Source organism: Escherichia sp. UTM R2 (assembly GCF_048593455.1).
Lineage (GTDB): Bacteria > Pseudomonadota > Gammaproteobacteria > Enterobacterales > Enterobacteriaceae > Escherichia > Escherichia coli.
The window spans coordinates 1,094,202-1,150,966 of record NZ_JBFWDY010000002.1 but is presented as its reverse complement, the minus strand read 5'-3'; the positions used below and the strand labels follow the sequence as shown (position 1 = coordinate 1,150,966).

General features: G+C 48.4%; 55 protein-coding genes, 2 tRNA genes, 3 rRNA genes, 1 other RNA gene, 5 pseudogenes and 1 other annotated feature (2 of these 67 cut by a window edge). Of the genes and pseudogenes, 33 read left to right on the top strand and 33 right to left on the bottom strand.

Annotated elements, in window-relative coordinates; genetic code table 11:
- A protein-coding gene (gene ung, locus AB4H76_RS06435; RefSeq protein ID WP_001262716.1) for a uracil-DNA glycosylase crosses the window boundary here: on the top strand, positions 1-450 show its 3' portion. The gene continues 240 nt to the left of window position 1, outside the view; the window shows 450 of its 690 coding nt (coding positions 241-690); its start codon lies beyond the left edge, outside the window; the stop codon is at positions 448-450.
- 47 nt (positions 451-497) lie between these two features.
- Here ung and AB4H76_RS06430 read toward each other — a convergent pair whose 3' ends face one another.
- The gene (locus AB4H76_RS06430) at positions 498-1,535 is read right to left on the bottom strand and encodes a tRNA/rRNA methyltransferase (RefSeq protein WP_000997403.1); all 1,038 of its coding nucleotides are present in this window, start codon (positions 1,533-1,535) and stop codon (positions 498-500) included.
- Between the two features lie 206 nt (positions 1,536-1,741).
- Here AB4H76_RS06430 and trxC point away from each other — a divergent pair, with 206 nt between their 5' ends.
- From trxC to AB4H76_RS06405, 5 genes are all read left to right on the top strand, one after another.
- Positions 1,742-2,161, top strand: a complete 420-nt coding sequence (trxC, locus tag AB4H76_RS06425) for a thioredoxin TrxC (protein ID WP_001098726.1) — start codon at positions 1,742-1,744, stop codon at positions 2,159-2,161.
- A gap of 68 nt (positions 2,162-2,229) precedes the next feature.
- Positions 2,230-2,928, top strand: a complete 699-nt coding sequence (gene tapT, locus AB4H76_RS06420; protein ID WP_001300438.1) for a tRNA-uridine aminocarboxypropyltransferase — start codon at positions 2,230-2,232, stop codon at positions 2,926-2,928.
- 31 nt (positions 2,929-2,959) lie between these two features.
- On the top strand, positions 2,960-5,620 hold the full coding sequence (gene patZ, locus AB4H76_RS06415) for a peptidyl-lysine N-acetyltransferase PatZ (protein WP_000083005.1): 2,661 nt from the start codon (positions 2,960-2,962) through the stop codon (positions 5,618-5,620).
- Between the two features lie 113 nt (positions 5,621-5,733).
- Positions 5,734-7,089: a CDP-diacylglycerol--serine O-phosphatidyltransferase gene (gene pssA / locus AB4H76_RS06410; protein WP_000949265.1), complete on the top strand. Its 1,356-nt coding sequence runs from the start codon at positions 5,734-5,736 to the stop codon at positions 7,087-7,089.
- 45 nt (positions 7,090-7,134) lie between these two features.
- Positions 7,135-7,458, top strand: coding sequence for a YfiM family lipoprotein (locus AB4H76_RS06405; RefSeq protein ID WP_001295360.1), 324 nt, complete (start codon positions 7,135-7,137; stop codon positions 7,456-7,458).
- On the opposite strand, the gene kgtP is transcribed toward AB4H76_RS06405, so the two are convergent.
- The 8 genes from kgtP to rluD form a co-directional block, all read right to left on the bottom strand.
- Positions 7,455-8,753 (bottom strand): alpha-ketoglutarate permease, encoded by a 1,299-nt coding sequence (kgtP, locus tag AB4H76_RS06400; protein WP_000841103.1) that lies wholly within the window; start codon positions 8,751-8,753, stop codon positions 7,455-7,457. The two genes, AB4H76_RS06405 and kgtP, sit on opposite strands and share 4 nt — an antisense overlap.
- A 326-nt stretch (positions 8,754-9,079) precedes the next feature.
- Positions 9,080-9,195, bottom strand: a 5S ribosomal RNA gene (gene rrf / locus AB4H76_RS06395).
- 94 nt (positions 9,196-9,289) lie between these two features.
- Positions 9,290-12,193 (bottom strand): 23S ribosomal RNA (locus tag AB4H76_RS06390).
- A gap of 184 nt (positions 12,194-12,377) precedes the next feature.
- Positions 12,378-12,453 (bottom strand) — tRNA-Glu (locus tag AB4H76_RS06385).
- Positions 12,454-12,624: 171 nt separating this feature from the next.
- Positions 12,625-14,166: ribosomal RNA gene (locus tag AB4H76_RS06380) — 16S ribosomal RNA — on the bottom strand.
- The 16S, 23S and 5S rRNA genes sit together here with 1 tRNA gene alongside, the layout of an rRNA operon.
- A gap of 442 nt (positions 14,167-14,608) precedes the next feature.
- On the bottom strand, positions 14,609-17,182 hold the full coding sequence (gene clpB / locus AB4H76_RS06375; protein ID WP_001235102.1) for an ATP-dependent chaperone ClpB: 2,574 nt from the start codon (positions 17,180-17,182) through the stop codon (positions 14,609-14,611).
- A 129-nt stretch (positions 17,183-17,311) separates the two neighbouring features.
- On the bottom strand, positions 17,312-18,043 hold the full coding sequence (gene yfiH / locus AB4H76_RS06370) for a purine nucleoside phosphorylase YfiH (RefSeq protein WP_000040169.1): 732 nt from the start codon (positions 18,041-18,043) through the stop codon (positions 17,312-17,314).
- Complete coding sequence (gene rluD, locus AB4H76_RS06365; RefSeq protein WP_000079100.1) at positions 18,040-19,020, bottom strand: 23S rRNA pseudouridine(1911/1915/1917) synthase RluD; 981 nt, start codon at positions 19,018-19,020, stop codon at positions 18,040-18,042. The genes yfiH and rluD overlap by 4 nt, the downstream gene beginning before the upstream one ends.
- A 134-nt stretch (positions 19,021-19,154) precedes the next feature.
- Between rluD and bamD the strand changes: the two genes are divergently transcribed.
- The 4 genes from bamD to pheA all read left to right on the top strand — a co-directional run bounded on the left by bamD (position 19,155) and on the right by pheA (position 21,914).
- Positions 19,155-19,892, top strand: a complete 738-nt coding sequence (bamD, locus tag AB4H76_RS06360) for an outer membrane protein assembly factor BamD (RefSeq protein WP_000197686.1) — start codon at positions 19,155-19,157, stop codon at positions 19,890-19,892.
- 270 nt (positions 19,893-20,162) lie between these two features.
- Positions 20,163-20,504: a ribosome-associated translation inhibitor RaiA gene (gene raiA / locus AB4H76_RS06355; protein WP_000178456.1), complete on the top strand. Its 342-nt coding sequence runs from the start codon at positions 20,163-20,165 to the stop codon at positions 20,502-20,504.
- Between the two features lie 102 nt (positions 20,505-20,606).
- Positions 20,607-20,732 (top strand) — a sequence feature (Phe leader region).
- Entirely contained in the window at positions 20,608-20,655 is a 48-nt protein-coding gene (gene pheL, locus AB4H76_RS06350) for a phe operon leader peptide (protein WP_010723158.1), read from the top strand. It overlaps the preceding feature by 48 nt.
- Before the next feature lie 21 nt (positions 20,733-20,753).
- A complete protein-coding gene (pheA, locus tag AB4H76_RS06345) occupies positions 20,754-21,914 on the top strand; it encodes a bifunctional chorismate mutase/prephenate dehydratase (protein WP_000200120.1) in 1,161 nt (386 codons plus the stop codon).
- 42 nt (positions 21,915-21,956) lie between these two features.
- Here the strand turns inward: pheA and tyrA are convergent, their stop codons facing one another.
- Complete coding sequence (tyrA, locus tag AB4H76_RS06340) at positions 21,957-23,078, bottom strand: bifunctional chorismate mutase/prephenate dehydrogenase (RefSeq protein WP_000225221.1); 1,122 nt, start codon at positions 23,076-23,078, stop codon at positions 21,957-21,959.
- A 10-nt stretch (positions 23,079-23,088) separates the two neighbouring features.
- Positions 23,089-24,159, bottom strand: a complete 1,071-nt coding sequence (gene aroF / locus AB4H76_RS06335) for a 3-deoxy-7-phosphoheptulonate synthase AroF (protein ID WP_001168037.1) — start codon at positions 24,157-24,159, stop codon at positions 23,089-23,091.
- A 209-nt stretch (positions 24,160-24,368) separates the two neighbouring features.
- On the opposite strand from aroF, the gene AB4H76_RS06330 reads away from it, so the two are divergent.
- The 4 genes from AB4H76_RS06330 to AB4H76_RS06315 all read left to right on the top strand — a co-directional run bounded on the left by AB4H76_RS06330 (position 24,369) and on the right by AB4H76_RS06315 (position 27,116).
- On the top strand, positions 24,369-24,734 hold the full coding sequence (locus AB4H76_RS06330; RefSeq protein WP_000976004.1) for a DUF2799 domain-containing protein: 366 nt from the start codon (positions 24,369-24,371) through the stop codon (positions 24,732-24,734).
- A 149-nt stretch (positions 24,735-24,883) separates the two neighbouring features.
- Complete coding sequence (locus tag AB4H76_RS06325) at positions 24,884-25,402, top strand: YfiR family protein (RefSeq protein WP_001212391.1); 519 nt, start codon at positions 24,884-24,886, stop codon at positions 25,400-25,402.
- Positions 25,392-26,618 carry a diguanylate cyclase DgcN gene (dgcN, locus tag AB4H76_RS06320; RefSeq protein ID WP_000969032.1) on the top strand — a complete coding sequence of 409 codons (1,227 nt, stop codon included), beginning with the start codon at positions 25,392-25,394 and terminating at the stop codon, positions 26,616-26,618. The genes AB4H76_RS06325 and dgcN overlap by 11 nt, the downstream gene beginning before the upstream one ends.
- A 15-nt stretch (positions 26,619-26,633) precedes the next feature.
- Positions 26,634-27,116, top strand: a complete 483-nt coding sequence (locus tag AB4H76_RS06315; RefSeq protein WP_000589847.1) for an OmpA family protein — start codon at positions 26,634-26,636, stop codon at positions 27,114-27,116.
- Positions 27,117-27,191: 75 nt separating this feature from the next.
- Here AB4H76_RS06315 and rplS read toward each other — a convergent pair whose 3' ends face one another.
- From rplS to ffh, 5 genes are all read right to left on the bottom strand, one after another.
- Positions 27,192-27,539: a 50S ribosomal protein L19 gene (rplS, locus tag AB4H76_RS06310; protein WP_000065253.1), complete on the bottom strand. Its 348-nt coding sequence runs from the start codon at positions 27,537-27,539 to the stop codon at positions 27,192-27,194.
- A gap of 41 nt (positions 27,540-27,580) precedes the next feature.
- The gene (gene trmD, locus AB4H76_RS06305) at positions 27,581-28,348 is read right to left on the bottom strand and encodes a tRNA (guanosine(37)-N1)-methyltransferase TrmD (protein ID WP_000264777.1); all 768 of its coding nucleotides are present in this window, start codon (positions 28,346-28,348) and stop codon (positions 27,581-27,583) included.
- A gap of 30 nt (positions 28,349-28,378) precedes the next feature.
- Positions 28,379-28,927, bottom strand: a complete 549-nt coding sequence (gene rimM, locus AB4H76_RS06300) for a ribosome maturation factor RimM (RefSeq protein WP_000043335.1) — start codon at positions 28,925-28,927, stop codon at positions 28,379-28,381.
- Positions 28,928-28,945: 18 nt separating this feature from the next.
- Entirely contained in the window at positions 28,946-29,194 is a 249-nt protein-coding gene (gene rpsP, locus AB4H76_RS06295) for a 30S ribosomal protein S16 (protein ID WP_000256450.1), read from the bottom strand.
- Positions 29,195-29,330: 136 nt separating this feature from the next.
- Complete coding sequence (ffh, locus tag AB4H76_RS06290) at positions 29,331-30,692, bottom strand: signal recognition particle protein (RefSeq protein WP_000460035.1); 1,362 nt, start codon at positions 30,690-30,692, stop codon at positions 29,331-29,333.
- A 166-nt stretch (positions 30,693-30,858) separates the two neighbouring features.
- Between ffh and AB4H76_RS06285 the strand changes: the two genes are divergently transcribed.
- On the top strand, positions 30,859-31,650 hold the full coding sequence (locus AB4H76_RS06285; protein WP_001338897.1) for a cytochrome C assembly family protein: 792 nt from the start codon (positions 30,859-30,861) through the stop codon (positions 31,648-31,650).
- A 20-nt stretch (positions 31,651-31,670) separates the two neighbouring features.
- On the top strand, positions 31,671-32,957 hold the full coding sequence (locus AB4H76_RS06280) for an HlyC/CorC family transporter (RefSeq protein WP_010723175.1): 1,287 nt from the start codon (positions 31,671-31,673) through the stop codon (positions 32,955-32,957).
- A 54-nt stretch (positions 32,958-33,011) separates the two neighbouring features.
- Here AB4H76_RS06280 and grpE read toward each other — a convergent pair whose 3' ends face one another.
- Positions 33,012-33,605 carry a nucleotide exchange factor GrpE gene (grpE, locus tag AB4H76_RS06275; RefSeq protein WP_001296310.1) on the bottom strand — a complete coding sequence of 198 codons (594 nt, stop codon included), beginning with the start codon at positions 33,603-33,605 and terminating at the stop codon, positions 33,012-33,014.
- A 122-nt stretch (positions 33,606-33,727) separates the two neighbouring features.
- Here grpE and nadK point away from each other — a divergent pair, with 122 nt between their 5' ends.
- The 3 genes from nadK to bamE all read left to right on the top strand — a co-directional run bounded on the left by nadK (position 33,728) and on the right by bamE (position 36,843).
- Entirely contained in the window at positions 33,728-34,606 is an 879-nt protein-coding gene (nadK, locus tag AB4H76_RS06270; RefSeq protein ID WP_001059169.1) for an NAD(+) kinase, read from the top strand.
- A gap of 85 nt (positions 34,607-34,691) precedes the next feature.
- Entirely contained in the window at positions 34,692-36,353 is a 1,662-nt protein-coding gene (recN, locus tag AB4H76_RS06265; protein WP_000880910.1) for a DNA repair protein RecN, read from the top strand.
- 148 nt (positions 36,354-36,501) lie between these two features.
- On the top strand, positions 36,502-36,843 hold the full coding sequence (bamE, locus tag AB4H76_RS06260) for an outer membrane protein assembly factor BamE (protein WP_001203437.1): 342 nt from the start codon (positions 36,502-36,504) through the stop codon (positions 36,841-36,843).
- A gap of 61 nt (positions 36,844-36,904) precedes the next feature.
- Here bamE and AB4H76_RS06255 read toward each other — a convergent pair whose 3' ends face one another.
- Together AB4H76_RS06255 and ratA are read right to left on the bottom strand one after the other, a co-directional pair.
- Complete coding sequence (locus AB4H76_RS06255) at positions 36,905-37,195, bottom strand: RnfH family protein (RefSeq protein WP_001117838.1); 291 nt, start codon at positions 37,193-37,195, stop codon at positions 36,905-36,907.
- The gene (gene ratA, locus AB4H76_RS06250) at positions 37,185-37,622 is read right to left on the bottom strand and encodes a type II toxin-antitoxin system toxin RatA (RefSeq protein ID WP_001300750.1); all 438 of its coding nucleotides are present in this window, start codon (positions 37,620-37,622) and stop codon (positions 37,185-37,187) included. The genes AB4H76_RS06255 and ratA overlap by 11 nt, the downstream gene beginning before the upstream one ends.
- 170 nt (positions 37,623-37,792) lie before the next feature.
- On the opposite strand from ratA, the gene smpB reads away from it, so the two are divergent.
- The 3 genes from smpB to AB4H76_RS06235 all read left to right on the top strand — a co-directional run bounded on the left by smpB (position 37,793) and on the right by AB4H76_RS06235 (position 39,458).
- Positions 37,793-38,275 (top strand): SsrA-binding protein SmpB, encoded by a 483-nt coding sequence (gene smpB, locus AB4H76_RS06245; RefSeq protein WP_000162574.1) that lies wholly within the window; start codon positions 37,793-37,795, stop codon positions 38,273-38,275.
- 214 nt (positions 38,276-38,489) lie between these two features.
- Positions 38,490-38,852: a transfer-messenger RNA gene (gene ssrA / locus AB4H76_RS06240) on the top strand.
- 123 nt (positions 38,853-38,975) lie between these two features.
- On the top strand, positions 38,976-39,458 hold the full coding sequence (locus tag AB4H76_RS06235) for a hypothetical protein (protein ID WP_121689818.1): 483 nt from the start codon (positions 38,976-38,978) through the stop codon (positions 39,456-39,458).
- Between the two features lie 26 nt (positions 39,459-39,484).
- On the opposite strand, the gene AB4H76_RS06230 is transcribed toward AB4H76_RS06235, so the two are convergent.
- Both AB4H76_RS06230 and AB4H76_RS06225 read right to left on the bottom strand, forming a co-directional pair.
- Positions 39,485-39,703: an ogr/Delta-like zinc finger family protein gene (locus AB4H76_RS06230; RefSeq protein WP_000980501.1), complete on the bottom strand. Its 219-nt coding sequence runs from the start codon at positions 39,701-39,703 to the stop codon at positions 39,485-39,487.
- A gap of 68 nt (positions 39,704-39,771) precedes the next feature.
- Positions 39,772-40,527: pseudogene (locus tag AB4H76_RS06225) on the bottom strand (contractile injection system protein, VgrG/Pvc8 family); the annotation flags it as partial.
- On the opposite strand from AB4H76_RS06225, the gene AB4H76_RS06220 reads away from it, so the two are divergent.
- Positions 40,408-40,779 carry a gp53-like domain-containing protein gene (locus AB4H76_RS06220; protein ID WP_407290608.1) on the top strand — a complete coding sequence of 124 codons (372 nt, stop codon included), beginning with the start codon at positions 40,408-40,410 and terminating at the stop codon, positions 40,777-40,779. The pseudogene AB4H76_RS06225 and the gene AB4H76_RS06220 overlap by 120 nt on opposite strands.
- Positions 40,780-41,220: a tail fiber assembly protein gene (locus AB4H76_RS06215; protein WP_407290607.1), complete on the top strand. Its 441-nt coding sequence runs from the start codon at positions 40,780-40,782 to the stop codon at positions 41,218-41,220.
- Here the strand turns inward: AB4H76_RS06215 and AB4H76_RS06210 are convergent.
- The 11 genes and pseudogenes from AB4H76_RS06210 to AB4H76_RS06160 all read right to left on the bottom strand — a co-directional run.
- Positions 41,172-41,504 (bottom strand): annotated as a pseudogene (locus AB4H76_RS06210) (baseplate assembly protein); the annotation flags it as partial. The gene AB4H76_RS06215 and the pseudogene AB4H76_RS06210 sit on opposite strands and share 49 nt — an antisense overlap.
- On the bottom strand, positions 41,491-41,850 hold the full coding sequence (locus AB4H76_RS06205) for a GPW/gp25 family protein (protein WP_000177590.1): 360 nt from the start codon (positions 41,848-41,850) through the stop codon (positions 41,491-41,493). The gene AB4H76_RS06205 and the pseudogene AB4H76_RS06210, both read right to left, overlap by 14 nt.
- On the bottom strand, positions 41,847-42,425 hold the full coding sequence (locus AB4H76_RS06200; RefSeq protein ID WP_000993775.1) for a phage baseplate assembly protein V: 579 nt from the start codon (positions 42,423-42,425) through the stop codon (positions 41,847-41,849). Before AB4H76_RS06200 ends, AB4H76_RS06205 begins: the two co-directional genes overlap by 4 nt.
- A 68-nt stretch (positions 42,426-42,493) precedes the next feature.
- On the bottom strand, positions 42,494-42,940 hold the full coding sequence (locus tag AB4H76_RS06195; protein WP_000829141.1) for a phage virion morphogenesis protein: 447 nt from the start codon (positions 42,938-42,940) through the stop codon (positions 42,494-42,496).
- Positions 42,933-43,364, bottom strand: coding sequence for a phage tail protein (locus tag AB4H76_RS06190; RefSeq protein WP_001039935.1), 432 nt, complete (start codon positions 43,362-43,364; stop codon positions 42,933-42,935). Before AB4H76_RS06190 ends, AB4H76_RS06195 begins: the two co-directional genes overlap by 8 nt.
- Positions 43,327-43,575 carry an Rz1-like lysis system protein LysC gene (lysC, locus tag AB4H76_RS06185; RefSeq protein ID WP_224620943.1) on the bottom strand — a complete coding sequence of 83 codons (249 nt, stop codon included), beginning with the start codon at positions 43,573-43,575 and terminating at the stop codon, positions 43,327-43,329. Before lysC ends, AB4H76_RS06190 begins: the two co-directional genes overlap by 38 nt.
- Positions 43,460-43,888, bottom strand: coding sequence for an Rz-like lysis system protein LysB (gene lysB / locus AB4H76_RS06180; protein WP_001080935.1), 429 nt, complete (start codon positions 43,886-43,888; stop codon positions 43,460-43,462). The genes lysC and lysB overlap by 116 nt, the downstream gene beginning before the upstream one ends.
- Positions 43,885-44,262 (bottom strand): DNZ54_00345 family protein, encoded by a 378-nt coding sequence (locus AB4H76_RS06175; RefSeq protein WP_000727853.1) that lies wholly within the window; start codon positions 44,260-44,262, stop codon positions 43,885-43,887. The genes lysB and AB4H76_RS06175 overlap by 4 nt, the downstream gene beginning before the upstream one ends.
- 1 nt (position 44,263) lies before the next feature.
- Positions 44,264-44,425 (bottom strand): annotated as a pseudogene (locus tag AB4H76_RS06170) (glycoside hydrolase family protein); the annotation flags it as partial.
- Positions 44,416-44,622, bottom strand: a pseudogene (locus tag AB4H76_RS06165) (phage regulatory CII family protein); the annotation flags it as partial. The pseudogenes AB4H76_RS06170 and AB4H76_RS06165, both read right to left, overlap by 10 nt.
- 32 nt (positions 44,623-44,654) lie before the next feature.
- On the bottom strand, positions 44,655-44,897 hold the full coding sequence (locus tag AB4H76_RS06160) for a Rha family transcriptional regulator (RefSeq protein WP_000102105.1): 243 nt from the start codon (positions 44,895-44,897) through the stop codon (positions 44,655-44,657).
- A 121-nt stretch (positions 44,898-45,018) separates the two neighbouring features.
- On the opposite strand from AB4H76_RS06160, the gene AB4H76_RS06155 reads away from it, so the two are divergent.
- The 8 genes from AB4H76_RS06155 to AB4H76_RS06120 all read left to right on the top strand — a co-directional run bounded on the left by AB4H76_RS06155 (position 45,019) and on the right by AB4H76_RS06120 (position 55,173).
- Positions 45,019-45,651, top strand: a complete 633-nt coding sequence (locus AB4H76_RS06155) for a phage repressor protein CI (RefSeq protein WP_088551304.1) — start codon at positions 45,019-45,021, stop codon at positions 45,649-45,651.
- Positions 45,652-45,653: 2 nt separating this feature from the next.
- Positions 45,654-46,670, top strand: coding sequence for a site-specific integrase (locus AB4H76_RS06150; RefSeq protein WP_059320301.1), 1,017 nt, complete (start codon positions 45,654-45,656; stop codon positions 46,668-46,670).
- A 4-nt stretch (positions 46,671-46,674) separates the two neighbouring features.
- Positions 46,675-47,733, top strand: coding sequence for a hypothetical protein (locus AB4H76_RS06145; protein WP_059320302.1), 1,059 nt, complete (start codon positions 46,675-46,677; stop codon positions 47,731-47,733).
- A 324-nt stretch (positions 47,734-48,057) separates the two neighbouring features.
- The gene (locus AB4H76_RS06140; RefSeq protein ID WP_001062342.1) at positions 48,058-49,287 is read left to right on the top strand and encodes an integrase domain-containing protein; all 1,230 of its coding nucleotides are present in this window, start codon (positions 48,058-48,060) and stop codon (positions 49,285-49,287) included.
- A gap of 282 nt (positions 49,288-49,569) precedes the next feature.
- Positions 49,570-51,126, top strand: coding sequence for a recombinase family protein (locus AB4H76_RS06135; RefSeq protein ID WP_341514714.1), 1,557 nt, complete (start codon positions 49,570-49,572; stop codon positions 51,124-51,126).
- Entirely contained in the window at positions 51,116-52,012 is an 897-nt protein-coding gene (locus tag AB4H76_RS06130) for a ParB/RepB/Spo0J family partition protein (protein ID WP_000936465.1), read from the top strand. The genes AB4H76_RS06135 and AB4H76_RS06130 overlap by 11 nt, the downstream gene beginning before the upstream one ends.
- The gene (locus AB4H76_RS06125; protein ID WP_000614783.1) at positions 52,009-52,905 is read left to right on the top strand and encodes a ParB/RepB/Spo0J family partition protein; all 897 of its coding nucleotides are present in this window, start codon (positions 52,009-52,011) and stop codon (positions 52,903-52,905) included. The genes AB4H76_RS06130 and AB4H76_RS06125 overlap by 4 nt, the downstream gene beginning before the upstream one ends.
- A gap of 1,105 nt (positions 52,906-54,010) precedes the next feature.
- Positions 54,011-55,173, top strand: a protein-coding gene (locus AB4H76_RS06120) for an IS3-like element IS3 family transposase (RefSeq protein WP_085947771.1) whose coding sequence is annotated in 2 segments (ribosomal slippage) — positions 54,011-54,272 and positions 54,272-55,173 — 1,164 coding nt in all. Because the reading frame shifts where the segments join, the coding sequence is not laid out codon by codon here.
- 514 nt (positions 55,174-55,687) lie between these two features.
- Here the strand turns inward: AB4H76_RS06120 and AB4H76_RS06115 are convergent.
- Positions 55,688-55,763: transfer RNA gene (locus AB4H76_RS06115), tRNA-Ile, on the bottom strand.
- 559 nt (positions 55,764-56,322) lie between these two features.
- Here AB4H76_RS06115 and AB4H76_RS06110 point away from each other — a divergent pair.
- A pseudogene (locus AB4H76_RS06110) lies at positions 56,323-56,765 on the top strand (alpha-amylase family glycosyl hydrolase) (it continues 1,806 nt past the right edge of the window).

Below are 56,765 nucleotides of genomic sequence, written 5' to 3'. Positions count from 1 at the left end.
CCCGGCATTGCCATTCCTCCGTCATTATTGAATATGTATAAAGAGCTGGAAAATACTATTCCGGGCTTCACCCGCCCTAATCATGGCTATCTCGAAAGCTGGGCGCGTCAGGGCGTTCTGCTGCTCAATACTGTGTTGACGGTTCGCGCAGGTCAGGCGCATTCCCACGCCAGCCTCGGTTGGGAGACGTTTACTGATAAAGTCATCAGCCTGATTAACCAGCACCGCGAAGGCGTGGTGTTTTTGTTGTGGGGATCACATGCGCAAAAGAAAGGGGCGATTATAGATAAGCAACGCCATCATGTACTGAAAGCACCGCATCCGTCGCCGCTTTCGGCGCATCGTGGATTCTTTGGCTGCAACCATTTTGTGCTGGCAAATCAGTGGCTGGAACAACGTGGCGAGACGCCGATTGACTGGATGCCAGTATTACCGGCAGAGAGTGAGTAAATTTGCGGGGAAATGCCGGATGGCAGAGTTGCCACCCGGCTGATTTATCAGGCTTTATTCTGACGCCACCATTCACCAAGCAAAACGCCGGTTGCGACAGAGATATTCAGCCCGGCAACGTTGCCCGTACCGTCAATCTTCACGCGCAGATCGTTCGGATCGCGTGCGGCATCCGGTAACCCTTCATATTCCTGACCCAGCACCAGTACCATTTTCGCTGGCAGACTAGTTTTGAACAGCGGTTTACCCTGCTCGCTGGAAGTGGTCACTACGGTGTAACCTGCCTGACGGAAATCATCCAGCACGTTAACAATGTTGTCGCCAGTAATCGGCTGAACGTGCTCTGCGCCGCCTTCTGCGGTACGGATAGCCGCCCCCGACTCCAGCAGTGCCGCATCCTGCACCACGACACCTTTCACGCCGAAGTGCGCGCAGCTGCGCATCATGCCACCCAGGTTATGCGGGTTAGATTCGTTTTCCAGTGCCAGAACGCAATCCTGCGCGCCTGCCTGGCTTACCCACTGCTGCACGGTTGTACCGTTACGCTTTTTGATCAAGAAGCAAACGCCGCCGTGATGTTCCGTGCCTGACGCTTTTGTCAATTCCGCTTCATCCACCACATGGTACGCTTTGCGGTTTGCTGCCATCCAGCGCAAAGCTTCTTTAAAACGCGGCGTTACACTCTGGATAAACCAGGCGCGAACAATCGCTTCCGGACGGCTCTGGAAAAGTGCCTGACATGCATTTTCGCCGTAGACGCGGGTTTCTTCCGCACGCTGACGACGCAACACTTCCGGATCAATAAAACTTTTACCACTGATGCCACCGTGATCGGCCTTTTCCGGCGTCTCATCACCCGGCGCGCGGGAAACCGTGCGCCACGGCGAATCTTCCCACTTGCGGTCACGGGGCTGACTCTGTTTGTCATCGCGGGCGGGGCGACGGCCACCGTCAGCACGAGATTTTCCTGGACGCCCGCCCCCTTTCCCGGTACGCGGGTTGTGGGTACGTTTATCAGAATCATCATCACTGCGGACATACATCACTTTGACCTTGCCGCTTTTACCTTTCATTTCATCGTTCATGCTTTTCTCCACCAGCGCTGCGCGAAGCGCGCAGATTACCCGAAGTCCGCGCGGTTCGCCATGATTTCGTACCAAAGCCTGCGACTATCATACCTATTGAATAAAACAGATTGTTGTCTGGAACAATGTCCCCGATAATATGTAACATATTAGAAACATACCGGCGTCGTTGCCGATAAGTCTCCTTACTCATCCCGAGGTTAGTTATGAATACCGTTTGTACCCATTGTCAGGCCATCAATCGCATTCCCGACGATCGGATCGAAGATGCGGCAAAATGCGGACGCTGCGGTCACGACTTGTTTGACGGAGAGGTGATTAATGCGACCGGTGAAACACTCGACAAATTGCTGAAGGATGATCTACCTGTGGTGATCGACTTCTGGGCACCGTGGTGCGGCCCCTGCCGTAATTTCGCACCAATTTTTGAAGATGTCGCGCAAGAGCGTAGCGGTAAAGTGCGCTTTGTGAAAGTGAATACCGAAGCTGAACGTGAATTGAGCAGTCGCTTTGGAATTCGTAGTATACCGACGATCATGATTTTCAAAAACGGTCAGGTTGTCGACATGCTTAATGGCGCAGTACCGAAAGCGCCGTTCGATAGCTGGCTGAACGAATCTCTTTAATCTTACCGGGGCGCATCTTGTGCCCCGTTTTCTCCTCTGCGACAATGGCGTTTTTTCGACGCTCTCTTATGACCGAAAACGCTGTTCTCCAGTTACGCGCCGAGCGTATTGCGCGCGCAACACGTCCTTTTCTTGCCCGCGGTAATCGCGTTCGTCGCTGCCAACGCTGTCTTTTGCCAGAGAAATTATGTCTCTGTTCGACAATTACCCCAGCACAAGCAAAAAGTCGCTTCTGTTTGCTGATGTTCGACACCGAGCCAATGAAGCCCAGTAATACCGGGCGTCTCATTGCTGATATTTTGCCTGATACCGTTGCGTTTCAATGGTCGCGTACCGAACCCTCGCAGGATTTGCTGGAGTTGGTGCAAAACCCGGACTATCAGCCAATGGTGGTCTTTCCCGCTTCGTATGCTGATGAGCAACGGGAAGTGATCTTCACACCACCTGCCGGTAAGCCACCGCTGTTTATCATGCTCGATGGTACCTGGCCGGAAGCTCGCAAGATGTTTCGTAAAAGTCCGTATCTGGATAATCTTCCCGTCATTTCCGTCGATCTTTCCCGGCTTTCTGCCTATCGCCTGCGTGAAGCCCAGGCTGAAGGCCAATATTGTACTGCCGAGGTAGCCATCGCACTGTTAGATATGGCCGGCGATACCGGGGCGGCGGCAGGGTTAGGCGAGCATTTTACCCGCTTTAAAACACGCTATCTGGCAGGAAAAACGCAACATCTGGGTAGCATCACAGCAGAACAGTTAGAAAGCGTTTAAAATCATTCGGTCACTTCTGCGGGAGACCGGTATGAGTCAGCGAGGACTGGAAGCACTACTGCGACCAAAATCGATAGCGGTAATTGGCGCGTCGATGAAACCCAATCGCGCAGGTTACCTGATGATGCGTAACCTGCTGGCGGGAGGCTTTAACGGACCGGTACTCCCGGTGACGCCAGCCTGGAAAGCGGTGTTGGGTGTGTTGGCCTGGCCGGATATTGCCAGCTTGCCCTTTACACCCGACCTTGCGGTTTTATGTACCAATGCCAGCCGTAATCTTGCTCTTCTGGAAGAGCTCGGCGAGAAAGGCTGTAAAACCTGCATTATTCTTTCCGCCCCGGCATCGCAACACGAAGATCTCCGCGCCTGCGCCCTGCGCCATAACATGCGCCTGCTTGGACCAAACAGTCTGGGTTTACTGGCTCCCTGGCAAGGTCTGAATGCCAGCTTTTCGCCTGTGCCGATTAAACGCGGCAAGCTGGCGTTTATTTCGCAATCGGCTGCCGTCTCCAACACCATCCTCGACTGGGCGCAACAGCGTAAGATGGGCTTTTCCTACTTTATTGCGCTCGGCGACAGCCTGGATATCGACGTTGATGAATTGCTTGACTATCTGGCACGCGACAGTAAAACCAGCGCCATCCTGCTCTATCTCGAACAGTTAAGCGACGCGCGACGCTTTGTTTCGGCGGCCCGTAGTGCCTCGCGTAATAAACCGATTCTGGTGATTAAAAGCGGACGTAGCCCGGCGGCACAGCGACTGCTCAACACGACGGCAGGAATGGACCCGGCATGGGATGCGGCTATTCAGCGTGCCGGTTTGTTGCGGGTACAGGACACCCACGAGCTGTTTTCGGCGGTGGAAACCCTTAGCCATATGCGCCCGCTACGTGGCGACCGGCTGATGATTATCAGCAACGGTGCTGCGCCTGCCGCGCTGGCGCTGGATGCCTTATGGTCACGCAATGGCAAGCTGGCAACGCTAAGCGAAGAAACCTGCCAGAAACTGCGCGATGCACTGCCAGAACATGTGGCAATATCTAACCCGCTCGATCTACGCGATGACGCCAGCAGTGAGCACTATATTAAAACGCTGGATATTCTGCTCCACAGCCAGGATTTTGACGCGCTGATGGTTATTCATTCGCCCAGCGCCGCTGCTCCCGCAACAGAAAGCGCGCAAGTATTAATTGAAGCGGTAAAGCATCATCCCCGCAGCAAATATGTCTCTTTGCTGACGAACTGGTGCGGCGAGCACTCCTCGCAAGAGGCACGACGTTTATTCAGCGAAGCCGGGCTGCCGACCTACCGTACCCCGGAAGGAACCATCACTGCTTTTATGCATATGGTGGAGTACCGGCGTAATCAGAAGCAACTACGCGAAACGCCGGCGTTGCCCAGCAATCTGACTTCCAATACCGCAGAAGCGCATCTTCTGTTGCAACAGGCGATTGCCGAAGGGGCTACGTCGCTCGATACCCATGAAGTTCAGCCCATCCTGCAAGCGTATGGCATGAACACGCTCCCTACCTGGATTGCCAGCGATAGCACCGAAGCGGTGCATATTGCCGAACAGATTGGTTATCCGGTGGCGCTGAAATTGCGTTCGCCGGATATTCCACATAAATCGGAAGTTCAGGGCGTCATGCTTTACCTGCGTACAGCCAATGAAGTCCAGCAAGCGGCGAACGCTATTTTCGATCGCGTAAAAATGGCCTGGCCACAGGCGCGGGTCCACGGCCTGTTGGTGCAAAGTATGGCTAACCGTGCTGGCGCTCAGGAGTTGCGGGTTGTGGTTGAGCACGATCCGGTTTTCGGGCCGTTGATCATGCTGGGTGAAGGCGGTGTGGAGTGGCGTCCTGAAGATCAAGCCGTCGTCGCACTGCCGCCGCTGAACATGAACCTGGCCCGCTATCTGGTTATTCAGGGGATCAAAAGTAAAAAGATTCGTGCGCGCAGTGCGCTACGCCCATTGGATGTTGCAGGCTTGAGCCAGCTTCTGGTGCAGGTTTCCAACTTGATTGTCGATTGCCCGGAAATTCAGCGTCTGGATATTCATCCTTTGCTGGCTTCTGGCAGTGAATTTACCGCGCTGGATGTCACGCTGGATATCTCGCCGTTTGAAGGCGATAACGAGAGTCGGCTGGCAGTGCGCCCTTATCCGCATCAGCTGGAAGAATGGGTAGAATTGAAAAACGGTGAACGCTGCTTGTTCCGCCCGATTTTGCCAGAAGATGAGCCACAACTTCAGCAATTCATTTCGCGAGTCACCAAAGAAGATCTTTATTACCGCTACTTTAGCGAGATCAACGAATTTACCCATGAAGATTTAGCCAACATGACACAGATCGACTACGATCGGGAAATGGCGTTTGTAGCGGTACGACGTATTGATCAAACGGAAGAGATCCTCGGCGTCACGCGTGCGATTTCCGATCCTGATAACATCGATGCCGAATTTGCTGTACTGGTTCGCTCGGATCTCAAAGGGTTAGGCTTAGGTCGACGCTTAATGGAAAAGTTGATTACCTATACGCGAGATCACGGACTACAACGTCTGAATGGTATTACGATGCCAAACAATCGTGGCATGGTGGCGCTAGCCCGCAAGCTCGGGTTTAACGTTGATATCCAGCTCGAAGAGGGGATCGTTGGGCTTACGCTAAATCTTGCCCAACGCGAGGAATCATGAGTAAGGTACTGGAAATGTTGACCACTTAATCGGGACTGGTGTTATTATTGCCCGCTTATGTCGTCTGCATTGCACAGAGGACCCTTCAATGAACAGAGAAGAAATGCACTGTGATGTTGTCAAAATTTAAGCGTAATAAACATCAACAACACCTTGCCCAACTACCCAAGATTTCTCAATCAGTTGATGATGTCGATTTCTTTTACGCTCCCGCCGACTTCCGGGAGACGCTGCTGGAAAAAATAGCCAGCGCGAAGCAGCGCATTTGCATTGTCGCCCTGTATCTCGAACAGGATGACGGTGGCAAAGGCATTCTGAACGCGTTGTATGAAGCTAAAAGGCAGCGTCCGGAACTGGATGTGCGGGTGCTGGTCGACTGGCATCGTGCACAACGTGGACGCATTGGCGCTGCGGCATCTAACACTAACGCTGACTGGTACTGCCGCATGGCGCAGGAAAATCCGGGCGTAGATGTTCCGGTTTATGGCGTTCCAATCAATACCCGTGAAGCCCTTGGTGTTCTGCACTTTAAAGGCTTTATCATCGACGATAGCGTACTTTATAGCGGTGCCAGCCTGAACGATGTTTACCTGCATCAGCACGATAAATATCGCTACGACCGTTATCATCTTATCCGTAACCGTAAGATGTCAGACATTATGTTTGAATGGGTTACACAGAATATTATGAATGGCCGCGGCGTTAATCGTCTGGATGATGTTAATCGGCCAAAAAGCCCGGAAATCAAGAACGATATTCGTCTGTTCCGCCAGGAGCTGCGTGATGCCGCTTATCATTTCCAGGGCGATGCCGACAACGATCAGCTTTCCGTAACGCCGCTAGTGGGGCTGGGGAAATCGAGTCTGTTGAACAAGACCATTTTCCATCTTATGCCTTGTGCCGAGCAGAAACTAACCATCTGTACGCCATACTTCAACCTGCCAGCAATCCTTGTGCGCAATATTATCCAGTTGCTGCGCGAAGGGAAAAAGGTCGAAATTATTGTTGGTGATAAAACCGCGAACGACTTCTACATTCCGGAAGATGAACCTTTCAAGATAATTGGCGCATTGCCTTATCTCTATGAGATCAATCTGCGTCGTTTCCTGAGCCGTTTGCAGTATTACGTCAATACTGACCAGTTAGTGGTTCGGTTATGGAAAGATGACGACAACACCTATCACCTGAAAGGGATGTGGGTTGATGATAAGTGGATGTTGATCACCGGTAATAACCTGAACCCGCGCGCCTGGCGTCTGGATCTGGAAAACGCCATTTTGATCCACGATCCACAACTGGAGCTTGCGCCGCAGCGAGAGAAAGAACTGGAGCTGATCCGCGAGCATACCACCATCGTTAAGCACTATCGCGATCTGCAAAGTATTGCCGATTATCCGGTGAAGGTTCGTAAACTCATCCGCCGTTTGCGCCGTATCCGCATCGACCGATTAATTAGCCGAATCCTGTAATCACAACCCCGTCCTGTACGGGGTTTGTTTTTTGGAGGCCACGTTTTGCGTATTCTTTTTGTCTGTTCGCTATTGTTACTTTCTGGATGCAGCCATATGGCTAACGATAGCTGGAGCGGGCAGGATAAAGCTCAACACTTTATCGCCTCGGCGATGCTTTCCGCCGCCGGAAATGAATATTCACAGCATCAGGGGATGAGCCGGGATCACAGTGCCATGTTTGGATTGATGTTCTCTGTCAGTTTGGGGGCGTCAAAAGAGCTTTGGGATAGCCGCCCCGAAGGGAGCGGCTGGAGCTGGAAGGATTTGGCCTGGGATGTCGCCGGTGCAAGCACCGGCTATACCGTCTGGCAACTGACCCGTCACTAAAGACGCATCCCCTTCCCTTTGCGATGTAGCATCAAAGAAACCAGAAACGCCACCACGGCCATCAAGGTCACATACCAGAAGAAGGCTGTTTCCATTCCTATTGATTTCAGCGACAACGCTACGTACTCCGCCGAACCACCAAATATAGCATTAGCGACCGCATATGACAGACCAACGCCTAATGCGCGAACCTGTGCCGGGAACATCTCAGCCTTCAGTATTCCACTGATTGATGTATAAAAACTCACTATCAGCAGGGCACACATCACCAGACCAAAAGCGGCATAAGGCGAGGAAACGTTTTGCAATGCTGAGAGAATAGGAACGGTAAAAATGGCTGCCAGCGAACCGAAACATAACATTGAGGTACGGCGACCAATCTTATCCGACAGCGCGCCAATGAGTGGTTGAATAAGCATGAATACAAACAATGCGGCAGTCATAATGCCACTCGCCACGTTGGCATGCATTCCCGCAGTATTTACCAGATACTTCTGCATATAAGTAGTGAAGGTATAGAAACAAAGGGAGCCCGCAGCGGTAAAACCGAGAACCATGATGAATGCACGGCGATTGCGCCATAATCCTTTCAGAGATCCAGCTTCTTTTAAAGCGCGCGTTTCTTGTTGCGAAGTTTCATCTAACTGACGACGTAACCACAACGCCACAACAGCTAACACAGCTCCTAACGCGAAAGGAATACGCCATCCCCACTCTCTGAGTGCAGCGTCTTCCATGGTGTGTTGTAAAACCACGACAACCAGTAGGGCTAGCAGTTGTCCGCCGATCAACGTCACATACTGAAATGATGCGTAAAAACCTTTGCGCCCTTCAACGGCAACTTCACTCATATAGGTGGCGCTGGTGCCATATTCTCCGCCAACGGATAATCCCTGAAATAAACGAGCGAGAAGCAATAATGCCGGAGCCCACGTACCTATAGTTTCATAACCTGGGAGGCAGGCGATAACCAGCGATCCGAAACACATCATACACACCGATAACAGCATCGATTTTTTGCGACCATGTTTATCGGCTATGCGGCCAAATAGCCAACCGCCTATTGGGCGCATCAGGAATCCCGCAGCAAAAACACCTGCTGTTTGTAGTAGTTGAGTCGTCGTGTTCCCGGAAGGGAAGAAAATGTGGGCGAAGTAGAGTGAACAGAACGAGTAGACATAGAAATCGAACCACTCGACCAGATTACCTGAAGAGGCCCCCACAATCGCCCAAATGCGGCGACGAGTATCACTACTTGTCAGTTTGCTGTCTGCCGTTACAGTACTTTCAGCCATGCCATTATGTCTCCTGCCGTAATCCGATGCTTTTGTCGGTCGCTTTTGTTTATTTTTTTTGGTAAAGGAAATGTTATACATTTGTTGCATATCATTATGCAACCTTAACCATGAATTTAGTTAGCAGGAAAATGGTTATTGAGGAGCTTAAGGATAAATTTCTGGTAAGGAGGACACGTATGGAAGTGGGCAAGTTGGGGAAGCCGTATCCGTTGCTGAATCTGGCATATGTGGGAGTATAAGACGCGCAGCGTCGCATCAGGCATTTTTTTCTGCGCCAATGCAAAAAGGCCATCCGTCAGGATGGCCTTTTTGCATAATTTGATGCCTGGCAGTTCCCTACTCTCGCATGGGGAGACCCCACACTACCATCGGCGCTACGGCGTTTCACTTCTGAGTTCGGCATGGGGTCAGGTGGGACCACCGCGCTACGGCCGCCAGGCAAATTCTGTTTTATCAGACCGCTTCTGCGTTCTGATTTAATCTGTATCAGGCTGAAAATCTTCTCTCATCCGCCAAAACAGCTTCGGCGTTGTAAGGTTAAGCCTCACGGTTCATTAGTACCGGTTAGCTCAACGCATCGCTGCGCTTACACACCCGGCCTATCAACGTCGTCGTCTTCAACGTTCCTTCAGGACTCTCAAGGAGTCAGGGAGAACTCATCTCGGGGCAAGTTTCGTGCTTAGATGCTTTCAGCACTTATCTCTTCCGCATTTAGCTACCGGGCAGTGCCATTGGCATGACAACCCGAACACCAGTGATGCGTCCACTCCGGTCCTCTCGTACTAGGAGCAGCCCCCCTCAGTTCTCCAGCGCCCACGGCAGATAGGGACCGAACTGTCTCACGACGTTCTAAACCCAGCTCGCGTACCACTTTAAATGGCGAACAGCCATACCCTTGGGACCTACTTCAGCCCCAGGATGTGATGAGCCGACATCGAGGTGCCAAACACCGCCGTCGATATGAACTCTTGGGCGGTATCAGCCTGTTATCCCCGGAGTACCTTTTATCCGTTGAGCGATGGCCCTTCCATTCAGAACCACCGGATCACTATGACCTGCTTTCGCACCTGCTCGCGCCGTCACGCTCGCAGTCAAGCTGGCTTATGCCATTGCACTAACCTCCTGATGTCCGACCAGGATTAGCCAACCTTCGTGCTCCTCCGTTACTCTTTAGGAGGAGACCGCCCCAGTCAAACTACCCACCAGACACTGTCCGCAACCCGGATTACGGGTCAACGTTAGAACATCAAACATTAAAGGGTGGTATTTCAAGGTCGGCTCCATGCAGACTGGCGTCCACACTTCAAAGCCTCCCACCTATCCTACACATCAAGGCTCAATGTTCAGTGTCAAGCTATAGTAAAGGTTCACGGGGTCTTTCCGTCTTGCCGCGGGTACACTGCATCTTCACAGCGAGTTCAATTTCACTGAGTCTCGGGTGGAGACAGCCTGGCCATCATTACGCCATTCGTGCAGGTCGGAACTTACCCGACAAGGAATTTCGCTACCTTAGGACCGTTATAGTTACGGCCGCCGTTTACCGGGGCTTCGATCAAGAGCTTCGCTTGCGCTGACCCCATCAATTAACCTTCCGGCACCGGGCAGGCGTCACACCGTATACGTCCACTTTCGTGTTTGCACAGTGCTGTGTTTTTAATAAACAGTTGCAGCCAGCTGGTATCTTCGACTGATTTCAGCTCCACGAGCAAGTCGCTTCACCTACATATCAGCGTGCCTTCTCCCGAAGTTACGGCACCATTTTGCCTAGTTCCTTCACCCGAGTTCTCTCAAGCGCCTTGGTATTCTCTACCTGACCACCTGTGTCGGTTTGGGGTACGATTTGATGTTACCTGATGCTTAGAGGCTTTTCCTGGAAGCAGGGCATTTGTTGCTTCAGCACCGTAGTGCCTCGTCATCACGCCTCAGCCTCGATTTTCCGGATTTGCCTGGAAAACCAGCCTACACGCTTAAACCGGGACAACCGTCGCCCGGCCAACATAGCCTTCTCCGTCCCCCCTTCGCAGTAACACCAAGTACAGGAATATTAACCTGTTTCCCATCGACTACGCCTTTCGGCCTCGCCTTAGGGGTCGACTCACCCTGCCCCGATTAACGTTGGACAGGAACCCTTGGTCTTCCGGCGAGCGGGCTTTTCACCCGCTTTATCGTTACTTATGTCAGCATTCGCACTTCTGATACCTCCAGCATGCCTCACAGCACACCTTCGCAGGCTTACAGAACGCTCCCCTACCCAACAACGCATCAGCGTCGCTGCCGCAGCTTCGGTGCATGGTTTAGCCCCGTTACATCTTCCGCGCAGGCCGACTCGACCAGTGAGCTATTACGCTTTCTTTAAATGATGGCTGCTTCTAAGCCAACATCCTGGCTGTCTGGGCCTTCCCACATCGTTTCCCACTTAACCATGACTTTGGGACCTTAGCTGGCGGTCTGGGTTGTTTCCCTCTTCACGACGGACGTTAGCACCCGCCGTGTGTCTCCCGTGATAACATTCTCCGGTATTCGCAGTTTGCATCGGGTTGGTAAGTCGGGATGACCCCCTTGCCGAAACAGTGCTCTACCCCCGGAGATGAATTCACGAGGCGCTACCTAAATAGCTTTCGGGGAGAACCAGCTATCTCCCGGTTTGATTGGCCTTTCACCCCCAGCCACAAGTCATCCGCTAATTTTTCAACATTAGTCGGTTCGGTCCTCCAGTTAGTGTTACCCAACCTTCAACCTGCCCATGGCTAGATCACCGGGTTTCGGGTCTATACCCTGCAACTTAACGCCCAGTTAAGACTCGGTTTCCCTTCGGCTCCCCTATTCGGTTAACCTTGCTACAGAATATAAGTCGCTGACCCATTATACAAAAGGTACGCAGTCACACGCCGAAGCGTGCTCCCACTGCTTGTACGTACACGGTTTCAGGTTCTTTTTCACTCCCCTCGCCGGGGTTCTTTTCGCCTTTCCCTCACGGTACTGGTTCACTATCGGTCAGTCAGGAGTATTTAGCCTTGGAGGATGGTCCCCCCATATTCAGACAGGATACCACGTGTCCCGCCCTACTCATCGAGCTCACAGCATGTGCATTTTTGTGTACGGGGCTGTCACCCTGTATCGCGCGCCTTTCCAGACGCTTCCACTAACACACACACTGATTCAGGCTCTGGGCTGCTCCCCGTTCGCTCGCCGCTACTGGGGGAATCTCGGTTGATTTCTTTTCCTCGGGGTACTTAGATGTTTCAGTTCCCCCGGTTCGCCTCATTAACCTATGGATTCAGTTAATGATAGTGTGTCGAAACACACTGGGTTTCCCCATTCGGAAATCGCCGGTTATAACGGTTCATATCACCTTACCGACGCTTATCGCAGATTAGCACGTCCTTCATCGCCTCTGACTGCCAGGGCATCCACCGTGTACGCTTAGTCGCTTAACCTCACAACCCGAAGATGTTTCACTTCAGAGTTGCGAAAATTTGAGAGACTCACGAACAACTTTCGTTGTTCAGTGTTTCAATTTTCAGCTTGATCCAGATTTTTAAAGAGCAAATATATCAAACATCACCCGAAGATGAGTTTTGAGATATTAAGGCAGGTGACTTTCACTCACAAACCAGCAAGTGGCGTCCCCTAGGGGATTCGAACCCCTGTTACCGCCGTGAAAGGGCGGTGTCCTGGGCCTCTAGACGAAGGGGACACGAAAATTGCTTATCACGCGTTGCGTGATATTTTCGTGTAGGGTGAGCTTTCATTAATAGAAAGCGAACGGCCTTATTCTCTTCAGCCTCACTCCCAACGCGTAAACGCCTTGCTATTCACTTTTCATCAGACAATCTGTGTGAGCACTGCAAAGTACGCTTCTTTAAGGTAAGGAGGTGATCCAACCGCAGGTTCCCCTACGGTTACCTTGTTACGACTTCACCCCAGTCATGAATCACAAAGTGGTAAGCGCCCTCCCGAAGGTTAAGCTACCTACTTCTTTTGCAACCCACTCCCATGGTGTGACGGGCGGTGTGTACAAGGCCCGGGAACGTATTCACCGTGGCATTCTGATCCACGATTACTAGCGATTCCGACTTCATGGAGTCGAGTTGCAGACTCCAATCCGGACTACGACGCACTTTATGAGGTCCGCTTGCTCTCGCGAGGTCGCTTCTCTTTGTATGCGCCATTGTAGCACGTGTGTAGCCCTGGTCGTAAGGGCCATGATGACTTGACGTCATCCCCACCTTCCTCCAGTTTATCACTGGCAGTCTCCTTTGAGTTCCCGGCCGGACCGCTGGCAACAAAGGATAAGGGTTGCGCTCGTTGCGGGACTTAACCCAACATTTCACAACACGAGCTGACGACAGCCATGCAGCACCTGTCTCACGGTTCCCGAAGGCACATTCTCATCTCTGAAAACTTCCGTGGATGTCAAGACCAGGTAAGGTTCTTCGCGTTGCATCGAATTAAACCACATGCTCCACCGCTTGTGCGGGCCCCCGTCAATTCATTTGAGTTTTAACCTTGCGGCCGTACTCCCCAGGCGGTCGACTTAACGCGTTAGCTCCGGAAGCCACGCCTCAAGGGCACAACCTCCAAGTCGACATCGTTTACGGCGTGGACTACCAGGGTATCTAATCCTGTTTGCTCCCCACGCTTTCGCACCTGAGCGTCAGTCTTCGTCCAGGGGGCCGCCTTCGCCACCGGTATTCCTCCAGATCTCTACGCATTTCACCGCTACACCTGGAATTCTACCCCCCTCTACGAGACTCAAGCTTGCCAGTATCAGATGCAGTTCCCAGGTTGAGCCCGGGGATTTCACATCTGACTTAACAAACCGCCTGCGTGCGCTTTACGCCCAGTAATTCCGATTAACGCTTGCACCCTCCGTATTACCGCGGCTGCTGGCACGGAGTTAGCCGGTGCTTCTTCTGCGGGTAACGTCAATGAGCAAAGGTATTAACTTTACTCCCTTCCTCCCCGCTGAAAGTACTTTACAACCCGAAGGCCTTCTTCATACACGCGGCATGGCTGCATCAGGCTTGCGCCCATTGTGCAATATTCCCCACTGCTGCCTCCCGTAGGAGTCTGGGCCGTGTCTCAGTTCCAGTGTGGCTGGTCATCCTCTCAGACCAGCTAGGGATCGTCGCCTTGGTGAGCCGTTACCCCACCAACAAGCTAATCCCATCTGGGCACATCCGATGGCAAGAGGCCCGAAGGTCCCCCTCTTTGGTCTTGCGACATTATGCGGTATTAGCTACCGTTTCCAGTAGTTATCCCCCTCCATCAGGCAGTTTCCCAGACATTACTCACCCGTCCGCCACTCGTCAGCGAAGCAGCAAGCTGCTTCCTGTTACCGTTCGACTTGCATGTGTTAGGCCTGCCGCCAGCGTTCAATCTGAGCCATGATCAAACTCTTCAATTTAAAAGTTTGATGCTCAAAGAATTAAACTTTGTAATGAATTACGTGTTCACTCTTGAGACTTGGTATTCATTTTTCGTCTTGCGACGTTAAGAATCCGTATCTTCGAGTGCCCACACAGATTGTCTGATAAATTGTTAAAGAGCAGTGCCGCTTCGCTTTTTCTCAGCGGCGCGGGGTGTGCATAATACGCTTTCCCGCTACAGAGTCAAGCATTTCTTTGCTTTTCTCTGTTGAGATTCTCAGGAGAACCCCGCTGACCCGGCGGCGTGTTTGCCGTTGTTCCGTGTCAGTGGTGGCGCATTATAGGGAGTTATTCCGGCCTGACAAGCGAAAAATATAAAAACTTTATCGTTCGCTCACTTTTCAGGCAAAACATCTTAAATATAGTCTTTTCCGTCTAACTTATAGACAAAAACGAGCCCCGAAGGGCTCGTTTTATCATTTACTGGACGGCGACAATCCGGTCTTCATTAACTTCCAGGCGAATCACTTTACCCGGAACCAATTCACCAGACAGTATTTGCTGTGCCAGCGGGTTTTCGATCTGCTGCTGAATTGCACGTTTCAGAGGACGTGCACCATAGACCGGATCGTAACCGTTCTCGCTCAGCAGTTTCAGCGCCTCGTCAGAAATGTGGATTTCATAACCACGTTCTTCCAGACGTTTGTACAGACGTTTCAACTGAATCTGCGCAATCGAGGCAATGTGCTGTTCACCCAGCGGATGGAAGACCACCACTTCATCGATACGGTTAATGAATTCCGGACGGAAGTTATGGCTTACCACACCGAGCACCAGCTCTTTCATGTGCGCATAATCCAGTTCACCGAAGCGTTCCTGAATCAGATCGGAACCGAGGTTAGAGGTCATAATGACGACCGTATTACGGAAGTCGACCGTTCTCCCTTGCCCGTCAGTCAGACGCCCATCATCCAGTACCTGCAACAGAATGTTGAAGACATCCGGATGCGCTTTTTCCACTTCATCCAGCAGGATGACGGAATACGGACGACGACGCACCGCTTCGGTCAGGTAGCCACCTTCTTCATAACCGACATATCCCGGAGGCGCACCAACCAAACGAGACACCGAGTGTTTCTCCATAAACTCGGACATATCGATACGGACCATCGCCTCGTCGCTATCAAACATAAAGTTCGCCAGCGCCTTACAAAGCTCTGTTTTCCCCACACCAGTTGGGCCGAGGAACAGGAATGAACCAATCGGGCGATTTGGATCCGCCAGCCCCGCACGGCTACGACGAATAGCGTTAGATACCGCATCAACCGCTTCGTTCTGACCAATTACGCGATGGTGCAGTTCTTGCTCCATACGCAGCAGTTTTTCGCGCTCGCTTTCCATCATGCGAGAAACCGGAATCCCCGTCCAACGCGCCAGCACTTCAGCAATTTCGGCGTCGGTCACTTTATTACGCAACAGACGCATAGTTTTGCCTTCGAGCTGCGTTGCGGCTTCCAGTTGCTTTTCCAGTTCCGGGATTTTGCCGTATTGCAGTTCAGACATCCGCGCCAGGTCCCCCACACGGCGAGCCTGTTCAATAGCGATTTTCGCCTGTTCCAGTTCCGCTTTAATGGTCTGCGTACCAGAAAGCGATGCCTTCTCTGCTTTCCACTCTTCTTCTAACTCGGAGTACTGACGTTCTTTGTCGCTCAGTTCTTCGTTGAGCATATCCAGACGTTTTTTACTGGCTTCATCAGACTCTTTCATTAACGCCTGTTGTTCCAGTTTGAGCTGGATGATACGACGATCGAGTCGGTCGAGTTCTTCTGGTTTTGAGTCAATCTGCATACGAATGCTGGATGCTGCTTCATCGATCAGGTCGATGGCTTTATCCGGCAGCTGACGGTCAGCAATGTAGCGATGAGACAACGTCGCCGCTGCAACAATTGCCGGGTCAGTAATTTGCACATGGTGGTGCAATTCGTAACGTTCTTTCAGGCCACGCAGAATCGCAATGGTATCTTCAACAGAAGGCTCGGCAACAAACACTTTCTGGAAACGACGTTCCAGCGCAGCATCTTTTTCAATGTACTGGCGATATTCGTCAAGCGTCGTGGCACCTACGCAGTGCAATTCACCACGCGCCAGCGCCGGTTTCAGCATGTTTCCGGCGTCCATTGCGCCATCGGCTTTACCCGCGCCGACCATGGTATGTAATTCGTCGATAAATAGGATGACGTTGCCTTCCTGTTTGGCAAGATCGTTAAGCACGCCTTTTAAACGTTCTTCAAACTCACCGCGATATTTCGCCCCAGCCACCAGCGCGCCCATATCCAGCGCCAGTACCCGGCGGCCTTTCAACCCTTCCGGCACTTCGCCGTTGATAATACGCTGCGCCAGACCTTCAACGATGGCAGTTTTACCGACGCCGGGTTCACCAATCAGTACCGGGTTATTTTTAGTACGACGTTGCAGCACCTGAATGGTACGGCGAATTTCTTCATCACGACCAATCACCGGATCGAGTTTGCCCTGTTCGGCTCGTTCGGTAAGGTCGATGGTATATTTTTTCAAAGCCTGACGTTGGTCTTCAGCACCTTGATCGTTCACGCTTTCACCTCCACGCATTTGTTCAATCGCTTGAGTAATGTTGGCGGTGGTCGCCCCTGCTGCTTTCAGGATGTCGGCCAGCGTGCCGCGAGACTCAAGTGCCGCCAGAACGAACAGTTCTGACGAGATAAAGTTATCACCACGTTTTTGCGCCAGCTTGTCGCAAAGATTAAGAACGCGCACCAGATCCTGTGATGGCTGGACATCACCACCAGTACCTTCAACCTGCGGTAAACGATTTAATGCCTGATTGATATCTGTGCGCAACTGGCCAGCATTTATGCCAGCGGATGTTAATAAAGGACTAACCGAACCCCCTTCCTGATTCAGCAGGGCGCTCATTAAATGAAGTGGTTCGATAAATTGGTTGTCGTGCCCGAGTGCAAGTGATTGGGCATCGGCAAGAGCAAGCTGGAATTTATTAGTAAGACGATCCAGACGCATAACTCCTCCCATAACGGATCAAAGTTGCTACTGGAGATTAAATGAGGTCATCCCTCAATTATTCAAGGTTATTGACCAGATTAATGTGAAAAGAAAATCACGCGTACCGGATCGTCTTGATTCTTTAGGTTATATCAGCCAAATGAAACTTGCCATACGACCGGTGGTCTTGTCGCGACGATAAGAGAAGAAAGTCTCATTTTCCGTATATGTACAACGGTCGCCGCCGAAAATTTGCTCAACACCCACGTTCGCCAGACGCTGCCGGGCAAGCTGATAAATATCCGCCAGATACTTATCACCATGCTGAATGAAAGCTGCACTTGCTTTAGCGTCTACTGCCATAAACGCCTCGCGAACCTCCCCCCCCACTTCGAACGCGCGTGGACCAATTGCCGGCCCTAACCAGGCGAGAATATTTTCCGGATTATCAGCAAAACAGGAAACCGTCTCTTCCAGCACGCCTGCGCACAGTCCACGCCAGCCAGCATGAGCGGCGGCGACTTCCGTTCCCGCTCGATTGCAAAACAGCACAGGGAGGCAGTCGGCAGTCATCACTGCGCAAACCGTGCCGGGCGTATTGCTATAAGAGGCATCCGCCCGTTTTGAGGCATAAGGTTCGCCAGTGAGCTTAAGCACATCTTTGCCGTGTACCTGCTCAAGCCAGACCGGTTTAGAAGGCAAATTGCCCGCAGCAAAAAGTCGCTTGCGATTCTCCTCAACGTGATCCGGGTTATCGCCACAATGGGCACCGAGGTTGAGTGAGTCATACGGGGGCAAGCTCACGCCGCCGATACGAGTGGAGCTACAGGCCGCAACACCTTTTGGCTGCGGCCACTGCGGGACAATCAGCTTACTCATAACCAGTCCACTTCATCCTTATGTTCTTCGAAATCGGCGCGCATCACCTCAATCAGCTCCACCATATCTTGTGGAATAGGCGCATGCCATTCCATTTCGATGCCGGAGATCGGGTGATAAAGACGCAGCATGGTTGCATGTAGCGCCTGGCGGTCAAACTTACGCAGCGTGGAGATAAATGCTTCCGAAGCACCTTTTGGCGGACGCGGACGGCCACCATAAACCGGATCGCCCACCAGCGGATGAGTGATATGGGCCATATGCACGCGGATCTGGTGCGTACGTCCAGTTTCCAGACGCAACCGCAGACGCGTGTGCACACGGAAGTGTTCCATGATGCGATAGTGAGTCACCGCTGGTTTGCCCATCGGATGCACCGCCATATGGGTACGTTTGGTCGGGTGGCGACTGATTGGCTCGTCCACCGTGCCACCTGCGGTCATATGACCAATCGCCACCGCTTCATACTCACGAGTAATTTCACGCCGTTGCAAAGATTCGACTAAACGCGTCTGAGCCGGAACGGTTTTTGCCACAACCATCAGGCCAGTGGTGTCTTTATCCAGACGATGGACGATGCCCGCACGCGGTACATCGGCAATGGGTGGATAGTAATGAAGCAACGCATTCAGTACCGTGCCATCCGGGTTACCCGCGCCAGGATGTACCACCAGGTCGCGCGGTTTATTAATGATAATAATGTCTTCATCTTCATAGACGATATCCAGCGGGATATCCTGCGGTTCAAAACGCGCTTCTTCTTCAATCTCAGCGTTGATGGCAACCTGCTCGCCACCCAATACTTTTTCTTTCGGCTTATCACAAACTTTGCCGTTAACCAGCACTCGCTGGTCGAGGATCCATTCTTTTATTCGCGAACGTGAATAATCCGGGAACATTTCGGCCAAAGCCTGATCTAAGCGTTGACCGAGTTGGTTTTCGGACACCGTTGCAGTGAGCTGTACTCGTTGTGCCATATATACTGCTTCTTCGTTTATCGTTGGGGTTTTACGGCTTTGCCGTTTAATATAGTGTGCTATTGTAGCTGGTCTTAACCGGGAGCAGGAACAGAGAATCTCCCGTATTACATTTTGAGGAAAGTCAAAACGTCATGACGCGCATGAAATATCTGGTGGCAGCCGCCACACTAAGCCTGTTTTTGGCGGGTTGCTCGGGGTCAAAGGAAGAAGTACCTGATAATCCGCCAAATGAAATTTACGCGACTGCACAACAAAAGCTGCAGGACGGTAACTGGAGACAGGCAATAACGCAACTGGAAGCGTTAGATAATCGCTATCCGTTTGGTCCGTATTCGCAGCAGGTGCAGCTGGATCTCATCTACGCCTACTATAAAAACGCCGATTTGCCGTTAGCACAGGCTGCCATCGATCGTTTTATTCGCCTTAACCCGACCCATCCGAATATCGATTATGTCATGTACATGCGTGGCCTGACCAATATGGCGCTGGATGACAGTGCGCTGCAAGGGTTCTTTGGCGTCGATCGTAGCGATCGCGATCCTCAACATGCACGAGCTGCGTTTAGTGACTTTTCCAAACTGGTGCGCGGCTATCCGAACAGTCAGTACACCACCGATGCCACCAAACGTCTGGTATTCCTGAAAGATCGTCTGGCGAAATATGAATACTCCGTGGCCGAGTACTATACAGAACGTGGCGCATGGGTTGCCGTCGTTAACCGCGTAGAAGGCATGTTGCGCGACTACCCGGATACCCAGGCTACGCGTGATGCGCTGCCGCTGATGGAAAATGCATACCGTCAGATGCAGATGAATGCGCAAGCTGAAAAAGTAGCGAAAATCATCGCCGCAAACAGCAGCAATACATAACAGAAACCTGAAACACAAAACGGCAGCCCTTGAGCTGCCGTTTTTTTATTCTGTCAGTTGTGAAACTGAAGCGATTTAGTCGCTATCGATCTCATCAAATATGGCTCGCTTTGAGATATTCCTCAAGTAAAAAAACATCTCTTCCTGCGATTTCTCACAAAAAAGATTCGTTGACAAAAAGTGACAAAATTATGAGATTTTCATCACACATTTTGACATCAGGAACGGTATGCTGAATTCACCAAGACGGGAAGACAAGAGGTAAAATTTATGACAATGAACATTACCAGCAAACAAATGGAAATTACTCCGGCCATCCGCCAACATGTCGCAGACCGTCTCGCCAAACTGGAAAAATGGCAAACACATCTGATTAATCCACATATCATTCTGTCCAAAGAGCCACAAGGGTTTGTTGCTGACGCCACAATCAATACACCTAACGGCGTTCTGGTTGCCAGTGGTAAACATGAAGATATGTACACCGCAATTAACGAATTGATCAACAAGCTGGAACGGCAGCTCAATAAACTGCAGCACAAAGGCGAAGCACGTCGTGCCGCAACATCGGTGAAAGACGCCAACTTCGTCGAAGAAGTTGAAGAAGAGTAGTCCTTTATATTGAGTGTATCGCCAACGCGCCTTCGGGCGCGTTTTTTGTTGACAGCGTGAAAACAGTACGGGTACTGTACTAAAGTCACTTAAGGAAACAAACATGAAACACATACCGTTTTTCTTCGCATTCTTTTTTACCTTCCCCTGAATGGGAGGCGTTTCGTCGTGTGAAACAGAATGCGAAGACGAACAATAAGGCCTCCCAAATCGGGGGGCCTTTTTTATTGATAACAAAAAGGCAACACTATGACATCGGAAAACCCGTTACTGGCGCTGCGAGAGAAAATCAGCGCGCTGGATGAAAAATTATTAGCGTTACTGGCAGAACGGCGCGAACTGGCCGTCGAGGTGGGAAAAGCCAAACTGCTCTCGCATCGCCCGGTACGTGATATTGATCGTGAACGCGATTTGCTGGAAAGATTAATTACGCTCGGTAAAGCGCACCATCTGGACGCCCATTACATTACTCGCCTGTTCCAGCTCATCATTGAAGATTCCGTATTAACTCAGCAGGCTTTGCTCCAACAACATCTCAATAAAATTAATCCGCACTCAGCACGCATCGCTTTTCTCGGCCCCAAAGGTTCTTATTCCCATCTTGCGGCGCGCCAGTATGCTGCCCGTCACTTTGAGCAATTCATTGAAAGTGGCTGCGCCAAATTTGCCGATATTTTTAATCAGGTGGAAACCGGCCAGGCCGACTATGCCGTCGTACCGATTGAAAATACCAGCTCCGGTGCCATAAACGACGTTTACGATCTGCTGCAACATACCAGCTTGTCGATTGTTGGCGAGATGACGTTAACTATCGACCATTGTTTGTTGGTCTCCGGCACTACTGATTTATCCACCATCAATACGGTCTACAGCCATCCGCAGCCATTCCAGCAATGCAGCAAATTCCTTAATCGTTATCCGCACTGGAAGATTGAATATACCGAAAGTACGTCTGCGGCAATGGAAAAGGTTGCACAGGCAAAATCACCGCATGTTGCTGCGTTGGGAAGCGAAGCTGGCGGCACTTTGTACGGTTTGCAGGTACTGGAGCGTATTGAAGCAAATCAGCGACAAAACTTCACCCGATTTGTGGTGTTGGCGCGTAAAGCCATTAACGTGTCTGATCAGGTTCCGGCGAAAACCACGTTGTTAATGGCGACCGGGCAACAAGCCGGTGCGCTGGTTGAAGCGTTGCTGGTACTGCGCAACCACAATCTGATTATGACCCGTCTGGAATCACGCCCGATTCACGGTAATCCATGGGAAGAGATGTTCTATCTGGATATTCAGGCCAATCTTGAATCAGCGGAAATGCAAAAAGCATTGAAAGAGTTAGGGGAAATCACCCGTTCAATGAAGGTATTGGGCTGTTACCCAAGTGAGAACGTAGTGCCTGTTGATCCAACCTGATGAAAAGGTGCCGGATGATGTGAATCATCCGGCACTGGATTATTACTGGCGATTGTCATTCGCCTGACGCAATAACACGCGGCTTTCACTCTGAAAACGCTGTGCGTAATCGCCGAACCAGTGCTCCACCTTGCGGAAACTGTCAATAAACGCCTGCTTATCGCCCTGCTCCAGCAACTCAATCGCCTCGCCGAAACGCTTATAGTAACGTTTGATTAACGCCAGATTACGCTCTGACGACATAATGATGTCGGCATAAAGCTGCGGATCCTGAGCAAACAGTCGCCCGACCATCGCCAGCTCAAGGCGGTAAATCGGCGAAGAGAGCGCCAGAAGTTGCTCAAGCTGAACATTTTCTTCTGCCAGGTGCAGCCCGTAAGCAAAAGTAGCAAAGTGGCGCAGTGCCTGAATAAACGCCATATTCTGATCGTGCTCGACGGCGCTAATACGATGCAGCCGAGCGCCCCAGACCTGAATTTGCTCCAGAAACCATTGGTATGCTTCCGGTTTACGTCCATCACACCAGACCACAACTTGCTTTGCCAGGCTACCGCTGTCCGGACCGAACATCGGGTGTAGCCCCAGCACCGGACCATCATGCGCCGCCAGCATGGCCTGTAATGGCCCATTTTTCACTGATGCCAGATCGACCAGAATACAATCTTTCGGTAAAGGCGGTAATTTGCCAATAACTTGCTCAGTAACGTGGATTGGCACACTAACAATCACCATTCCGGCATCGGCAACAATATCAGCCGCTCGATCCCAGTCATGTTGCTCCAGAATCCGCACCTGATAACCCGAGAGGGTCAGCATCTTCTCGAACAGGCGTCCCATCTGACCGCCACCGCCGACGATAACCACCGGACGCAGTGACGGACAAAGTGTTTTAAATCCTTTGTCGTTTTCACTGGAGTAAGATTCACGCATCACCCGACGCAAAACATCCTCAATCAGATCTGGCGGTACACCCAGAGCTTCCGCCTCTGCACGACGCGAGGCCAACATAGATGCCTCGCGCTCCGGAACATAAATAGGCAGTCCAAAGCGGCTTTTCACCTCGCCCACTTCAGCAACCAGTTCCAGACGCTTCGCTAATAAATTCAGCAGCGCTTTATCGACTTCATCAATTTGATCGCGTAATGCGGTCAATTCAGCAACCATAATAAACCTCTTAAGCCACGCGAGCCGTCAGCTGCCCGTTCAGATCCTGATGAATTTCACGCAGCAAGGCATCGGTCATTTCCCAGCTAATGCAGGCATCGGTTACGGATACACCGTATTTCATTTCACTGCGCGGTTGCTCGGAAGACTGATTGCCCTCGTGGATATTACTTTCGATCATCAGACCAATAATTGAGCGATTGCCATCTTTGATTTGAGCAACCACGGATTCTGCCACCGCAGGCTGACGGCGATAATCTTTATTGGAATTACCGTGGCTGCAATCTACCATCAGAGACGGGCGCAGTCCCGCCTGTTCCATCTCTTTTTCACATTGCGCAACATCCGCAGGGCTATAGTTCGGCGCTTTACCACCGCGCAGGATCACATGGCCGTCCGGATTCCCCTGAGTTTGTAGCAACGCAACCTGCCCTGCCTGGTTAATGCCAACAAAACGGTGCGGCTGGGCGGCGGCGCGCATAGCGTTAATTGCTGTTGCCAGACTGCCGTCGGTGCCGTTTTTAAAACCAACCGGCATGGAAAGCCCGGAGGCCATTTCACGGTGAGTTTGCGATTCCGTTGTACGAGCACCAATTGCTGACCAGCTAAACAGATCGCCCAGGTATTGCGGGCTATTCGGATCTAACGCTTCCGTCGCCAGTGGCAGTCCCATATTCACCAGCTCAAGCAGCAATTTACGCGCGATCTGCAGCCCGGCTTCTACATCAAAAGAGCCATCCATATGGGGATCGTTAATTAACCCTTTCCAGCCGACAGTGGTACGGGGTTTTTCAAAATAGACGCGCATTACCAGATAGAGGCTATCGCTGACCTCTGCGGCAAGGGCTTTAAATCGACGAGCATATTCCAGAGCAGTTTCCGGATCATGAATGGAACAAGGACCACATACTACCAGCAGACGAGGATCGCGCCCGGCGATAATATCTGAAATGCTTTTACGCGAGTCAGCAATCTGGGCTTCTTGTTGCAGGCTCAATGGAAAAGCGGCCTTCAGTTGTTCCGGAGTCATTAAAACCTGTTCGTCGGTAATATGTACGTTATTCAGCGCGTCTTTTTGCATGATGGCGATCCTGTTTATGCTCGTTTGCGATAGTTGATCCTCAGCGAGGATGACGTAACGATAACACATAAAGTAAAGTTTTCAATCCATATTTCGTACATTTTTATTTACACAGGCAATTTAGTCGCGCTTTCAACCCTTACCTCTGTATAGGTAAATTTACACTCCCTTTGAAAACAATCCGCTATGCTTTGAAAAAGGAGAAAGAAATGATGAAAAAGTTTATCGCCCCCTTGTTGGCTTTACTGGTTAGCGGATGTCAGATTGATCCTTATACTCACGCGCCAACCTTGACCAGCACCGACTGGTATGATGTCGGTATGGAAGATGCGATATCGGGCAGCGCCATAAAAGATGACGATGCATTTAGCGATTCACAGGCGGATCGCGGTCTATACCTTAAAGGATATGCCGAAGGACAAAAGAAAACTTGCCAGACCGATTTTACTTATGCCCGAGGACTTTCCGGTAAAAGCTTTCCTGCCAGCTGCAACAATGTTGAAAATGCCAGCCAACTGCATGAAGTATGGCAAAAAGGGGCTGATGAAAATGCCAGCACAATACGATTAAATTAATTAAAACCCCACAAATAAATTAAACATAAGATTTTACTCATTGTGTTTTATTTCTCACATTGATGACGGTCGCATGAAAAAATGATATTTTAATGAGCATTCTGAAAAAATATCGATGCATTTCGAGCGAAGATGGTGGGGATCCCTGAATGCGTTTTTCTCACCGACTGTTCTTACTTCTGATTCTCCTGCTGACGGGAGCACCAATACTCGCTCAGGAGCCTTCTGACGTTGCGAAAAACGTGCGTATGATGGTTTCCGGTATTGTCAGTTACACCCGCTGGCCTGCGCTATCAGGGCCACCAAAGTTATGTATCTTTTCATCTTCACGTTTTAGTACCGCCCTACAAGAGAATGCCGCGACATCTTTGCCTTATCTGCCTGTCATCATTCACACTCAACAAGAGGCGATGATTTCAGGCTGCAATGGTTTTTATTTTGGCAACGAGTCACCGACATTCCAGATGGAATTAACCGAACAATATCCGTCAAAGGCGTTATTATTAATTGCCGAACAAAATACCGAGTGCATTATTGGTAGCGCCTTTTGTCTGATCATCCACAATAATGACGTCAGATTTGCCGTAAACCTGGATGCCTTATCGCGTAGCGGTGTAAAGGTCAACCCGGATGTCTTAATGCTCGCACGGAAGAAAAATGATGGATAACGATAATTCTCTTAATAAGCGCCCCACGTTTAAAAGAGCATTACGCAACATCAGTATGACCAGCATATTTATCACTATGATGCTGATCTGGTTGCTGCTTTCCGTGACCTCGGTGCTGACCCTGAAACAGTACGCGCAAAAAAACCTGGCACTGACAGCAGCAACAATGACTTACAGTCTGGAAGCAGCTGTCGTTTTTGCCGATGGCCCTGCAGCAACTGAAACACTGGCAGCGCTGGGCCAGCAAGGGCAATTTTCAACTGCAGAAGTACGTGATAAGCAGCAAAATATTCTGGCATCCTGGCATTACACCCGTAAGGATCCAGGCGATACTTTCAGTAATTTCATAAGCCACTGGCTCTTCCCTGCCCCCATCATTCAGCCGATTCGTCACAATGGTGAAACCATTGGCGAAGTACGCTTAACCGCTCGCGACAGTTCAATCAGCCATTTTATCTGGTTTTCGCTCGCCGTACTGACCGGTTGTATTCTGCTGGCATCAGGCATCGCAATTACCCTCACCCGCCATTTGCACAATGGCCTGGTAGAAGCGCTGAAAAATATCACCGATGTCGTACATGATGTGCGTTCCAACCGCAATTTTTCCCGACGAGTTTCGGAAGAACGTATCGCTGAGTTTCACCGCTTCGCTCTCGACTTCAACAGTCTGCTGGATGAAATGGAAGAGTGGCAGCTTCGTTTACAGGCTAAAAATGCGCAGCTTCTACGTACCGCGCTACATGACCCATTAACCGGGCTGGCTAACCGCGCAGCGTTTCGTAGCGGCATCAACACGTTGATGAACAATTCCGATGCCCGAAAAACGTCGGCGTTACTATTTCTTGATGGCGATAATTTCAAATACATCAATGATACCTGGGGTCATGCGACGGGCGATAGAGTCTTGATTGAAATCGCAAAACGGTTAGCTGAATTTGGCGGGCTGCGACATAAAGCATACCGCCTGGGCGGCGATGAATTCGCTATGGTGCTCTATGATGTACAGTCGGAATCTGAAGTGCAGCAGATATGTTCAGCACTGACACAAATCTTTAATCTCCCGTTTGATCTTCATAATGGCCATCAGACCACCATGACATTAAGCATTGGTTACGCGATGACCATTGAGCACGCCTCTGCGGAAAAATTACAAGAGCTTGCCGATCACAATATGTATCAGGCCAAACACCAGCGTGCCGAAAAGCTGGTGAGATAACAAGGATATATCGATATGATAAAGCACCTGGTAGCACCCCTGGTTTTCACCTCACTAATACTGACTGGCTGCCAGTCCCCTCAGGGAAAGTTTACTCCTGAGCAAGTCGCCGCTATGCAATCTTATGGATTTACTGAATCCGCCGGCGACTGGTCGCTGGGCTTATCAGATGCCATTCTGTTCGCAAAAAATGACTACAAATTGCTCCCGGAAAGCCAGCAACAGATCCAAACCATGGCAGCTAAATTGGCCTCGACAGGGCTAACACATGCCCGTATGGATGGACACACCGATAACTATGGTGAAGACAGTTACAACGAAGGCTTATCATTGAAACGGGCGAATGTCGTGGCCGATGCATGGGCTATGGGTGGACAAATTCCACGCAGCAATCTCACCACACAGGGTTTAGGAAAAAAATATCCCATAGCCAGTAACAAGACCGCCCAGGGCCGCGCCGAGAACCGCCGCGTCGCAGTGGTGATTACTACCCCTTAAAACACCAGCAAACAGATAAAAAAGGGCCAGCCAATTGGCCAGCCCTTCTTAACAGGATGTCGCTTAAGCGAAATCTTAGTTAAGACGCTCTTTGATACGAGCAGCCTTACCAGTACGCTCACGCAGGTAGTACAGTTTAGCTTTACGAACAGCACCACGACGTTTGACAGAAATGCTGTCAACTACCGGAGAGTGAGTCTGGAAGACACGCTCAACGCCTTCGCCGTTGGAAATTTTACGAACAGTGAATGCAGAGTGCAGACCGCGGTTACGAATAGCGATAACCACGCCCTCGAATGCCTGCAGACGTTTTTTGGAACCTTCAACAACCCATACTTTCACTTCCACGGTATCACCCGGACGGAAGGAAGGTACGTCCTGCTTCATCTGCTCTTGTTCAAGTTGCTTAATAATGTTGCTCATAATTTAATCTCTTATCCTGGGTAAACTGATATCTCGGGGGCTTACGCCATCCCATCATGTTTATGTTGCTGTTGTGCGTGTTCCGTTTTGAACTCCGCCAGCAACCTTGCTTGCTCTTCAGTCAGAGCCAGGTTTTCCAGAAGTTCAGGTCTTCTAAGCCAGGTACGGCCCAGCGACTGTTTCAAACGCCAGCGACGTATCTCGGCATGGTTGCCCGACAGTAACACTGGCGGAACTTCCATCCCTTCTAACACCTCAGGCCGCGTATAGTGCGGGCAATCCAGCAATCCTTCAGCAAAGGAATCTTCCGTTGCCGAGGCTTCATGTCCCAGTACTCCCGGAATAAACCGGGAAACGGAGTCAATCAGCGTCATTGCTGGTAACTCACCACCACTGAGAACGTAATCGCCGATTGACCATTCTTCGTCAATTTCGGTTTGGATCACGCGCTCATCTATACCTTCGTAGCGACCGCACACCAGAATCAATTTTTGATTCGTTGCCAGTTCGCTGACGCCCGCTTGATCAAGCTTGCGTCCCTGTGGTGACAGATAAATCACCTTTGCGCCTTCACCCGCCGCGGCTTTTGCTGCATGAATGGCGTCCCGCAAGGGTTGCACCATCATTAACATCCCCGGTCCGCCGCCGTAAGGACGATCGTCCACGGTACGGTGCCGGTCATGCGTGAAGTCGCGAGGACTCCAGCTCTGGATGCTCAGCAGGCCATTTTTAACTGCCCGGCCAGTTACCCCGTAATCGGTAATTGCGCGGAACATTTCAGGAAACAGGCTAATTATGCCAATCCACATAGCGCCGTCTTTTACCGTTTATCCGGTGGTTTAAAAACCAGGATCCCAATCTACTTCGATTGAACGAGTAGTGAGATCGACTTTCTTGATAACCTGCCCATCGAGGAACGGTACGAGACGTTCCTTGATACCAAACGCATCTTTCAGGTTTGCCTTAATGACGAGAACGTCATTAGATCCGGTTTCCATCATATCGACGACTTTACCGAGATCGTAGCCTTCAGTGGTTACTACCTGGCAGCCCATCAGGTCTTTCCAGTAGTAGTCCCCCTCTTCAAGCTGAGGCAGCTGCGATGAATCCACGACAATTTCACAATTCGTCAGCAGGTTCGCCGCATCACGATCGTCAACGCCTTTCAGCTTGATGATCATGTCCTGATTGTGGTGCTTCCAGCTTTCCAGCTGGACTTGCTGCCACTGACCCGCCTTCTGGATAAACCAGGGCTGATAGTCAAAAATGCTTTCGGCGTCTTCGGTGGAAGAAAACACTCTGAGCCACCCACGAATACCGTAAGACGAACCCATTTTTCCCAAAACGATGGGATCAACAGGTGCTTGCGCGGTGAGTTGTTTGCTCATCATGACCACCGTGACAGATTAAGCTGCTTTGTTTACTTCTTTGATCAGCGCAGCAACGCGATCAGAAATAGTTGCGCCCTGGCCAACCCAGTGAGCGATGCGATCCAGATCCAGGCGAGTGCCTTCTTCTTTTTCGCTAGCGATTGGGTTGAAGAAACCAACGCGCTCGATGAAGCGACCGTTGCGTGCATTACGGCTGTCAGCGACAACAACCTGGTAGAACGGACGCTTTTTAGCGCCGTGACGTGCTAAACGAATAGTTACCATAACATCCTCTTGTGTGAATAAAACAACCGGACCCCATCGAGGAACGGAGTCCGGTGTCATATTAAAAGCCCGAAAATTTTACTGATTTCTGGAGAAAATGCAATCAGCAGTTAATAACTCTGTCGCATAAGGTCATTTAGCGACCAGGAAATCCCGGCGGCATCATCCCCTTCATGCTTCTCATCATCTTCGCCATTCCGCCCTTCTTCATTTTCTTCATCATGCGCTGCATGTCGTCGAACTGCTTCAGAAGGCGGTTAACGTCCTGCACCTGCATACCGCAACCGGCAGCGATACGACGCTTACGCGAACCTTTGATGATTTCTGGCTTAGCGCGCTCTTTCATCGTCATCGAGTTGATGATGGCTTCCATACGCACCAGCACTTTATCGTCCATCTGCGACTTAACATTATCCGGGATCTGCCCCATGCCCGGCAGCTTGCCCATCAGGCTAGCCATGCCGCCCATATTTTTCATCTGGCGCAGTTGCTCAAGAAAATCGTTGAGATCGAAGCCGTCGCCTTTTTTCAGCTTGCTGGCTAATTTCTCTGCCTGCGCGCGGTCAACTTTGCTTTCGATATCTTCGATCAGCGACAGTACGTCGCCCATGCCGAGAATACGCGACGCGATGCGGTCCGGATGGAACGGCTCCAGCGCCTCAGTTTTCTCGCCAACACCGAGAAACTTGATCGGTTTGCCAGTGATGTGACGAATAGAGAGCGCCGCACCGCCGCGGGCATCGCCGTCCACTTTGGTCAACACTACGCCGGTAAGCGGTAACGCTTCATTGAATGCTTTTGCCGTATTGGCCGCATCCTGACCGGTCATGGCGTCAACCACAAACAGGGTTTCAACCGGGTTAATCGACGCATGGACTTGTTTGATCTCGTCCATCATCGCTTCGTCAACGTGCAGACGACCAGCGGTATCCACCAGCAGCACGTCGTAGAATTTCAGTTTGGCTTCTTTCAGCGCCGCGTTAACGATATCTACCGGCTTCTGACCAACATCAGAAGGGAAGAAATCAACGCCCACCTGCTCTGCCAGCGTCTCAAGCTGTTTGATTGCCGCCGGGCGATAAACGTCGGCAGAAACCACCAGCACTTTCTTCTTGTGCTTCTCGCGCAGGAACTTACCGAGTTTACCAACGCTGGTTGTTTTACCGGCACCTTGCAGGCCCGCCATCAGCACGACCGCAGGCGGTTGCGCCGCCAGGTTCAGGGTCTGGTTCTCTTCGCCCATCGCCGCAACCAGTTCGTTACGGACGATTTTGACGAACTCCTGCCCCGGCGTCAGGCTCTTATTAACTTCATGACCAACCGCTTTCTCTTTTACGCGATTGATAAACTCACGCACTACCGGCAGAGCGACGTCCGCCTCCAGCAGCGCCATGCGCACTTCGCGCAGCGTATCTTTTACGTTGTCTTCAGTGAGGCGTCCACGGCCACTGATATTGCGCAGCGTGCGCGACAAACGATCGGTTAAATTATCAAACATTGTCTCTCGCCTGAGGTGGAAACGGTTGGCCGCAATCGCGACACATCATCAGTATTTTGCCGCAGTATAACATGAAGGCGTCTTTGTTGTTATGCAACGGTTGGAGCAGCGTTCACCTGACGCTATACTGCTTCTCTTTCTTATTGCTCAAACTGTCGACATCACTATGCCCGTTTTTGCTCTGCTCGCGCTTGTCGCCTACTCCGTCAGTCTTGCGCTGATTGTTCCCGGTCTGCTGCAAAAAAACGGCGGCTGGCGGCGCATGGCTATTATTTCTGCGGTCATTGCGCTGGTCTGCCACGCAATCGCTCTGGAAGCCCGCATCCTGCCCGACGGTGATAGCGGACAAAACCTCAGCCTGCTGAACGTTGGTTCATTGGTCAGTTTGATGATCTGTACGGTAATGACCATTGTGGCTTCTCGCAATCGTGGCTGGTTGCTGCTACCCATTGTCTATGCCTTTGCGCTTATCAACCTGGCGCTGGCGACCTTCATGCCCAATGAATACATCACCCATCTGGAAGCAACGCCTGGGATGCTGGTGCACATTGGCTTATCGCTCTTTTCCTATGCCACGCTAATTATCGCCGCCCTGTACGCGCTGCAACTGGCGTGGATTGATTACCAACTGAAGAACAAGAAGCTGGCATTTAACCAGGAAATGCCGCCATTGATGAGTATCGAGCGTAAAATGTTCCACATCACGCAGATTGGCGTGGTGCTGCTAACGCTCACGCTTTGCACTGGCCTGTTCTACATGCACAACCTATTTAGCATGGAAAATATCGACAAGGCTGTGCTCTCTATCGTGGCGTGGTTTGTCTATATTGTGCTGCTGTGGGGACATTACCATGAAGGATGGCGTGGACGCCGCGTCGTCTGGTTTAACGTTGCGGGCGCGGTAATTCTGACACTGGCCTACTTCGGCAGCCGAATTGTCCAGCAGTTAATCAGCTAAACCCAGAAAAGGAGTTTCCCCTGGAACACATTTCTACTACTACGTTGATCATTATTCTGATCATCATGGTGGTCATTTCAGCCTATTTTTCCGGGTCCGAAACCGGAATGATGACCCTCAACCGCTATCGTCTGCGACATATGGCGAAACAGGGTAATCGCTCGGCCAAACGCGTCGAAAAATTGCTGCGTAAGCCAGACCGCCTGATAAGCCTGGTGTTAATCGGCAATAACCTGGTCAATATTCTTGCCTCCGCGCTCGGCACTATTGTTGGGATGCGTTTGTACGGCGATGCGGGCGTGGCAATTGCGACTGGTGTGCTGACTTTTGTCGTACTGGTATTTGCTGAGGTATTGCCGAAAACCATTGCCGCGCTGTACCCGGAAAAAGTCGCTTATCCGAGTAGTTTTCTGCTGGCTCCGCTGCAAATTTTGATGATGCCGCTGGTCTGGTTGCTGAATGCTATCACCCGTATGCTGATGCGCATGATGGGTATCAAAACCGATATCGTGGTTAGCGGCTCTTTGAGCAAAGAAGAGTTGCGCACTATCGTGCACGAATCACGCTCACAAATTTCCCGTCGCAATCAGGATATGCTGCTGTCGGTGCTCGATCTGGAAAAAATGACCGTTGATGACATCATGGTGCCGCGCAGTGAAATTATCGGTATTGATATCAACGATGACTGGAAATCGATTCTGCGCCAACTCTCCCACTCACCTCACGGGCGCATCGTGCTCTACCGTGATTCGCTGGACGACGCCATCAGTATGCTGCGAGTACGTGAAGCCTGGCGGTTGATGTCGGAGAAAAAAGAGTTCACCAAAGAAACCATGCTGCGCGCCGCGGACGAGATCTATTTTGTGCCGGAAGGTACGCCGCTCAGCACGCAGTTGGTAAAGTTTCAGCGCAACAAAAAGAAAGTCGGCCTGGTCGTCAACGAGTATGGAGACATTCAGGGGCTGGTGACGGTTGAAGATATTCTGGAAGAGATTGTCGGCGATTTCACTACGTCGATGTCTCCAACACTTGCCGAAGAGGTCACGCCGCAAAACGACGGTTCGGTGATTATCGATGGCACCGCCAACGTGCGGGAAATCAACAAAGCCTTTAACTGGCATCTACCGGAAGATGATGCCCGCACGGTTAATGGCGTCATTCTTGAGGCACTGGAAGAGATCCCTGTCGCAGGCACCCGCGTGCGTATTGGCGAGTACGATATAGATATTCTCGACGTACAGGACAATATGATTAAGCAGGTAAAAGTTTTTCCTGTGAAACCGCTGCGCGAGAGTGTGGCGGAGTAACGAAAACGGCCCTGCATTCGCATGCAGGGCCGTGAATTATTACGAAAACAGAAATTACGCTTTTGCTTTCGCTACAGTTACCATCGCCGCACGAATCGTACGACCATTCAGCGTATAACCCTTCTGCATAATGCCCAGTACGTTACCTGGCGCAACGTCATCAGATTCCACCATTGCGATAGCCTGATGCACATTCGGGTCCAGCGGCACGTTAGTTTCGGCGATCACTTCAACACCAAACTTACGCACAACATCCAGCATCGACTTCAGCGTCAGCTCAATGCCTTCAACCATCGCAGACATATCCGGGTTAGCTTTATCAGCCACTTCCAGCGCACGATCCAGGCTATCAATCACCGGCAGCAATTCGTTGATGAATTTCTCCAGCGCGAATTTGTGGGCTTTTTCAATATCCAGTTCAGTACGTCGACGCAGGTTTTCCATTTCGGCTTTTACACGCAAAATGCCGTCACGTTCACGGGTCTGGGCTTCAGCCAGCTGAGCTTCGAGATTCGCAATTTTTTCATCGCGCGGATCCACCTGCTCAGCAGAAGCTTCTGGCTCAACTGCCTCAATCTCTTCGTGCTGATCCATGATAATTTCTTCCGGGGCTTGCCCCTCAGGCGTTTTCTGTTCTTTACTACTCATGAATTTCTCCGCGTTTTTTTCGCATTCATCTCGCTAACTTCGCTTATTATGGGGATCAGTTTCAGGGTTTCAAGGGAAGCACTCACATTGTCATCAATCTTCGCAACAAGGACCTCGGAAAAATGAATAATCATTTCAAGTGTATTGGCATTGTGGGACACCCACGGCACCCCACTGCACTGACAACACATGAAATGCTCTACCGCTGGCTGTGCACAAAAGGTTACGAGGTCATCGTTGAGCAACAAATCGCTCACGAACTGCAACTGAAGAATGTGAAAACTGGCACGCTCGCGGAGATTGGGCAACTAGCTGATCTCGCGGTAGTCGTTGGTGGCGACGGTAATATGCTGGGCGCGGCACGCACACTCGCCCGTTACGATATTAAAGTTATTGGAATCAACCGTGGCAACCTGGGTTTCCTGACTGACCTTGACCCCGATAACGCCCAGCAACAGTTAGCCGATGTGCTGGAAGGCCACTACATCAGCGAGAAACGTTTTTTGCTGGAAGCGCAAGTCTGTCAGCAAGATTGCCAGAAACGCATCAGCACCGCGATAAATGAAGTGGTGCTTCATCCAGGCAAAGTGGCGCATATGATTGAGTTCGAAGTGTATATCGACGAGATCTTTGCGTTTTCTCAGCGATCTGATGGACTAATTATTTCGACGCCAACAGGCTCCACCGCCTATTCCCTCTCTGCAGGCGGTCCTATTCTGACCCCCTCTCTGGATGCGATTACCCTGGTGCCCATGTTCCCGCATACGTTGTCAGCACGACCACTGGTCATAAACAGCAGCAGCACGATCCGTCTGCGTTTTTCGCATCGCCGTAACGACCTGGAAATCAGTTGCGACAGCCAGATAGCACTGCCGATTCAGGAAGGTGAAGATGTCCTGATTCGTCGCTGTGATTACCATCTGAATCTGATTCATCCGAAAGATTACAGTTATTTCAACACATTAAGCACCAAGCTCGGCTGGTCAAAAAAATTATTCTAATTTTACGCCAGCCTCTTTACTGTATATAAAACCAGTTTATACTGTACACAATAACAGTAATGGTTTTTCATACAGGAAAACGACTATGTTGGCACAACTGACCATCAGCAACTTTGCTATCGTTCGTGAGCTTGAGATTGATTTTCATAGCGGCATGACCGTAATAACTGGCGAGACCGGCGCGGGTAAATCTATTGCAATAGATGCCCTCGGTCTTTGTCTCGGTGGTCGCGCTGAAGCCGACATGGTGCGTACCGGCGCTGCTCGCGCTGACCTGTGCGCCCGTTTTTCTCTGAAAGATACGCCAGCGGCTCTGCGCTGGCTGGAAGAAAACCAGCTTGAAGACGGGCATGAATGTTTGCTTCGTCGCGTGATCAGCAGCGATGGTCGCTCCCGTGGTTTCATCAACGGTACAGCTGTTCCTCTGTCACAACTGCGCGAACTGGGTCAGTTGCTGATTCAGATCCATGGTCAGCACGCTCATCAATTACTCACCAAACCTGAGCACCAAAAATTCCTGCTTGATGGCTATGCCAATGAAACCTCTCTACTGCAGGAAATGACCGCACGTTATCAGTTGTGGCATCAAAGCTGCCGTGACCTCGCGCATCATCAACAGTTAAGTCAGGAACGCGCCGCCCGTGCGGAACTGCTGCAATACCAATTAAAAGAACTTAACGAATTTAATCCGCAGCCCGGAGAGTTTGAACAAATCGACGAAGAGTACAAACGTCTGGCGAACAGCGGTCAATTGCTGACCACCAGCCAGAATGCATTGGCATTAATGGCCGACGGTGAAGACGCAAACCTGCAAAGTCAGCTTTACACGGCTAAACAACTGGTGAGCGAATTGATTGGCATGGACAGCAAACTGTCCGGCGTACTTGATATGCTGGAAGAAGCTACCATCCAGATTGCTGAAGCCAGCGATGAACTGCGCCACTACTGCGATCGTCTGGATCTCGATCCCAACCGACTATTTGAACTTGAACAGCGCATCTCAAAACAGATTTCGCTGGCACGTAAACATCACGTCAGCCCTGAGGCATTGCCACAGTATTACCAGTCGCTACTGGAAGAACAGCAGCAACTGGACGATCAGGCCGACTCACAAGAAACGCTTGCGCTGGCGGTAACGAAACATCATCAGCAGGCACTGGAAATCGCGCGCGCATTACACCAACAACGCCAGCAATATGCAGAAGAACTTGCACAGCTGATCACCGACAGTATGCATGCGCTCTCAATGCCGCATGGGCAGTTTACGATCGATGTTAAATTTGACGAGCATCACCTGGGCGCTGACGGTGCCGATCGTATTGAGTTTCGGGTAACCACCAACCCAGGTCAGCCAATGCAGCCTATTGCCAAAGTCGCATCCGGTGGTGAATTGTCCCGCATCGCACTGGCAATCCAGGTCATCACGGCGCGTAAAATGGAAACCCCGGCACTGATTTTTGATGAAGTGGATGTAGGGATTAGCGGTCCAACAGCGGCAGTTGTCGGCAAACTGCTGCGTCAACTCGGCGAATCAACTCAGGTGATGTGTGTTACCCACCTGCCACAAGTCGCGGGATGTGGTCATCAACACTATTTTGTCAGCAAAGAAACCGATGGTGCGATGACAGAAACGCATATGCAATCCCTGAATAAAAAAGCGCGGTTACAAGAGCTGGCGCGCCTGCTTGGTGGCAGTGAAGTCACACGTAATACACTGGCGAATGCGAAAGAACTGCTTGCAGCGTAAACTTTTTTCCTGCTTCACGGTCAGAGTAAACAGCAAAACGCCGTAAGACCGGAAAGCAAAAGGTTTTAAAGTGATGAAAGGTCTATTATCATCGGCATATTACAGATGAGCCACGTACTGCTCGGGCCCGAAAAGGAATCAAATCACTATGCGCTGTAAAACGCTGACTGCTGCAGCAGCAGTACTATTGATGTTGACCGCAGGCTGTTCCACTCTGGAGCGAGTGGTTTACCGTCCTGACATCAACCAGGGGAACTATCTGACCGCTAACGACGTATCCAAAATACGTGTTGGCATGACGCAACAACAAGTTGCGTACGCATTGGGTACACCGCTGATGTCCGATCCATTTGGTACGAATACCTGGTTCTATGTCTTCCGCCAGCAACCAGGTCATGAAGGTGTAACGCAGCAAACGCTGACGCTGACCTTTAACAGTAGCGGTGTGTTGACCAATATTGATAACAAACCTGCGCTGAGTGGTAACTAATAATAAAGTTGCTCTCAAAGACGTTAAAAAAGGTGCTCAATGAGCACCTTTTTTCTGTCTGTTATTTATTCGCTGATTTTTCTGCTCGTTGCCTGCGAAGCTCTTTCGGATCGGCAATGAGAGGGCGATAAATCTCCACCCGATCGCCATCATGCACACTATCGCTTAGTTTTGCCGGACGGCTGTAAATGCCGACTTTGTTTTTAGTTAAATCGATATCGGTACGCAATTCCAGCAAGCCACTGGCGCGAATAGCTTCTTCAACCGTCGCGCCCTCCTGCAGCGTCACGCGCTGCAGGTACTGCTTCTCAGGTAGCGCATAAGCCACCTCAACGGCAATTTTACCTGGCACTGTAAACCTCTTTCGCACGAACCGTAAAAGCCTGGACCATATTAGCCGCCAGCTCTTTAAACACGCGACCAAAGGCGAGTTCAATCAACTTATTGGTAAACTCAAAGTCGAGATGAAACTCGATACGACACGCCTCCTGGCTCAGCGGCGTAAACTTCCATCCACCAATCAATTTCTTGAACGGCCCATCCACCAGATTCATAAGAATACTTTGGTTACTGGTCAACTGGTTGCGGGTAGTAAACGTTTTGCTGATCCCAGCCTTAGAGACATCTACCGCCGCAGTCATCTGCCCAGGAGTGGACTCCAGAATCCGACTTCCGGTACAACCCGGCAAAAACTGAGGATAAGACTGAACGTCATTCACTAACTGATACATTTGCTCCGCGCTGTAGGGTACCAGTGCGGTCCGGCTAATCTGAGGCATAACAATTTCCATCAACAAAAATCCAACAAATAATATCATTTATCCTGCTGTAAAAAAAACGCTATCCCGGCGCTGGGTAACATCGGGTTCATGCTAAGATAGAGCCTTGTCCCCCGCAGGATTGATATGGGGTGTTTTCGATTTCAGATTACCGATGATTCACGACGCTTATGACGAAGAAAAAAGCACATAAACCTGGTTCAGCGACCATCGCGCTTAACAAGCGCGCCCGTCACGAATACTTTATCGAAGAAGAGTTCGAAGCGGGACTTGCCCTGCAAGGCTGGGAAGTTAAATCCCTGCGCGCAGGAAAAGCCAATATCAGCGACAGCTATGTCCTTCTGCGTGACGGAGAAGCGTTCCTGTTTGGCGCAAACATCACGCCAATGGCAGTGGCCTCCACGCATGTGGTGTGCGATCCTACCCGTACCCGCAAGTTACTTCTCAACCAGCGCGAACTGGACTCATTGTACGGTCGCGTCAATCGAGAAGGCTATACCGTAGTGGCGCTCTCCCTGTACTGGAAAAATGCCTGGTGCAAAGTGAAAATCGGCGTCGCCAAAGGTAAGAAACAGCACGATAAACGTTCAGATATCAAAGAGCGCGAATGGCAGGTGGATAAAGCGCGTATCATGAAAAACGCCCACCGTTAAACCTGCACTCCAATTATTGACCAGTTCCTCACCGCGCCTCCCTCTCCGGCGGCGCGAATGAACATCTTATTGGCTATCACATCCGACACAAATGTTGCCATCCCATTGCTTAATCGAATAAAAATCAGGCTACATGGGTGCTAAATCTTTAACGATAACGCCATTGAGGCTGGTCATGGCGCTCATAAATCTGGTATACTTACCTTTACACATTGGGGCTGATTCTGGATTCGACGGGATTTGCGAAACCCAAGGTGCATGCCGAGGGGCGGTTGGCCTCGTAAAAAGCCGCAAAAAATAGTCGCAAACGACGAAAACTACGCTTTAGCAGCTTAATAACCTGCTTAGAGCCCTCTCTCCCTAGCCTCCGCTCTTAGGACGGGGATCAAGAGAGGTCAAACCCAAAAGAGATCGCGTGGAAGCCCTGCCTGGGGTTGAAGCGTTAAAACTTAATCAGGCTAGTTTGTTAGTGGCGTGTCCGTCCGCAGCTGGCAAGCGAATGTAAAGACTGACTAAGCATGTAGTACCGAGGATGTAGGAATTTCGGACGCGGGTTCAACTCCCGCCAGCTCCACCAAATAAATCAAGGGGTTACGTGAAAGCGTAGCCCCTTTTTCTTTGGTAATGGCGGCAAAATGGCGACAGACTTTTGCGTCCATCTTGCCTGTCGCCATCTTGAAATCATGCAAAGAGGTTTCACATGGAAGAACTTCACTTTGTTTACATCAATGCAAATGGTCGTATCGCTGTTCACTCTATACAGAGCATCAGTTATAGCGAAAATCATATACAGGGCATTTGTAAGAACACCGATCGAATAAAAACCTTCCGAAAAGACCGCATTCTTAAACAGTACGATTCACCAGAACAAGCCATTCAGGAATGCGCGTCAATCCTCCCCGAAAGCTACTCACATCTCACTAAGCAGTCTGGTCCGAAAAAAAATACATTCGATGTGTGTTTCACCGGATTTAAGAAAGCAGATAAAGAAAGATTGGTTGATAAGGCGAATGAACAAGGATTAACGGTAAGAACCTCTATAACCCAAAGCCTTCAGATGCTCTGTTGCGGTTACAATGCAGGCCCATCAAAAGTATCGGCAGCCAGGATGAAAGGCACAATCATCATAGATGAGCCTGGCTTTATACATTTTCTTGAAACGGGTGAGATCCCAGATGAATAAAAACCTGCCGTAGCAGGTTCTCTTTCTCAAAAATTCATATGCCCCTGACCACCTGGCAATGGATGTGGAGGAGCAGTAGCAATCAGTGCGGGTGTCACAATAAACCGGACCACTGTTTCATGAGTAACAAAAGTGCTCCCGCAGTTAATATTTTGGCACTGGCAGTAACGCTCTTTGGTGCTTTCAGTTACTTGAAAACTGCTCCTTGTGTGTGCCGCATGACCACACTTTGGACAATTCATCATATCCAGATCCCTACCTTTGCTATCAGAATCATTGTAATGATACACAAAATATCAATATTGAGAACACTTTATTCCATTTCGAGATCATCAATCTTCACTTCGAGTTCAATACTGGTTGTAAAACCGTTATCCGGGCTGACGGTATGTGTCAGAGTCGTAATGGTCCATTCCGCATCATCTATCGGCTGTTTAAAACCACTGACCTTCACAGGCATTTCCGTGTAGAGATCTGCCCGCCCTTCTGCCAGTTGTAGCGAAAATGACGCAACGCCGCGTTGCAGGCGTTCCCACTGCATTTTCGCCGCTCGTTCGGCGTTGCTCCGGTTGGCATAAGTGCGATTAAGTACCAGCACGTTTTCATCCGTACCCACCAGGTAATCACCCTGCTTCGCTTCTGGCTCTTTCTTCTGCTTCTTAGTTCTGCGCTTACGCTTCACCGTGGTGCTTTCTTTCTTCGCAGGTTCGCGGGTATGCAACCAGCTGGCAATTACGCCCGTGTAGGCTCCGCGATCTGCCAGGGTAAATCGGTGACTGTCGCCGTCCTTGCGTGTGATAGTGATCACTGGCAGAGGTTTACCAGTGGCGCTTTTGCCCTGCCCCTGCCGGATGAATAACAGATTGCCATTTTTCACCGACGCGATGGCACCGTACTGTCGCGCCAGCCGCATCAGAAAACTGCCGTCACTCTCATTAGTCTGGTCTATATGCTCCACGGGCTTATCCGACAGGTCTTTACCCAGTGCCATCTTCAGCTTGTGCCGCGCGGCTATTTCCTTCACCACTTCCCCGACGGTGGTCTTATGCCACGATTTTTCACGGCGGGTAACAGGGAGTTTATTATTCAGGCATCTCAGATATCCAGCTCAGCAAGCAATGGTGTTATTACCTTCCCATCCGCATTTCCAAATGCGTGTATTGCGATTTTTGCGCATGACTTTGCGACAGCGTCTACGGATTTATCGAATGTTCGGTTCTATATGCCAGGAAGAACATCAGCATCATGGACAGGGCAAAATATGAGTACAGGCAGTGAATCATCACCTGCAACATGGTGTTGGCTGGCAATTGGCTGGTAAATGGAGAAAACAATGAAATATTTTACATCTGCTCCGATTGCTCTTTATAACCCCGATATATCCTCTTATATACCCGGTGACGCAGTAGAAATCAGTGATGAAGTATATGACGCACTTATTGCTGGTCAGGAGGCAGGAAAGAATATTACGGCAGACAGTAACGGACTGCCTGTACTGGCAGAACCCGCACAACCAACTCATGATGAATTGGTTGCAGCATCTGAATTAATGAAACAGCATCTGATTGATGCTGCTATGGCTTCCATCAGTCTGATTCAGCTGAAATTGCAGGCCGGACGTAAACTGACGCAGGCAGAAACAACCCGCCTTAACGCTGTGCTGGATTACATTGACGCGGTGACGGCAACAGATACCAGCACCGCGCCGGATGTCACAGCATCATTATCAGCAGGCGTCACCGTCAGGCGTGTCACGTTGTAGTTGGCAGCGAGCTGGTCAAGATCGCCGCCCATCGCGTAAGCCACCATCACCGCCTGCGCGGCTTCGTTAATGCGCTGGCGCAGAAGCAACTCACGGTAAACGTTCTCCTGCAACAATTTAGTGGCGGGTTCAGATTCCAGTTCCAGCGTGCGGATCACTGCTTCCTGCTCATCTTTCGGATGAAGCGCCACAAATTCTGCCTTGCGTTCGGCAAGCAGCGTCTCAAAGTCCGGCACATCCACAATCTGCGGTGCAGGCAACTGCGAAAGGTCAATCACTGCCATTCTCTGCTCCTGTTGATACGGAAAGGGACACAGGCACACCGTTATTCCGCCGCCCGGTCAGCTCCACCACCATTGAACCGTCAAAATTGCTGTTGATGGTGATGGAATCCAGCGTCAACCGTGGCTCCCAGCGACTCAGCGCCACATACACTGCCGACATGACCTGCAGGCGTAATGCCGGATTTTGTGGCTGATCTATCAGTGCCGACAGCAGGGAACCATATTCCCGGCGGGCAATACGGCTACCCTGCGGTGTCAGCAGAATGTCCCGCACCGACTGGCGCAGATGATCAATATCAGTAATGACTTTGCCGCTGGTATTGTTCATCCCGCTATAAAGCGTCATACCGGGCCTCCGGTTGTATCGCCGCCTTTCAGGACGCCAGTATGCTGATGCGCATCAACCACGATCCCGTTAGAACTCATCGCTCCGCCGCCCTGGGTAACGCCACCATTGATCACCACTTCGCTGTTAATGCGCGTGCGGTCAGCCTCCAGTACAAACTCACTGGTTTTCATGGTGATGTTGTCAGCAGCCTCAATGACCATTGATTTGATGCCCCTGACATACCAGCGCCCGGTGGCGGGTTCGTATTCAAACCAGCCACCGTCAGGATGTTCTGTCACGCAGGCGTCCGCCGACGTCGACGGTGGTGCGAACTGATTCGAATAGACAGCGGGCAGCGCAAAGGCGGTTTCCAGATTGCCGCCCAGACTCAGCAGCACCACCTGCTCACCTTCCGATGGTCGCCACCATGTACGGGCATTCCCGGCACGCAGCGTCAGCCAGCTGATCCAGTTGGTTTCAAGCTCGCCCGTTTTCACCCGGCAAAGCCAGTTTTCCCTGTCCACTTCGGTGACTACCCCTGTGCGGATCAGGTTGGTGATAAGGCGCATGATTTCGGTTAATTGTGCGTTCATAGGGAAAGGTTGCCATCAGGGGAAGAAAGGCGGCAGTGCTGCAACTTGTATCAGTGCTGATACAAAGATCACCCCGCCAGCCATTGCAGAATCATGTCGCGGGTCATTGCCTCAACATCATCATTTACACCCAGAAGGCGACGCTCTGCGTAACGCACCTCCGGTCCCTTACGACTGACGCGATCTCGCAGGCCGTAATGGTGAACGCGGGCAATGCGCTGCACCTTGCCTTCAAACTGCACGCTGGCAGAGTCGGTGCTGGCAGCAGTTTTCAGGTATTTTGTGGTGCGCAGCTTTGCAAACATCTGACGTTTGATACGGCCTTTTTTACTGCGTGCTGTTACCCGTCGCGGTTCATAGCTGCTGCCGTCAGGGTTGCGCTGCATCCTGATATTCTGCTGCTGTGTCCGGCGAAGTTCCTGCGCCAGCTGGCGCATCATGCGGCTTCTCGAGGCTGGTTCCAGATTCGCCAGCAAGGCACTCAGCCAGTCGTCCACCTTCTGCAGTTCAGCCACGTTTCACCGTCCACATTTCTTCAGGTGCATCAGGTTCCGCTATAGCTTCAACGCTCGACACACTGCCGTCAGTGCTGACCAGCACACGTTCCGTCAGTTGCAGGTTCAGGCTGATATCACAGACATCGTTGCGCAGAATATCCACCTCAAAGGTGAATAGCTTTTCCCGTAACGCCGGGTTATTGATGGCATCGGGCTGGTTATCCCTCAGCCACAGCAAAACCGGGGCCATCAGCAGATTCTGGTCGCCGCTGAAATCCTCAATCACCGCGTTCAGTGTGTAACGGTACTCCCACGACATGGAGCTGGCCCCCGTGGCAACCAGCGAACCGTTATCCACAAACAGATGCAGTTTGTCCGGGTTATTGCGGACATAAGGCACCGCTTTATTGAGGGCGTGGCGCAGGGATTGTGGTTTGTTCACTGTTTCGCTCCTGACACGCAATAATCATGTCCACTTTGTCTGCACAGACCGCCCAGGCGGCCTCCGTTTCATCCAGCAACGCGTTCAGATCACCGTTAGTGCGCGGCGTTGCCTGATCCAGCCGACACGGCGTCACTCGCGGACAACCACTGACGGTAAGCCATACCTCCGGTGAGTGCCGGACGTTTCCGCAGCCGGATAATGTCAGCAGGCAAAGGAGTATCAGCCCAGCGGCGTAAATCCTCGTTCTCACGTTTCAGTTCCTCGATCCGGTGTTGTCGTTGTCTCAGCAGCGTGCTGGTCTGTTCTGCTTCGGCATAGAGCCGCGCCTGCTCCCGGTTATTGGTTTCAGTCAGAATGGACAGGCTGATAAGCTGGCTGTTGCTCTTTGCCAGTGCCTGGCTTTTGCTCTGCAGCTCGTCTGCCTGCGTGCTGATGGTCTGGCTGGCATCAGCCAGCCGCCACGTCTGCCAGCCCAGCGCCGCCAGTAATAACGTCAGCACAACCAGCAGCAACCGGTTCATGCTGCTACCTGTTGCGCCATCTGATTACGGGTGATCCAGAAGGCAATAACGGTCAGCAGATAAAAGACCAGGGTAATAGCCCACCCCGTCCAGGCGAGACTTACAACAATCAGCAATCGCATCACCCAACTGGTAAATACGTTTTCTTTTCGGGTAATTGTCTTCAGCAAAGATGCCCTTAACTCCTGCCAGAGCGGGCCATTCTTAATTAACGCAGCCAGCGCTACCGGAATTACCGCCCATGTCAGCAAACAGGCTACCCAAACGCCGGACGCTGCCAGTACCGGAAAAATCCCCTGCGGATACACCATTGCTGCGATTAACAGCGCCATCCATAACATCAGAAACAGTCCGCTGATTAATTTCTTTTTCATTTCAGTTTGCTCCCTGTAAACACCAGGCCATCTCCCGCGCACGGCGGTTATCCAGCCCCTGATTAAAAACACCTTTCACATAAACCCAGCGCGGCAACTGTCGGCATGCATCCGCCCAGCGCCGCTGATTGAGCAATTTCACCAGCGTGGAACTACCAGCGTTGAATCTTCAGTCAGATCGGTAAGCAACCAAATTTCTGGTGCGGTTAATAAATGAGGCTGAGCTGGGTTCAGCTTGTTCCGCAGAATCTGCACATTCATGCCTGCACGTTCTGCCAGTTGCACCAGGTTGTGACGCAGTGCAAAAGCCCTACAGGCTTCATCGAAATGCGGATGTTTGGAAATCTTGTAATCAAACATGGTGCCCCCTTAGAAAGTTCCCATAATTGAACTTACTTACCAACAATGACGCGGAAGTTGGAATGACCGAGGGATTCACGGACCTGATCAGTTTTGTACATCAGATAACGAAGGCTTACGCGGCCTTTATTTTTTTCTTTCTTGACCATGTACTTAGCAAGTTGACCATGGTGAATTTTTTGGTAAACAGAGCCACGGGAAATGCCCTCCCACTCTGCGAACTCTGCAGGCGTAGCCATCTCTTTTGGTACACGAATTGAAATATCAGTACTCATAGTGCAGTATCTCTTACTTTGTGTGCGTGTTAGTTCGTTTTAGCCCGTCTCTTTAACTCTCATATCAAGAGACATGAAGACATTACGATCTTGATTCAAGATTGTCAAATGGAGATTACCAATGTTAAACATCAGAATGGGTTCCGATACGGGAGGTAAGGCAGCTATTGAGAGGCTGCTTAAGGCTTATGGATTCACAACTAAGCAGGCATTAAGCGAGCACCTGAATGTCTCAAAAAGTACTATGGCAAACAGAGTGTTACGTGACAGCTTTCCTGCTGACTGGATAATTCAGTGTGCACTAGAAACCGGTGTTTCGTTACTTTGGTTAGCCACAGGACAGGGAAGCATGAAAGAAGGATACGAGTCTGAGAAAAGATCTCATAACGAGAACAAACAAGCAATTAAACCGTTATCCAAACTCATAACTCCATCTATTCCTAAAGGAACCTTGGAAAATGGGCAACTCAGTATTGATGAAGAGATTTTCCTAGACCACAGCATATTACCTGCAGATTATGAAGAATCGATGTTCTTAGAAACCCCTACTGATTGTTATCTCATCGATAAATCAGTTAAACAAGTCAGCAATGGATTCTGGCTTATCAATATTGATGGAATGATTATTATTGCAAAAATCATGCGGATTCCCGGCAATAAAATTGTAGTAAATCAAGATGAAGCGTCTTTCGAGTGCTCTGCTGATGATGTGGAAGTTATTGGGCGTGCAGTCAAAGTAATAAAGAGTATCTAAACATGACTGTCAGAAAACAGCCAAACGGTAAATGGTTGTGCGAGTGCTATCCCAATGGACGCAATGGCAAGCGCGTGCGTAAGCAATTTGCTACGAAAGGCGAAGCCATTGCTTTTGAAAGCTTCACAATGGAAGAAGTGAACAAAAAACCATGGCTGGGGGAAAAGGAAGATCGGCGACACCTATCAGAATTAATTGAGCAGTGGTATTCCCTGTATGGTCAAACACTCGCAGACCCCAAGCGCCTCATGGCGAAACTTAGAATTATCTGTAATGGTCTAGGCGATCCCATCGCCTCAGAACTGACAGCTGGTGACTTTACGAAATACCGTGAAGCACGGTTAAAAGGTGAAGTACGAAATGAAGATGGCACGCTTATGTCGCCCGTTAAGCCCCGCACGGTAAACCTTGAACAGCGCAATCTATCATCGGTGTTCGGTACATTAAAAAAACTAGGACACTGGTCAGCACCAAACCCGCTGGCAGGACTTCCGACCTTCAAAATTGCCGAAGGTGAGCTAGCTTTTCTTTCCGCGGACGAAATCAAACGCCTGCTTAATGCCTGCGCCGAATCTCAAAATGCCAGCCTACTAATGATTGCAAAAATATGTTTGGCTACTGGTGCACGATGGAGTGAAGCAGAAAACCTGCAGGGTCACCAAATATCGAAATACCGAATTACTTATACAAAGACCAAAGGCAAGAAAAACAGAACAGTACCGATATCACAGGAACTGTATGACGAACTCCCGAAGAACAGAGGGAAGTTATTCACGCCATGTAGAAAAGCCTTTGAACGAGCAGTAAAGCGAGCCGGCATCGAGTTGCCAGAGGGCCAGTGCACCCACGTACTGCGCCATACATTCGCCAGCCATTTTATGATGAACGGCGGAAATATACTGGTACTGCGAGATATTCTTGGTCATGCTGACATAAAAATGACGATGGTTTACGCTCACTTTTCTCCGGATCATCTTGAAGATGCTGTAACAAAAAACCCTTTGTATACTTTGGTTTAACAAAATGAAAATTAAACTAACATCAATCATTGCCTATACCATTATATCTATTATTATTGCACTAGGTTTAGTGTATACCAATAGACCAAGAATCTTTGTTTTATTTAGCATATTTCATATCCTTGGTGTGGTTGTTATATTCTATTATTTCAACTGGTTAAAACTTAATGAGAAAAACCTATTAAAGCAGCCATTATTTATAGCTTCAATTATCATACCGTTAGAAATGTTTATTTTGTATGGCCTTTGGGCATGGAAAGGTCACAGTTTAGATTTTACGTCAGAAGGCTTTAATCAATTCTTAGATATCTCTAAATTACCATTGTTAATTTTAGCTTCTTCTGTTCCTCTTGCATCAATAGTAAATAATATACACAGAACAACTCAGACAGAGAATCAGATTGAAAAAACACAAAAACAAATCAATCTTGTAATTGAAAAGAATAAAACTGATTCTTATTACTCACATCTAAAAAGTTACGCGGATATTTTTAAAACACTACCGGCTTTTAAAATATCAAGATTAAACAAAAATGATGGAAGCACGGAATACATTGAATTATCTGTCGTTCATCCTTACACTCTCTACAAAAATATATTCAAATCATCTTCAATCGATAATGGATATAGCACCACGGTCGAAGATGGCTTCATAAAAAAAACAAAACACCTTTATAACAAAATAAACAAAAGCCTTACATCAAAAAATACTACTCATGATATCCAATTATCTAATCTGCAACTAATAGAATCACACATAATTGAACTATGCCGATTACTTGGGATTGACTATAAATACCAAGAACATCTATTTCTAATAATTTTTGAGAATCCCAAACATAATATAGAATCAATAACTATCTCATATAGTGATGAAAAACAACTTAAGCAAATGCTTTGGGGGCTAAGAAACATTCTCATTGAACTATATATTTTAATTGACGAAGACCCCAATATTTTTCTAGCAAGCAAAAATACTGGTAACGTCATCCCTGATTATGCCCTATATTTTGAAAATCTGTTTACACACATTCTCCCTATCTCAAATGAAATGCGTATGTGATGGCGACAAAATGGCGACAGCGAGTTAAAAATGGATAAAACCCCCAAACAAAGGAAAACACTAACCCACTGTTTTAAAATATAAACATCTGTTTTTCCTACAGTGATAATGGTATGTAGGAATTTCGGACGCGGGTTCAACTCCCGCCAGCTCCACCAAATATTGATGTACTGAAGTTCAGTAAAGTCTACTAAGCCCGCACAGCACAAGCTCTGCGGGCTTTTTTACGTCTATTGTAGTCTAGTGAGAATTGCTGAGAACTACGAGTTATGGCACCCTGAATGGGACCCACGAAGATGGGTCCTAAAATCGAGGGTCCCAAACATGGCCAAAATCGCTAAGAAGCTCACTGACACTGAAATCAAAAGCACCAAACCTGCCGAAAAAGAGGTTAACCTTTTTGACGGCGATGGTTTGCTGTTGCGAATCGCTCCCCTGGCGAAGGGAGGGAAGAAAAATTGGTATTTCAGATATGCAGTGCCTGTGACCAAAAAGCGAACTAAGGTGAGCTTAGGAACCTATCCTCACCTTACACTTGCGAAGGCACGAGCTTTACGTGATGAATACTTGTCGTTGCTTACAAATGGTATAGACCCCCAAGTTCATAACAACCAAAAAGCCAATGCACTGAAAGATGCCACGGAACATACATTTCAAGCAGTAGCCAAGAAGTGGCTTGATGAGAAAGTCAAAACGTCAGGCATCTCCCAAGATCATGCTAACGACATCTGGCGAAGCCTAGAGAGAAATATCTTTTCCACATTGGGTGATACCCCAATTAAGGAGATTCGCCCTAAAATGCTTAAACAGCATTTAGAACCCATAGAAAAACGAGGTGTCCTTGAAACACTTCGCCGCATCATATCCCGCCTGAATGAAATTTTCCGCTATGCAGCAACAGAAGAACTCATAGAATTCAACCCGGCAGACAACCTGGGGCAACGGTTCAGCAAGCCAAAAAAACAGAATATGCCAGCATTACCCCCTTCCGAACTCCCTCGCTTCTTGGTTGCTCTAAACAATGCTTCTATCCGTTTGGAAACAAGGCTACTGATTGAGTGGCAACTTCTCACATGGGTTCGCCCAGGTGAAGCTGTTCGCACAAGATGGTCAGATATTGATATTGAAACTGGCATGTGGAACATCCCGGCGGAGTTTATGAAAATGAAGAAGCCTCACAAAGTTCCACTGAGCAAAGAAGCTTTGCGAGTTTTGGATTTAATGAAAGTCATCAGCGGGCATAGAGAGTGGGTGTTCCCCAGTATCAAAGCTCCACTCAATCACATGCATGAACAAACAGCTAATGCGGCCATAATCCGTATGGGTTTCGGAGGTGAGCTTGTAGCTCACGGTATGCGATCCATTGCTAGAACGGCTGCTGAGGAGTCTGGCAAGTTTAGGACTGATGTCTTAGAAGCCGCCCTTGCCCACTCGAAGAAAGATGAAATAATTGCAGCCTACAATCGTGCAGAGTATCTCACTGAACGGGTGGTTCTCATGCAATGGTGGAGTGACTATGTTTCGTCTCAAAAATGCAAAGTTATTGCCGCATAACTCTCCCATGATGGATTAACTATCTTGATTTAGTTAAAGAATTAATAATCACACCATTAACCTATGTGGACTAAGCATAGCCATTTACAAATGGGGACATTGAGTCCACATAACGAAAGCTGTCGGTCATATCAGCTAAATAATTCACATCTCTTCTCGATTATCATACACCTCGAAGATCTACCAAATTCGCTCTAATCAATGATAAAACAGTTGAATTCGGTTGAAATTTGATCAATTTTATCCACTACATTGTATTGAATCATCCATGAGGTTTCGTGCATGGCTAGCGAAAATGACAAAAATCATAGAGTTAGGGTCGCGCAGTACTTGAGGATGTCTACCGACCATCAGCAATATTCTTTACATAATCAGTCCGAATATATCAAAGATTATGCTGAAAAGAACAATATGGAAATCGCTTATACCTACGATGATGCAGGTAAGAGCGGAGTCAGTATCGTAGGCAGGCATTCTTTGCAGCAGTTACTTAGCGATGTAGAACAAAAGAAAATAGATATACAGGCTGTATTATTTTATGATGTGAGCCGTTTTGGTCGTTTTCAAAATAGTGATGAAGCGGCATATTATTCCTTTCTATTTGAGAGAAATGGTGTAGATCTTATATATTGTTCCGAACCTATACCCACTAAAGATTTCCCTTTAGAGTCCTCTGTTATACTGAATATAAAAAGATCTAGTGCTGCATATCACAGCAGGAATCTATCTGAAAAGGTATTTATAGGGCAAGTAAATTTAATAAAGCTTGGTTATCATCAAGGCGGTATGGCTGGTTATGGGCTGAGACGTCTTTTAGTAGACGAAAATGGCATAGCTAAAGAAATATTGAGTTTCCGCAAAAGAAAGAGTATTCAAACAGATAGGGTAATATTAATTCCGGGACCAAAAAATGAAATAAAAATTGTAAATAGAATATATGATCTCTTTATAGATAATAACGTCCCAGAATTCATTATTGCTGAGAGATTAAATGAACAGAACATACCTGCAGAAAATGGAACATTATGGACTCGTGCAAAAATACATCAAATTTTGACAAATGAAAAATATATTGGAAACAACATATATAACAAAACCTCATCTAAATTAAAAAGTAGGCTTGTAAAAAACCCCAAACATGAATGGGTTAGATGTGACAAGGCATATAAACCTATTATTTCAAAGAAAAAATACAATAAAGCTCAAGAAATAATTCAGCTCCAATCCATTCATTTGACTAATGAAGATCTATTAGAAAAACTAAAACAAAAATTAGAATCTAATGGAAAACTATCAGGCTTTATCATTGATGAAGATGATACAGGCCCTTCATCTTCTGTTTATAGAACCCGATTTGGTGGTCTTTTAAGAGCATATACTTTGATTGGTTATAAGCCAGAACATGATTACAGCTATCTCAAAATAAATGAAGCACTAAGATCATTTTACTCAGAGATAATTGAGGATTTTAAGGGTGAAATTTTAAAAAGTAACTGTCATATAGACGAGTATAAATATGCCCCAATGCTTTACATCAATGATGAGTTTTTAATTTCCGTCCTTGTTACTAAATGCATACATATGAAATCAGGTAAACTTAGATGGAAAGTCCGGTTTGATAACTCACAGAAAGCAGACATAACAATTGTTATACGAATGAATTCACAAAATATTTCACCTCTTGATTTTTATATCATACCAAAGATTGAAAACGAATATAATAAAATGTGCATGACGGAAACAAACAACATTCGATTAGATCTCTATAGATTTGATAATCTTGATAAACTTCTACAAATTATTACTCGCATGAAAGTGAGGGAACTATATGCTGCCTGAAAAAAATGAATTCCCAATAATTCAAATTGAGATTGCAAAAATAAAATTTCTTAACCCACGAACAAGAAATAAGGTAGTGCATGAAGAAATAAAGGAAAGCATAAAAAAAAGAGGATTAAGCAAGCCAATAAGCGTAAGAGCTATTGATGAAGGCGATTTCAAATATGCTTTAATTTGTGGTCAAGGGAGAATAGAGGCTCTCGTTGCATTAGGTGAAACTATTATTCCAGCAATTATAAGAGATGTATCAGAAGAAGATGCTTACGTTATGAGTTTAGTTGAAAACATTGCAAGGAGAAGACCACGTTCTAATGAGTTATTACAGGTGATTAAAGACATGAAAATCAGAGGACTTTCAGACTCCGAAATAAGTGAGATTACTGGATATTCATCGAACTGGGTGAGCAGTATTAATATGCTACTTGATAAGGGAGAGCATAAACTTCTCTCAGCAGTCGAACGGGGTAATTTGCCTCTGTATCTCGCAGTGCAATTTGCAAGATGTGAAACTGAGGAAGCACAAGATATTCTTACCGAAGCATATGATAAAAAATTAATAAAAAGTCGGGACATTATAAAGATAAAACACATTCTAAATCAAAGAACAGTTGGGAATAAAGGTGCAAAAGCAGCCGGATTTTATTATCACAAACCATCAAAAAGGATGACTGCAGAGGAGTTGATTGAGCTTTATGAAAATAGTATCGCTGAACATAAATCTGTTTATAACAACTCAAAATTCATAAAAACCAACCTACTAATAGTAAATGAGATTTTTAACATCATAATGATGAATAAAAGCTTTCAACATATACTTGAACAAGAGAATCTTTCAGAACTACCATCTCAGATATTAACCCCAGTAAACAAAGAGGTATTAAAATGATTCAGATACGTTTTGGCGATAATTTTATTTACCTGGAAACTAATAAGTTAATTCCATCTAAGGAATTATTAGAAAACGTAAAGCGAAGCCATAAATATCATCAAATAGTTACCTCTATCGAAAGCTTAGGTATTATTGAACCAATAATAGTATTCTATGACAAAGATAAAGATGTCACTAAGATACTTGATGGCCATTTAAGGGTTGAGGCTTTAAAAGACTTAGGTATAGAAAAAGCTCCATGTATACTTTCGAGCATAGATGATGCTTTCACTCCTAACAAACAAGTGAATCATATAAATGTAGTTGAAGAACATAGAATGATAATTAAGTCTCTGGCAAAAGTATCAATTGAAAAACTTAGTGCTGCTTTGGGCATATCTGTTGATGCCATAAAAGATAAAGCGAATGTGATGAACGGCATAGATCCAAGTGTAATTGCGAAACTTTCTGATAAACCTATACCTAAGGCTACATTTGACGTTTTGAGGAAAATGAAGCCAATTCGCCAAATTGAAGCAGTCGGTACAATGATTAATTTTGATAATTATAGTAAAAAATTTGCAATGAGCATCTTGGATGCAACACCGGCATCGATGATAGTAAATAAAGGGAAAAACACTCCCTATAAAAAGGACATAAAAAAAACCATACTTCGTCTGGAACAAGAAATGGCAACAACTTCGGAAGAAACGAAAAAGCTTCAAACCGAGTATGGTTCAGATATGTTGAAATTCGTTATAATCCAGTCATATATTAATAAATTACTTGGCAATTCTAAAGTTCTTCATTGGTTCTTAGAAAACGAGGTTGATTATCTTAATGAGTTAAAAAGAATTTCTAGAATAAATTCTTTGGATGATAAGACTCTTACTGAAAACAGCAAGTCATAGTCATGGTTTTATATAGCCTAAATAAACCAAGAAGTATACTTACACAACGACCTTCACGCCGAAGAAGCTGTCAGATACGCCAGCAACCAAAGCATTACGTTTAAGTGTCAGTCATTGATACGAAGGGATAACTGCGTATCAGCAGCCGGACATTGAGTCGAATAAAGGCTGGTAGAGAGGGACAGTTCTGTGTCACCGGGAGATTCGTCAGAAACATCAGCGGCAGAACAGATGAACCAGCAATTGGTAGTGCACAGAAAACTCTCCAGTATTTAATTATTCAACTTAACACTAAAAAAAATCACATAGTTAATATCATAATTTTTCTTTGGTCTACGTATGCGAGAGATATTGTGGCTTTAACCGGGTATTAGGAGTCGTTTCAGATAAAAGATGTTCTTCGATTCGACTGGACTTGGTAATAGCAATAAGTAATCGTTAATATTGAAGGACGAAAGGCTACTTCAAAACAAAGTAACCTTTCCAATATTCCCATCTATGGGACAAGTGGTACATTAACTGCACATAGTGCAGGATACATATGACATAAAACTTTTTATTTATGGCATACATTATAAATAACTTGTATTTTATGAATGTCAATAGGTTCTTGTTTAATACTTTTAAAATTATTAATTGATTGTTTTTATTATAGCTTCGCTTGTACAAGCGAAGATCCTATTGTTCTTGAATGAATAATGCCAATTATAAGAGAAGCAAGGGCTAACTCTGCGAAGCCGCTGCGCTTGCTTCTTCGAGTTCCCCTTGCTTTTCTGCCCTTCGGTTATAAAAGAAGCCAAACTGCTACCAACCTTGAATCTCTATATTTTTGAATAGACAAACATTACCCGCTCCCTTAATCACCACTATCAAAAATAAAAAATCATCTTACAAATAACCCCATACACATCATTTTAGATTGCGACCTTATTAAATTAAAAATTCAACCTTAGATGGAATTTAATGTACAAGGAATGTCCTACTGTAACGGAGAATTTTAAACATTAAAAATTACAACTATGGTTTGTCATAGCCTGTACTGATCTTACCCAGCAATAGTGGACACGCGGCTAAGTGAGTAAACTCTCAGTCAGAGGTGACTCACATGACAAAAACAGTATCAACCAGTAAAAAACCCCGTAAACAGCATTCGCCTGAATTTCGCAGTGAAGCCCTGAAGCTTGCTGAACGCATCGGTGTTACTGCCGCAGCCCGTGAACTCAGCCTGTATGAATCACAACTCTACAACTGGCGCAGTAAACAGCAAAATCAGCAGACGTCTTCTGAACGTGAACTGGAGATGTCTACCGAGATTGCACGTCTCAAACGCCAGCTGGCAGAACGGGATGAAGAGCTGGCTATCCTCCAAAAGGCCGCGACATACTTCGCGAAGCGCCTGAAATGAAGTATGTCTTTATTGAAAAACATCAGGCTGAGTTCAGCATCAAAGCAATGTGCCGCGTGCTCCGGGTGGCCCGCAGCGGCTGGTATACGTGGTGTCAGCGGCGGACAAGGATAAGCACGCGTCAGCAGTTCCGCCAACACTGCGACAGCGTTGTCCTCGCGGCTTTTACCCGGTCAAAACAGCGTTACGGTGCCCCACGCCTGACGGATGAACTGCGTGCTCAGGGTTACCCCTTTAACGTAAAAACCGTGGCGGCAAGCCTGCGCCGTCAGGGACTGAGGGCAAAGGCCTCCCGGAAGTTCAGCCCGGTCAGCTACCGCGCACACGGCCTGCCTGTGTCAGAAAATCTGTTGGAGCAGGATTTTTACGCCAGTGGCCCGAACCAGAAGTGGGCAGGAGACATCACGTACTTACGTACAGATGAAGGCTGGCTGTATCTGGCAGTGGTCATTGACCTGTGGTCACGTGCCGTTATTGGCTGGTCAATGTCGCCACGCATGACGGCGCAACTGGCCTGCGATGCCCTGCAGATGGCGCTGTGGCGGCGTAAGAGGCCCCGGAACGTTATCGTTCACACGGACCGTGGAGGCCAGTACTGTTCAGCAGATTATCAGGCGCAACTGAAGCGGCATAATCTGCGTGGAAGTATGAGCGCAAAAGGTTGCTGCTACGATAATGCCTGCGTGGAAAGCTTCTTTCATTCGCTGAAAGTGGAATGTATCCATGGAGAACACTTTATCAGCCGGGAAATAATGCGGGCAACGGTGTTTAATTATATCGAATGTGATTACAATCGGTGGCGGCGGCACAGTTGGTGTGGCGGCCTCAGTCCGGAACAATTTGAAAACAAGAACCTCGCTTAGGCCTGTGTCCATATTACGTGGGTAGGATCACATAGCCACGCTCCTGTAACGCTCACAAAACTCATCTGCCTGCGGCGGGTGTTCTGGTCAGTAGTAGATGTTTAAGGCGTGGCAGAGACATTTCATCCTTACTCTACGGCATTGTTCTACATACATTGGTTGTGGTACTCACTTATCATCAGTGAGCGAACAGAGAATAGTTCAGTGATTTGAGTAATTAACCTGATTAAATGAAGGGGTATAATAAATGATAATACTCTGGCTTTATCGTTAATTACTTAATTCCACATGTAAGCAATTTGCCCGCTTGGCATAGCAGGCATTTTTTCCAGGTACTTTTGAATGAGTACTGATGGATAAATACATTGCAGTGGCGTGCCACGTACCAAAACACCAGCCCTCATTCGAAACCACCCACCGCACTTCTTCCTTGAAATGGCGTTAGTCATGAAATATAGACCGCCATCGAGTACCCCTTGTACCCTTAACTCTTCCTGATACGTAAATAATGATTTGGTGGCCCTTGCTGGACTTGAACCAGCGACCAAGCGATTATGAGTCGCCTGCTCTAACCACTGAGCTAAAGGGCCTTGAGTGTGCAATAACAATACTTATAAACCACGCAATAAACATGATGATCATATGATGTAAATAACAGATTTTTATGCGTTCCCATTCACCTTGGGTCGTGATTACACGCGACATAAAACCCGACACCGCCTCCATTCGCAAAGTCGATACTCGCAGTCAACAAGCAAATGTTAATAATTAGCACTATCTATAGTTATCATCGATTCAATGATACTTTGTAATGATTTTGTATCTAATAATATAACTTTATTACATTAGCTGAAGAGTTTTCGCATCATTATGATATCTGTTACTTTTCACTCCATAAAAATAAACTTCGTATAGCAATATATTCTTTCATAGATCTTATTCTGCTAATCATTAGTTTCGTATGAGCGATTTTTGACAGTTGCCTCTCCAGACCACATCGATAATTAATAAAACAGATTTAAGCATTATCCTTTTCCATATAAATATTGGATAAAAGTAGGACATCTGTTTGCAATTACTTTCACAACAATTAAACATTTTTATGTTTCCGTATACATCATATTACTCTACCATTAGAGGAACTTTATTATGTTTTCTATAAAACCAGGACCCAGAAATTTACCTATCGACAACCCCACATTGTTATCATGGAACATTACTGACGGGGATCTAAATTCCAAATTAAATACATTAGAATATCTAAACTGTATAACAAATATTATTAATTCTTGTGGAGTTTACCCTCAAGGATTAAAAGACAGAGAAATTATATCAACTTTTCACGCAGAAAAAGTTATTAATGATCTGTTAAAAAACGATTATAAAATTTCCCTTTCTCCAGATACAACTTACCGAGAGTTGAATAAAGCAGCACAGCGTAGCATTACAGCGCCAGACAGGATAGGAGAAAGAAAAACATAGGTTTATCAACGAGATACAATGATTGAAAGAGGTGATAACAGCGGTGTTTATCAGTATGGTCGTGCTGAACATTTCACCCACATTATATCTGACAAACCTTCCCCAAAAGA

What these genes read in the sequence shown, in the direction of transcription:
- AB4H76_RS06315 (WP_000589847.1), top strand. Translation starts at nt 26,634, where the DNA reads ATGATAAAGCACCTGGTAGCACCCCTGGTTTTCACCTCACTAATACTG.
- ratA (WP_001300750.1), bottom strand. Translation starts at nt 37,622, where the DNA reads ATGCCTCAGATTAGCCGGACCGCACTGGTACCCTACAGCGCGGAGCAA.
- AB4H76_RS06140 (WP_001062342.1), top strand. Translation starts at nt 48,058, where the DNA reads ATGGCCAAAATCGCTAAGAAGCTCACTGACACTGAAATCAAAAGCACC.
- tapT (WP_001300438.1), top strand. Translation starts at nt 2,230, where the DNA reads ATGACCGAAAACGCTGTTCTCCAGTTACGCGCCGAGCGTATTGCGCGC.
- yfiH (WP_000040169.1), bottom strand. Translation starts at nt 18,043, where the DNA reads ATGAGTAAGCTGATTGTCCCGCAGTGGCCGCAGCCAAAAGGTGTTGCG.
- AB4H76_RS06230 (WP_000980501.1), bottom strand. Translation starts at nt 39,703, where the DNA reads ATGATGAATTGTCCAAAGTGTGGTCATGCGGCACACACAAGGAGCAGT.
- rluD (WP_000079100.1), bottom strand. Translation starts at nt 19,020, where the DNA reads ATGGCACAACGAGTACAGCTCACTGCAACGGTGTCCGAAAACCAACTC.
- ffh (WP_000460035.1), bottom strand. Translation starts at nt 30,692, where the DNA reads ATGTTTGATAATTTAACCGATCGTTTGTCGCGCACGCTGCGCAATATC.
- pssA (WP_000949265.1), top strand. Translation starts at nt 5,734, where the DNA reads ATGTTGTCAAAATTTAAGCGTAATAAACATCAACAACACCTTGCCCAA.
- AB4H76_RS06200 (WP_000993775.1), bottom strand. Translation starts at nt 42,425, where the DNA reads ATGAACGCACAATTAACCGAAATCATGCGCCTTATCACCAACCTGATC.
- AB4H76_RS06220 (WP_407290608.1), top strand. Translation starts at nt 40,408, where the DNA reads ATGCTCCACGGGCTTATCCGACAGGTCTTTACCCAGTGCCATCTTCAG.
- trmD (WP_000264777.1), bottom strand. Translation starts at nt 28,348, where the DNA reads ATGTGGATTGGCATAATTAGCCTGTTTCCTGAAATGTTCCGCGCAATT.
- grpE (WP_001296310.1), bottom strand. Translation starts at nt 33,605, where the DNA reads ATGAGTAGTAAAGAACAGAAAACGCCTGAGGGGCAAGCCCCGGAAGAA.
- AB4H76_RS06130 (WP_000936465.1), top strand. Translation starts at nt 51,116, where the DNA reads ATGCTGCCTGAAAAAAATGAATTCCCAATAATTCAAATTGAGATTGCA.
- bamE (WP_001203437.1), top strand. Translation starts at nt 36,502, where the DNA reads ATGCGCTGTAAAACGCTGACTGCTGCAGCAGCAGTACTATTGATGTTG.
- AB4H76_RS06145 (WP_059320302.1), top strand. Translation starts at nt 46,675, where the DNA reads ATGAAAATTAAACTAACATCAATCATTGCCTATACCATTATATCTATT.
- trxC (WP_001098726.1), top strand. Translation starts at nt 1,742, where the DNA reads ATGAATACCGTTTGTACCCATTGTCAGGCCATCAATCGCATTCCCGAC.
- AB4H76_RS06155 (WP_088551304.1), top strand. Translation starts at nt 45,019, where the DNA reads ATGTTAAACATCAGAATGGGTTCCGATACGGGAGGTAAGGCAGCTATT.
- AB4H76_RS06150 (WP_059320301.1), top strand. Translation starts at nt 45,654, where the DNA reads ATGACTGTCAGAAAACAGCCAAACGGTAAATGGTTGTGCGAGTGCTAT.
- AB4H76_RS06235 (WP_121689818.1), top strand. Translation starts at nt 38,976, where the DNA reads ATGGAAGAACTTCACTTTGTTTACATCAATGCAAATGGTCGTATCGCT.
- smpB (WP_000162574.1), top strand. Translation starts at nt 37,793, where the DNA reads ATGACGAAGAAAAAAGCACATAAACCTGGTTCAGCGACCATCGCGCTT.
- tyrA (WP_000225221.1), bottom strand. Translation starts at nt 23,078, where the DNA reads ATGGTTGCTGAATTGACCGCATTACGCGATCAAATTGATGAAGTCGAT.
- AB4H76_RS06205 (WP_000177590.1), bottom strand. Translation starts at nt 41,850, where the DNA reads ATGACGCTTTATAGCGGGATGAACAATACCAGCGGCAAAGTCATTACT.
- AB4H76_RS06135 (WP_341514714.1), top strand. Translation starts at nt 49,570, where the DNA reads ATGGCTAGCGAAAATGACAAAAATCATAGAGTTAGGGTCGCGCAGTAC.
- rimM (WP_000043335.1), bottom strand. Translation starts at nt 28,927, where the DNA reads ATGAGCAAACAACTCACCGCGCAAGCACCTGTTGATCCCATCGTTTTG.
- AB4H76_RS06285 (WP_001338897.1), top strand. Translation starts at nt 30,859, where the DNA reads ATGCCCGTTTTTGCTCTGCTCGCGCTTGTCGCCTACTCCGTCAGTCTT.
- AB4H76_RS06330 (WP_000976004.1), top strand. Translation starts at nt 24,369, where the DNA reads ATGATGAAAAAGTTTATCGCCCCCTTGTTGGCTTTACTGGTTAGCGGA.
- recN (WP_000880910.1), top strand. Translation starts at nt 34,692, where the DNA reads ATGTTGGCACAACTGACCATCAGCAACTTTGCTATCGTTCGTGAGCTT.
- patZ (WP_000083005.1), top strand. Translation starts at nt 2,960, where the DNA reads ATGAGTCAGCGAGGACTGGAAGCACTACTGCGACCAAAATCGATAGCG.
- clpB (WP_001235102.1), bottom strand. Translation starts at nt 17,182, where the DNA reads ATGCGTCTGGATCGTCTTACTAATAAATTCCAGCTTGCTCTTGCCGAT.
- AB4H76_RS06430 (WP_000997403.1), bottom strand. Translation starts at nt 1,535, where the DNA reads ATGAACGATGAAATGAAAGGTAAAAGCGGCAAGGTCAAAGTGATGTAT.
- AB4H76_RS06160 (WP_000102105.1), bottom strand. Translation starts at nt 44,897, where the DNA reads ATGAGTACTGATATTTCAATTCGTGTACCAAAAGAGATGGCTACGCCT.
- rplS (WP_000065253.1), bottom strand. Translation starts at nt 27,539, where the DNA reads ATGAGCAACATTATTAAGCAACTTGAACAAGAGCAGATGAAGCAGGAC.
- rpsP (WP_000256450.1), bottom strand. Translation starts at nt 29,194, where the DNA reads ATGGTAACTATTCGTTTAGCACGTCACGGCGCTAAAAAGCGTCCGTTC.
- aroF (WP_001168037.1), bottom strand. Translation starts at nt 24,159, where the DNA reads ATGCAAAAAGACGCGCTGAATAACGTACATATTACCGACGAACAGGTT.
- kgtP (WP_000841103.1), bottom strand. Translation starts at nt 8,753, where the DNA reads ATGGCTGAAAGTACTGTAACGGCAGACAGCAAACTGACAAGTAGTGAT.
- bamD (WP_000197686.1), top strand. Translation starts at nt 19,155, where the DNA reads ATGACGCGCATGAAATATCTGGTGGCAGCCGCCACACTAAGCCTGTTT.
- AB4H76_RS06325 (WP_001212391.1), top strand. Translation starts at nt 24,884, where the DNA reads ATGCGTTTTTCTCACCGACTGTTCTTACTTCTGATTCTCCTGCTGACG.
- lysB (WP_001080935.1), bottom strand. Translation starts at nt 43,888, where the DNA reads ATGAACCGGTTGCTGCTGGTTGTGCTGACGTTATTACTGGCGGCGCTG.
- AB4H76_RS06215 (WP_407290607.1), top strand. Translation starts at nt 40,780, where the DNA reads ATGGAGAAAACAATGAAATATTTTACATCTGCTCCGATTGCTCTTTAT.
- dgcN (WP_000969032.1), top strand. Translation starts at nt 25,392, where the DNA reads ATGATGGATAACGATAATTCTCTTAATAAGCGCCCCACGTTTAAAAGA.
- nadK (WP_001059169.1), top strand. Translation starts at nt 33,728, where the DNA reads ATGAATAATCATTTCAAGTGTATTGGCATTGTGGGACACCCACGGCAC.
- AB4H76_RS06125 (WP_000614783.1), top strand. Translation starts at nt 52,009, where the DNA reads ATGATTCAGATACGTTTTGGCGATAATTTTATTTACCTGGAAACTAAT.
- AB4H76_RS06175 (WP_000727853.1), bottom strand. Translation starts at nt 44,262, where the DNA reads ATGAAAAAGAAATTAATCAGCGGACTGTTTCTGATGTTATGGATGGCG.
- raiA (WP_000178456.1), top strand. Translation starts at nt 20,163, where the DNA reads ATGACAATGAACATTACCAGCAAACAAATGGAAATTACTCCGGCCATC.
- pheA (WP_000200120.1), top strand. Translation starts at nt 20,754, where the DNA reads ATGACATCGGAAAACCCGTTACTGGCGCTGCGAGAGAAAATCAGCGCG.